At 69.6% G+C, this 57,196-nt stretch carries 48 protein-coding genes and 2 pseudogenes (1 of these 50 cut by a window edge); 31 read left to right on the top strand and 19 right to left on the bottom strand.

The window, feature by feature from the left end; translation table 11 throughout:
- The 4 genes from pqqE to AB0M83_RS20925 all read left to right on the top strand — a co-directional run.
- A protein-coding gene (pqqE, locus tag AB0M83_RS20940; RefSeq protein WP_364519357.1) for a pyrroloquinoline quinone biosynthesis protein PqqE crosses the window boundary here: on the top strand, positions 1 to 964 show its 3' portion. 101 nt of this gene lie to the left of the window's left edge; the window shows 964 of its 1,065 coding nt (coding positions 102-1,065); its start codon lies off the left edge, out of view; its stop codon occupies positions 962 to 964.
- The gene (gene pqqB / locus AB0M83_RS20935; RefSeq protein WP_364519355.1) at positions 961 to 1,788 is read left to right on the top strand and encodes a pyrroloquinoline quinone biosynthesis protein PqqB; all 828 of its coding nucleotides are present in this window, start codon (positions 961 to 963) and stop codon (positions 1,786 to 1,788) included. The genes pqqE and pqqB overlap by 4 nt, the downstream gene beginning before the upstream one ends.
- A 62-nt stretch (positions 1,789 to 1,850) precedes the next feature.
- A complete protein-coding gene (locus tag AB0M83_RS20930) occupies positions 1,851 to 2,375 on the top strand; it encodes a helix-turn-helix domain-containing protein (protein ID WP_364519353.1) in 525 nt (174 codons plus the stop codon).
- A gap of 366 nt (positions 2,376 to 2,741) precedes the next feature.
- Positions 2,742 to 3,974 (top strand): MFS transporter, encoded by a 1,233-nt coding sequence (locus AB0M83_RS20925; protein WP_364519351.1) that lies wholly within the window; start codon positions 2,742 to 2,744, stop codon positions 3,972 to 3,974.
- Between the two features lie 34 nt (positions 3,975 to 4,008).
- Here the strand turns inward: AB0M83_RS20925 and AB0M83_RS20920 are convergent, their stop codons facing one another.
- From AB0M83_RS20920 to AB0M83_RS20910, 3 genes are read right to left on the bottom strand one after another with little or no spacing between them, the layout of a single operon-like run.
- A complete protein-coding gene (locus AB0M83_RS20920; RefSeq protein ID WP_364519349.1) occupies positions 4,009 to 4,266 on the bottom strand; it encodes a hypothetical protein in 258 nt (85 codons plus the stop codon).
- A gap of 54 nt (positions 4,267 to 4,320) precedes the next feature.
- The gene (locus tag AB0M83_RS20915) at positions 4,321 to 5,703 is read right to left on the bottom strand and encodes an amidase (protein ID WP_364519347.1); all 1,383 of its coding nucleotides are present in this window, start codon (positions 5,701 to 5,703) and stop codon (positions 4,321 to 4,323) included.
- Positions 5,700 to 6,629 (bottom strand): D-2-hydroxyacid dehydrogenase, encoded by a 930-nt coding sequence (locus tag AB0M83_RS20910; RefSeq protein ID WP_364519458.1) that lies wholly within the window; start codon positions 6,627 to 6,629, stop codon positions 5,700 to 5,702. Before AB0M83_RS20910 ends, AB0M83_RS20915 begins: the two co-directional genes overlap by 4 nt.
- Positions 6,630 to 6,801: 172 nt before the next feature.
- Here AB0M83_RS20910 and AB0M83_RS20905 point away from each other — a divergent pair, with 172 nt between their 5' ends.
- From AB0M83_RS20905 to AB0M83_RS20895, 3 genes are read left to right on the top strand one after another with little or no spacing between them, the layout of a single operon-like run.
- Entirely contained in the window at positions 6,802 to 7,542 is a 741-nt protein-coding gene (locus tag AB0M83_RS20905; protein WP_364519345.1) for an Asp/Glu/hydantoin racemase, read from the top strand.
- Positions 7,543 to 7,602: 60 nt separating this feature from the next.
- Positions 7,603 to 8,349, top strand: coding sequence for a maleate cis-trans isomerase (locus AB0M83_RS20900; RefSeq protein ID WP_364519343.1), 747 nt, complete (start codon positions 7,603 to 7,605; stop codon positions 8,347 to 8,349).
- 1 nt (position 8,350) lies between these two features.
- Complete coding sequence (locus AB0M83_RS20895; RefSeq protein WP_364519456.1) at positions 8,351 to 9,070, top strand: GntR family transcriptional regulator; 720 nt, start codon at positions 8,351 to 8,353, stop codon at positions 9,068 to 9,070.
- Positions 9,071 to 9,254: 184 nt separating this feature from the next.
- On the opposite strand, the gene AB0M83_RS20890 is transcribed toward AB0M83_RS20895, so the two are convergent.
- From AB0M83_RS20890 to AB0M83_RS20880, 3 genes are read right to left on the bottom strand one after another with little or no spacing between them, the layout of a single operon-like run.
- On the bottom strand, positions 9,255 to 9,719 hold the full coding sequence (locus AB0M83_RS20890) for a DUF4262 domain-containing protein (RefSeq protein WP_364519341.1): 465 nt from the start codon (positions 9,717 to 9,719) through the stop codon (positions 9,255 to 9,257).
- A gap of 60 nt (positions 9,720 to 9,779) precedes the next feature.
- The gene (locus AB0M83_RS20885) at positions 9,780 to 10,838 is read right to left on the bottom strand and encodes a tartrate dehydrogenase (protein ID WP_364519339.1); all 1,059 of its coding nucleotides are present in this window, start codon (positions 10,836 to 10,838) and stop codon (positions 9,780 to 9,782) included.
- Positions 10,835 to 12,298, bottom strand: a complete 1,464-nt coding sequence (locus AB0M83_RS20880; RefSeq protein WP_364519337.1) for an NAD-dependent succinate-semialdehyde dehydrogenase — start codon at positions 12,296 to 12,298, stop codon at positions 10,835 to 10,837. Before AB0M83_RS20880 ends, AB0M83_RS20885 begins: the two co-directional genes overlap by 4 nt.
- Before the next feature lie 92 nt (positions 12,299 to 12,390).
- On the opposite strand from AB0M83_RS20880, the gene AB0M83_RS20875 reads away from it, so the two are divergent.
- Both AB0M83_RS20875 and AB0M83_RS20870 read left to right on the top strand, forming a co-directional pair.
- Positions 12,391 to 13,647 (top strand): aminotransferase class III-fold pyridoxal phosphate-dependent enzyme, encoded by a 1,257-nt coding sequence (locus AB0M83_RS20875; protein ID WP_364519335.1) that lies wholly within the window; start codon positions 12,391 to 12,393, stop codon positions 13,645 to 13,647.
- A 2-nt stretch (positions 13,648 to 13,649) separates the two neighbouring features.
- A complete protein-coding gene (locus AB0M83_RS20870; protein ID WP_364519333.1) occupies positions 13,650 to 14,147 on the top strand; it encodes a DUF3830 family protein in 498 nt (165 codons plus the stop codon).
- 542 nt (positions 14,148 to 14,689) lie between these two features.
- Here the strand turns inward: AB0M83_RS20870 and AB0M83_RS20865 are convergent.
- A complete protein-coding gene (locus AB0M83_RS20865; protein WP_364519331.1) occupies positions 14,690 to 15,511 on the bottom strand; it encodes an aldo/keto reductase in 822 nt (273 codons plus the stop codon).
- A 180-nt stretch (positions 15,512 to 15,691) separates the two neighbouring features.
- Between AB0M83_RS20865 and AB0M83_RS20860 the strand changes: the two genes are divergently transcribed.
- The 5 genes from AB0M83_RS20860 (at position 15,692) to AB0M83_RS20840 (ending at position 21,150) form a co-directional block, all read left to right on the top strand.
- The gene (locus AB0M83_RS20860) at positions 15,692 to 17,077 is read left to right on the top strand and encodes an FAD-binding oxidoreductase (RefSeq protein WP_364519329.1); all 1,386 of its coding nucleotides are present in this window, start codon (positions 15,692 to 15,694) and stop codon (positions 17,075 to 17,077) included.
- The gene (locus tag AB0M83_RS20855) at positions 17,074 to 18,636 is read left to right on the top strand and encodes an acetolactate synthase large subunit (protein WP_364519327.1); all 1,563 of its coding nucleotides are present in this window, start codon (positions 17,074 to 17,076) and stop codon (positions 18,634 to 18,636) included. The genes AB0M83_RS20860 and AB0M83_RS20855 overlap by 4 nt, the downstream gene beginning before the upstream one ends.
- Before the next feature lie 43 nt (positions 18,637 to 18,679).
- The gene (locus AB0M83_RS20850; protein WP_364519325.1) at positions 18,680 to 19,477 is read left to right on the top strand and encodes an SAM-dependent methyltransferase; all 798 of its coding nucleotides are present in this window, start codon (positions 18,680 to 18,682) and stop codon (positions 19,475 to 19,477) included.
- Positions 19,474 to 20,277, top strand: a complete 804-nt coding sequence (locus tag AB0M83_RS20845) for an SAM-dependent methyltransferase (RefSeq protein ID WP_364519323.1) — start codon at positions 19,474 to 19,476, stop codon at positions 20,275 to 20,277. Before AB0M83_RS20850 ends, AB0M83_RS20845 begins: the two co-directional genes overlap by 4 nt.
- Before the next feature lie 66 nt (positions 20,278 to 20,343).
- Positions 20,344 to 21,150, top strand: a complete 807-nt coding sequence (locus AB0M83_RS20840) for an SAM-dependent methyltransferase (protein ID WP_364519321.1) — start codon at positions 20,344 to 20,346, stop codon at positions 21,148 to 21,150.
- Here the strand turns inward: AB0M83_RS20840 and AB0M83_RS20835 are convergent.
- Positions 21,147 to 22,562 carry an MFS transporter gene (locus AB0M83_RS20835; RefSeq protein WP_364519318.1) on the bottom strand — a complete coding sequence of 472 codons (1,416 nt, stop codon included), beginning with the start codon at positions 22,560 to 22,562 and terminating at the stop codon, positions 21,147 to 21,149. The genes AB0M83_RS20840 and AB0M83_RS20835 overlap by 4 nt on opposite strands.
- An 86-nt stretch (positions 22,563 to 22,648) precedes the next feature.
- Positions 22,649 to 23,107 (bottom strand): DUF3761 domain-containing protein, encoded by a 459-nt coding sequence (locus AB0M83_RS20830; RefSeq protein ID WP_364519316.1) that lies wholly within the window; start codon positions 23,105 to 23,107, stop codon positions 22,649 to 22,651.
- Between the two features lie 79 nt (positions 23,108 to 23,186).
- Here AB0M83_RS20830 and AB0M83_RS20825 point away from each other — a divergent pair, with 79 nt between their 5' ends.
- From AB0M83_RS20825 to AB0M83_RS20815, 3 genes are all read left to right on the top strand, one after another.
- Entirely contained in the window at positions 23,187 to 24,251 is a 1,065-nt protein-coding gene (locus AB0M83_RS20825) for a sensor histidine kinase (protein ID WP_364519314.1), read from the top strand.
- Positions 24,252 to 24,258: 7 nt separating this feature from the next.
- Positions 24,259 to 24,927 carry a response regulator transcription factor gene (locus AB0M83_RS20820; RefSeq protein WP_364519312.1) on the top strand — a complete coding sequence of 223 codons (669 nt, stop codon included), beginning with the start codon at positions 24,259 to 24,261 and terminating at the stop codon, positions 24,925 to 24,927.
- Positions 24,928 to 25,040: 113 nt separating this feature from the next.
- Positions 25,041 to 27,092, top strand: a complete 2,052-nt coding sequence (locus AB0M83_RS20815; protein ID WP_364519310.1) for an MMPL family transporter — start codon at positions 25,041 to 25,043, stop codon at positions 27,090 to 27,092.
- On the opposite strand, the gene AB0M83_RS20810 is transcribed toward AB0M83_RS20815, so the two are convergent.
- From AB0M83_RS20810 to AB0M83_RS20800, 3 genes are all read right to left on the bottom strand, one after another.
- Entirely contained in the window at positions 27,089 to 29,422 is a 2,334-nt protein-coding gene (locus AB0M83_RS20810; RefSeq protein WP_364519308.1) for a GH92 family glycosyl hydrolase, read from the bottom strand. The genes AB0M83_RS20815 and AB0M83_RS20810 overlap by 4 nt on opposite strands.
- A gap of 108 nt (positions 29,423 to 29,530) precedes the next feature.
- A complete protein-coding gene (locus AB0M83_RS20805; RefSeq protein ID WP_364519306.1) occupies positions 29,531 to 31,702 on the bottom strand; it encodes a 3-hydroxyacyl-CoA dehydrogenase NAD-binding domain-containing protein in 2,172 nt (723 codons plus the stop codon).
- Between the two features lie 8 nt (positions 31,703 to 31,710).
- Positions 31,711 to 32,922, bottom strand: coding sequence for an acetyl-CoA C-acetyltransferase (locus tag AB0M83_RS20800; RefSeq protein WP_364519304.1), 1,212 nt, complete (start codon positions 32,920 to 32,922; stop codon positions 31,711 to 31,713).
- Between the two features lie 150 nt (positions 32,923 to 33,072).
- Here AB0M83_RS20800 and AB0M83_RS20795 point away from each other — a divergent pair, with 150 nt between their 5' ends.
- From AB0M83_RS20795 to AB0M83_RS20780, 4 genes are all read left to right on the top strand, one after another.
- Entirely contained in the window at positions 33,073 to 34,251 is a 1,179-nt protein-coding gene (locus tag AB0M83_RS20795) for a TetR/AcrR family transcriptional regulator (protein WP_364519302.1), read from the top strand.
- A gap of 611 nt (positions 34,252 to 34,862) precedes the next feature.
- Positions 34,863 to 36,545, top strand: a complete 1,683-nt coding sequence (locus tag AB0M83_RS20790; RefSeq protein WP_364519300.1) for an HEXXH motif domain-containing protein — start codon at positions 34,863 to 34,865, stop codon at positions 36,543 to 36,545.
- 352 nt (positions 36,546 to 36,897) lie between these two features.
- Positions 36,898 to 37,089: a hypothetical protein gene (locus AB0M83_RS20785; RefSeq protein ID WP_364519298.1), complete on the top strand. Its 192-nt coding sequence runs from the start codon at positions 36,898 to 36,900 to the stop codon at positions 37,087 to 37,089.
- A 150-nt stretch (positions 37,090 to 37,239) separates the two neighbouring features.
- Positions 37,240 to 38,898 carry an HEXXH motif domain-containing protein gene (locus AB0M83_RS20780; RefSeq protein ID WP_364519296.1) on the top strand — a complete coding sequence of 553 codons (1,659 nt, stop codon included), beginning with the start codon at positions 37,240 to 37,242 and terminating at the stop codon, positions 38,896 to 38,898.
- 6 nt (positions 38,899 to 38,904) lie between these two features.
- On the opposite strand, the gene fxsT is transcribed toward AB0M83_RS20780, so the two are convergent.
- From fxsT to AB0M83_RS20765, 3 genes are all read right to left on the bottom strand, one after another.
- Entirely contained in the window at positions 38,905 to 42,840 is a 3,936-nt protein-coding gene (gene fxsT, locus AB0M83_RS20775) for an FxSxx-COOH system tetratricopeptide repeat protein (RefSeq protein WP_364519294.1), read from the bottom strand.
- 1 nt (position 42,841) lies between these two features.
- Positions 42,842 to 44,374 (bottom strand): hypothetical protein, encoded by a 1,533-nt coding sequence (locus AB0M83_RS20770; protein WP_364519292.1) that lies wholly within the window; start codon positions 44,372 to 44,374, stop codon positions 42,842 to 42,844.
- A gap of 83 nt (positions 44,375 to 44,457) precedes the next feature.
- Positions 44,458 to 45,366 carry a hypothetical protein gene (locus AB0M83_RS20765; RefSeq protein ID WP_364519290.1) on the bottom strand — a complete coding sequence of 303 codons (909 nt, stop codon included), beginning with the start codon at positions 45,364 to 45,366 and terminating at the stop codon, positions 44,458 to 44,460.
- A gap of 118 nt (positions 45,367 to 45,484) precedes the next feature.
- On the opposite strand from AB0M83_RS20765, the gene AB0M83_RS20760 reads away from it, so the two are divergent.
- The gene (locus AB0M83_RS20760) at positions 45,485 to 46,690 is read left to right on the top strand and encodes a low temperature requirement protein A (RefSeq protein WP_364519288.1); all 1,206 of its coding nucleotides are present in this window, start codon (positions 45,485 to 45,487) and stop codon (positions 46,688 to 46,690) included.
- Here the strand turns inward: AB0M83_RS20760 and AB0M83_RS20755 are convergent.
- Positions 46,685 to 47,509: a helix-turn-helix transcriptional regulator gene (locus AB0M83_RS20755; RefSeq protein WP_364519286.1), complete on the bottom strand. Its 825-nt coding sequence runs from the start codon at positions 47,507 to 47,509 to the stop codon at positions 46,685 to 46,687. The two genes, AB0M83_RS20760 and AB0M83_RS20755, sit on opposite strands and share 6 nt — an antisense overlap.
- Before the next feature lie 100 nt (positions 47,510 to 47,609).
- Here AB0M83_RS20755 and AB0M83_RS20750 point away from each other — a divergent pair.
- The 6 genes and pseudogenes from AB0M83_RS20750 to AB0M83_RS20725 all read left to right on the top strand — a co-directional run.
- Positions 47,610 to 47,909 (top strand): annotated as a pseudogene (locus AB0M83_RS20750) (SDR family NAD(P)-dependent oxidoreductase); the annotation flags it as partial.
- A gap of 55 nt (positions 47,910 to 47,964) precedes the next feature.
- The gene (locus AB0M83_RS20745) at positions 47,965 to 48,447 is read left to right on the top strand and encodes a hypothetical protein (RefSeq protein WP_364519464.1); all 483 of its coding nucleotides are present in this window, start codon (positions 47,965 to 47,967) and stop codon (positions 48,445 to 48,447) included.
- 61 nt (positions 48,448 to 48,508) lie between these two features.
- Positions 48,509 to 49,804, top strand: a complete 1,296-nt coding sequence (locus AB0M83_RS20740) for an acyl-CoA dehydrogenase family protein (protein WP_364519454.1) — start codon at positions 48,509 to 48,511, stop codon at positions 49,802 to 49,804.
- A 20-nt stretch (positions 49,805 to 49,824) separates the two neighbouring features.
- Complete coding sequence (locus AB0M83_RS20735) at positions 49,825 to 51,027, top strand: acyl-CoA dehydrogenase family protein (protein WP_364519284.1); 1,203 nt, start codon at positions 49,825 to 49,827, stop codon at positions 51,025 to 51,027.
- A 48-nt stretch (positions 51,028 to 51,075) separates the two neighbouring features.
- Entirely contained in the window at positions 51,076 to 51,297 is a 222-nt protein-coding gene (locus AB0M83_RS20730; RefSeq protein WP_364519282.1) for a hypothetical protein, read from the top strand.
- A gap of 93 nt (positions 51,298 to 51,390) precedes the next feature.
- Entirely contained in the window at positions 51,391 to 52,170 is a 780-nt protein-coding gene (locus tag AB0M83_RS20725) for an N-acetylmuramoyl-L-alanine amidase (RefSeq protein ID WP_364519280.1), read from the top strand.
- Here the strand turns inward: AB0M83_RS20725 and AB0M83_RS20720 are convergent.
- From AB0M83_RS20720 to AB0M83_RS20710, 3 genes and pseudogenes are all read right to left on the bottom strand, one after another.
- Positions 52,159 to 53,220 (bottom strand): alpha/beta fold hydrolase, encoded by a 1,062-nt coding sequence (locus AB0M83_RS20720; protein WP_364519278.1) that lies wholly within the window; start codon positions 53,218 to 53,220, stop codon positions 52,159 to 52,161. The genes AB0M83_RS20725 and AB0M83_RS20720 overlap by 12 nt on opposite strands.
- Positions 53,221 to 53,332: 112 nt before the next feature.
- Positions 53,333 to 54,177 (bottom strand): annotated as a pseudogene (locus AB0M83_RS20715) (SDR family oxidoreductase).
- Between the two features lie 72 nt (positions 54,178 to 54,249).
- Positions 54,250 to 54,762, bottom strand: coding sequence for a GNAT family N-acetyltransferase (locus tag AB0M83_RS20710; RefSeq protein WP_364519276.1), 513 nt, complete (start codon positions 54,760 to 54,762; stop codon positions 54,250 to 54,252).
- A 147-nt stretch (positions 54,763 to 54,909) separates the two neighbouring features.
- On the opposite strand from AB0M83_RS20710, the gene AB0M83_RS20705 reads away from it, so the two are divergent.
- The 3 genes from AB0M83_RS20705 to AB0M83_RS20695 are packed head-to-tail and all read left to right on the top strand — an operon-like array spanning position 54,910 to position 57,122.
- Complete coding sequence (locus AB0M83_RS20705; RefSeq protein WP_364519274.1) at positions 54,910 to 55,437, top strand: YbaB/EbfC family nucleoid-associated protein; 528 nt, start codon at positions 54,910 to 54,912, stop codon at positions 55,435 to 55,437.
- Positions 55,438 to 55,452: 15 nt separating this feature from the next.
- Positions 55,453 to 55,788, top strand: a complete 336-nt coding sequence (locus tag AB0M83_RS20700) for a hypothetical protein (protein WP_364519272.1) — start codon at positions 55,453 to 55,455, stop codon at positions 55,786 to 55,788.
- Positions 55,785 to 57,122, top strand: coding sequence for a hypothetical protein (locus AB0M83_RS20695; protein WP_364519270.1), 1,338 nt, complete (start codon positions 55,785 to 55,787; stop codon positions 57,120 to 57,122). Before AB0M83_RS20700 ends, AB0M83_RS20695 begins: the two co-directional genes overlap by 4 nt.
- Positions 57,123 to 57,196 lie beyond the last annotated feature (74 nt).

Below are 57,196 nucleotides of genomic sequence, written 5' to 3'. Positions count from 1 at the left end.
CGCCGAACTGTCCACTGCGGACTGGATTTCGGTGCTCTCGCAAGCACGTGAGCTGGGCGTGCTGCAGGTGCACCTGTCCGGCGGCGAACCGCTGGCCCGGGCCGACCTGCCTGCCTTGGTCGCGCACGCGAGTTCGCTCGGGTGCTACGTCAACCTGGTCACGTCCGGGCTCGGCCTGACGTCCGCACGGCTCGACGACCTGGTCTCGCGTGGACTCGCGCACGTCCAGCTGTCGGCGCAGGGCGCGACGCAGGAGCGGTCCGATCTGCTGGCCGGTGCGCGAGCGTTCGACCACAAGCTCGCCGCGGCCGCGCTGGTGAAGGCGTCCGAGCTGCCGCTCTCCTTGAACGTGGTGCTGCACCGGCGCAACCACGACCAGCTGGCCGGCATCATCGAGCTGGCCGAGCGGATGGGCGCGGACCGCCTGGAGCTGGCGAACACCCAGTACTACGGCTGGGCGCTGCGCAACCGCGAGGCGCTGATGCCGACTCCTTCGCAGCTCGCCGCCGCCGAGCCGGTGGTGCGCGCGGCCGTCTCGCGATTGCGCGACACGATGGAGATCGTCTACGTCGTCGCCGACTACCACGAGCCGTATCCGAAACCGTGCATGTACGGGTGGGGCGCGCGGCAGCTGACCGTGGCACCGGACGGGACCGTGTTGCCGTGCCCGGCGGCGTCGGCGATTTCGACGCTTTCGCTGTCCAACGTCCGCGACACACCGCTCGCCGAGATCTGGTACCAGTCCTCGTCGTTCAACGCCTACCGCGGCGAGGACTGGATGAGCGAGCCGTGCCGGACGTGCGACCGTCGTGGTGTCGACTTCGGCGGCTGCCGCTGCCAGGCGTTCCTGCTCACCGGCGACGCCGCGGCGACCGATCCGGTGTGCTCGCGGTCGCCGCGGCGAGAGGTCGTGGATCTCGTCTTGACCCGGCCGCCGGAATCCGACCTGGTCATGCGCCGGTGAAGGTGATCATGCTCGGCACCGCGGCCGGCGGCGGATGTCCGCAGTGGAACTGCGCGTGCCGCTTGTGCACGGCCGGGCTGCCTCCCCGCACCCAGGATTGCGTCGCGATCAGCGCCGACGGCGTCGGCTGGTACCTGCTCAACTGTTCGCCGGACATCCGGGCCCAGATCCTTTCGACGCCCGCCCTGCGAGCGGGGCCGGGCCCGCGTGAGATCCCGTTGCGCGGAGTGCTGCTGACCGACGCCGAACTCGACCACACGCTGGGCCTGCTGATGCTGCGTGAGGCCGGCGGGCTCCCGGTGTTCGCGCCGGACGCGGTGCTGGACGCGCTGTCGCCGTTGCGCGCGATCATCGACGGCTACGGCGGCTGGACGTCTCTCGGGGACCTGCCCGGACTGCGGGTCGACGTGCTGCCGGTGAGCGACAAGAAACCGAAGTACGCCTCCTCCGGCGGGGCGGGTCCGCGGGTCGTGGCTTACCGCATCTCGGACCTGCTGACCGGCGGCGTGCTGGTGTACGCGCCGTGCCTGAAGAGCTGGCCCGACGGATTCGACTCCTTCGTGGAGGGCGCTGCGCTGGTCCTGCTGGACGGCACCTTCTACGCACCGGACGAGATGGCCGGCGTCGGCGGCCCGGACCAGCTCGCGATGGGGCACCTGCCGATCACCGCGAGCCTGGCCCGGATCGCCGGGAGGCCCGGGCGCTGGGCGTTCACGCACGTTAACAACACGAACCCGGTCCTGGACCCGGCGTCGGAAGAGCACGCGGCCGTGCGGTCCGCCGGCGCACTGCTCCCGGCGGATGGCACCACGTTCTCGCTCTAGACGTTTCCTCCGCGCTACGAGACCCCCAAATAACTCTTTGACGGTTGTGGCAGGCTGGCGCCATGCCTCACGACAACCTGCGCGTACTGGCGCACCCGCTCCGCATGCGGATCCTGTCGCTCCTGACGGGAGCGGCGATGAGCGCGGCCGAGGCGGCGCGCGAGCTGGGCGGAACGCAGGCGAACATCAGCTACCACCTGCGCCGCCTGCACGAGGCGGGCCTGCTGGACGTGGCGGAGGAGGTCACCATCCGCGGCGGCCGCGCGAAGCGGTACCGCCACGACCCGGAGTCGGGCCGCCGCTTGACAACCCGCGACCCGGCGGAGGAGCAGTTGCTGGCGAAGGCGGTCGCGGGCGAGTTGCTGCGACGGGCCGGGTCCAGGGCACCCGGCCGGCGAGCGTCGTTGACGGACGCGGAGCTGTGGGTGGACCCCGCGATCTGGGCGCGCCTGCTCGAGCGGGCATCGGAGCTGAGCCAGGAACTCCACGCCGCGGCCCAGCCCCCGCGGTCGCCGGGGACGGTCCGGGTCAGCGCGAGTGTGGCGCTGTTCGAGCTCGCGGAGGACGGCCGGGCCGCATCTCCATGAGCGTCTTGGTCGCGCCGGTCCAGCCTGAGCCGCTCACCGCGGCCGGCCTCGGTCGCGCCGATGCAGTCTGGGCCGCCCACAGCAGTCCACCTCGGTCGCGCCGGTGCAGCCCGAGCCACTCACCGCAGCCCACCTCGGTCGCGCGCGTCCAACCCGAGCCGCCCACTGCAGCCCCACCTCGGTCGCGCCGGTCCAGCTTGAGCCGCTCACCGCAACCGGACACGGTCGCGCCGGTGCAGTCTGAGCCGCCCACCGCAGTCCACCTCGGTCGCAGCGGTCCAGCCCGAGCCGCCCACCGCAGCCGGCCACGGTCGCCGCGCCCCTGAATCCGCGTCCCCACCGCACCTACTCGCCGGAGTCGCTCCCATGACCTCCCCGCTGCTCGCCCCGCTTCGCGAACGTCGCTTTCGCGCCCTCGTCACCGGGCGGACCTTCGCCGACTTCGGCAACGCCGTCGCGCCCTTCGCGCTGGCGTTCGCCGTCGTCGACCTGACCGGGTCGGCCGTCGACCTCGGGATCGTCGTCGGAGCGCGGTCGATCGCCAACGTGCTGCTCGTGCTCTTCGGCGGAATGCTGGCCGACCGGCTGCCGCGGTCGGTGATCCTGCAGGGCACCGAGACCGCCGCCGCGCTCACCCAGGCCGCCATCGCCACGAGCGTGCTCTGCGGATTCGCCTCCGTCCCGCTGCTGGTCGGGCTCAGCCTGGTCAACGGCGCCGTCTCGGCCATCTCGCTGCCCGCGGCCGCGTCACTCACGCCGTTGACGGTGCCCGCGCCGCTGCTCGCCCAGGCGAACGCCCTGGTCCGGCTGCTGTCCAACGTCGGCCGCATCGCCGGCGCCGGAATCGCCGGGGTCCTCGTCGCGTTCGCCGGCTCCGGGTGGGCGCTCGCCGGGAACGCCGTCCTGTTCCTCGCCGCCGCGCTGTCCTACCGCCGGATCCGCCTTCCGCGCGGCGAGCGAATCCCGGGCAGCCGTCCTCTCAGCGAGCTCGCGGAAGGCTGGCGCGAGTTCCGCGCCCGCTCGTGGGTGTGGCTGGTGGTGCTGCAGTTCATGATCGTCAACGCGGTGAACGCGGGCGCGCTGCTGGTGATCGGCCCGTTGGTCGCCGACGACACCTTCGGCCGCACCGGCTGGGGGCTCGCGCTCGCGGTGCAGACCGCCGGCGCGCTGCTCGGCGGCGTCTTCGCCGCGCGGTGGCAGCCACGACGGATGCTGCTGTTCGGCGTCGCGCTCGTGACCGTCGACGCTCTGCCGATGCTGGCACTCGGCGAGACGCCCTATCTGCTGCCGCTGCTATTCGCGATGTTCCTCTCGGGCTTCGCGATCGAGCAGTTCGGGGTCGCGTGGGACGTCTCGCTGCAGGAGAACGTGCCGCCCGAGAAGCTCGCCCGCGTCTACTCCTACGACATGCTCGGCTCGTTCGTCGCGATGCCGCTCGGCCAGATCGCCGCCGGGCCGTTGGCCGAGCACGCCGGCCGGTCGGCGACGCTCTTGGGCGGCGCTGCCCTCGTCGTCGGCGCGACGGCGGTCGTGCTCCTCAACCCGCAGGTGCGCGGGCTGGTCCGCCGCGCGCCGGTCAACCCGGGCACGCCGGGATGAGGTCAGCAGATTCGGGCGGATCCCCTTGCTTCGGTCAGCGGCCGGCTCTCGGTTCCGGAGTCAGGTCCCGGTGCCCGTCGAGGCGCCACCAGCTCTCCAGGGTCTCCCGCAACGCCTTCAGCAGCTCGCCGCCCGTTTCCAGGGGCACCAGGACCGCCTTGCCGCCGTCCACCCGGAGTGCCACGGTCAGGCGGTCACCCCGCTCGACCAGGCCCACCACCACCTGGGTCGGCACTCCGGCGACGTCCACGGTCGGAATGGCGCGCTCGTACCGCCAGCGTTCAGCGTTCACCCGGCCGACAGTGGCACAGCTTTCCCCGCGCGGCCCGGGGTTCACCCTCACGTGTCAGGCCTGCGCCCAGGGCCGCACTTCTTCCAGGAGCTTCGCCACCGCCAGCACGAGATCGTCCGAGTGCCGCGGCCCGACGATCTGCAGGCCCACCGGCAGCCCCGCCGACGTGCGGCCGGCCGGGACGCTGATCGCCGGCTGCTGCGTCATGTTGAACGGGTAGGTGAACGGCGTCCACTCCGGCCACTCGCTGAGCCCGCTGCCCGGCGGCACATCGTGCCCGGCTTCGAACGCGGCGATCGGGACGGTCGGGGTGATCAGCACGTCGTAGCGCGTGTGGAACTCGCCCATGAGGATGCCGAGCGCGGCCCGCTCGGCGGTCGCGTCGAGGTAGTCGCTCGCCGACCACGTCTTGCCGAGCTCCCAGACCTTGCGCAGGCCCGGGTCGGTCCGGTCCGCGGAACCCGGCGGGAACGAGTCGAGCAGCTTCGCCGCTCCCGACGACCACAGGATGTCGAACGCCGGCTTGGGATCGGCGAACCCCGGGTCGGTCTCCTCGATGTGCAGCCCGGCGTCGCCGAGCGCGCGCACCGCCGCCGCGACAATCGCGGCGATCTCCGGGTCGACGTCGACGTACCCGAGCGTCGGCGAGTACGCGGCGATCAGGCCGCGGACGTCCCGGCGGACGGCCTCGCGGAACGACGCCACCGGCGGCGCGAGCGCGGCCGGGTCGCGGTGGTCGGGCAGCGACAGGACGTCCAGCAGCAGCGCGGTGTCGTCCACCGACCGCGCCATCGGGCCGGCGTGCGACAGCGGGCCGAACGGGCTAGCCGGGTAGAGCGGGATCCGGCCGTGGGTCGGCTTGAGCCCGACGATCCCGCAGAACGACGCCGGGATCCGCACCGAGCCGCCGCCGTCGGTGCCGACGGACAGTTCGCCCATCCCCGCCGCGACGGCCGCGGCGCTGCCTCCGCTCGACCCGCCCGCCGTCTTGGAGGGGTCGGCCGGGTTGCGCGTGATGCCCTGCAGCGGGCTGTCGGTGACGCCCTTCCACGCGATCTCGGGTGTGGTGGTCTTGCCCAGCACCACCAGGCCGGCCTCGCGCATCCGCGCGGCGACCGGGCTGTCGACGTCCCACGGCTGGTCCGGGTCGATGCTCTTCGAGCCCCGGACGGTCGGCCAGCCTTGCGTCAGGAACATGTCCTTGATCGAGGACGGCACGCCGTCGAGCCACCCGATCGGGTTGCCGTCCCGCCACCGGACCTCCGACGCCTTGGCCTGTTCCAGCGCCCCGTCGGCGTCGACGAGGCAGTACGCGTTGCACTCGCCGTCGCGGTCTTCGATGGCCTGCAGCGCGTTCTGCGTCGCCTCGACCGGTGAGAGCTCACCGGTCGCGTAGGCGGCGACGAGCTCGCTCGCGGTCAGCATCCTGTCGTTCATCCGGCTCCCTGGTTCCCCGACGGCACGTAGCCGAGCGTCTTGTCGACGACATTGCGCAGCGGCTCCCCAGCCTGCCAGCGGCGGAAGTTCTCGGTGAACACCTCGACGAGCGTGTTCCGCCAGCCGATGAAGTCCCCGGACATGTGCGGCGAGACCAGCACGTCCGGCATGGTCCAGAGCGGACTGTCGGGCGGCAGCGGCTCGGTGTCGAACACGTCGAGCGCGGCGCCGGCGATGGTTTTGTCCTCCAGCGCGGCGACCAGGTCGGAGGTGACCACCAGCTCACCCCGGCCGACGTTGACGAACCGCGCCGACGGCTTCATCGCGGCGAACGCACGCGCGTCGAACATCCCCTTGGTGTGCTCGGTCAGCGGCGCGACGGCGACGACGTAGTCGGCGTGCGGCAGGAACGCGTCGAGCTGCGAAGACTCGTGCACAACCCCGAAGTCCGGGTCGCCCGTGCGCTCCCGGCGGCCGGCACCGCTCACCCGCATCCCGGCCGCGCGCAGCAGCCGCGCGATGGCCCGGCCGATCGGCCCGGTGCCGACGACCACCACCTCCCGCCCGGCGATCCGCTCGCTCTCGCGGTGCAGCCAGCGGCCCTCGCGCTGCAGGTCGTGCGATCGCGCGAAGTCCTTCGCGAAAGCGAGGACGACGCCGAGCACGTACTCCGCGATGGCGTCGTCGAAGACACCCCGCGAGTTGGTCAGGACGACGTCGCTCTCCACCAGCCCCGGGAACAGCACCGGGTCGACACCCGCGCTCGCGATGTGCAGCCAGCGCAGCCGATCCGCGGCGTGCCAGGCTCCCGGCACCGCCGTGGAGAGGAAGTCGTAGACGAAGAGCGCGTCCGCTCCGGACAGCGCATCAGGCAAGCCCGCCGCGTCCGTGTAACGCACGACGGCGCCGGATTCGACAGCACGCATGTCCGGTGGGCGGGACTCGCCACAGAGCACCGCCAGGACCGGGGCTTCCTGGGTTTCCAAGGCGATCACGTTGACACGGTAAAAGTCGCTCGTATGATTGTCAACAATCCGAGGAACGACCCCCGGAGCACCGGACTGTCATCGAGTTCAGACGTATTCCGGAGGCTGAGCCTTGGATTTCGACTTCCTGGCGTTCGACGGCCCGCTGGCGCAACGCGGCATCGGCGTCATCGCGCCGTTCGACCTCGCGCTGGAGCGCGAGCTCTGGCGCTGGGTGCCCATGGAGGTGTCCCTCCACCTCGCCCGGACGCCGTACGAGCCGGTGCCGGTCAGCATGGAGATGGCCCGCCTCGTCAGCGACAGCCACCACCTGGCCAGCGCGACCCGCGACGTGCTGCACGTCGAGCCCGAGGTCGTCGCCTACCTCTGCACGTCCGGCAGCTTCGTCAACGGCGTCGACTACGAACGCTCGCTGACCAAGGCGATCTGCGACGCCGGCGCACCGGACGCCGTCACCACCTCGGGCGCGCTCGCCGAAGTGCTGCACCAGCTCGACCTGCGCCGCGTCTCGGTGCTGACGCCCTACGACGCCGACCTCACCGGCGCCCTGCACGACTTCCTCGGCGAGCTGAACGTCGAGACCGTCGCCAGTGACCACCTCGGGCTGGGCGGCGGCATCTGGAAGGTCAGTTACCGCACCATCGCCGAACGCATCCTCGCCGCCGACCACGGTGAAGCCGAAGCGATCTTCGTCAGCTGCACGAACCTCCCCACTTACGACCTGATCGAGCCCCTGGAAACTGCGCTCGGCAAGCCGGTGCTCACCGCCAACCAGCTGACCATGTGGGCGTGCCTGCGCCGGATGAACCTGCCCATCGTCGGCCCCGGGAAGTGGCTTCGTGACGTGTCGTGAAAGGTATTCCTTGACCAGCCCTCTAGGATTGTCGACAATTTGCGTCCCCCCGGAGGTTTCGTGACCACCATCGGCTTCATCTACCCCGACCACGCGGCCGAAGACGACTACCCGCTGGCCGAGCAGCTGCTCGGCGGCGCGGCCGCCGACGAGGGCGACATCCGCCTCGCGGTCGAGCACATCTACGGCACCGACAAGCACGCGGTCGCCGAACTGCTGGACCTCGGCAGCGAGACCCGCCTCGCCGACGGCGCCACCCTGCTCCGGAAGCACGAGCCGGACGCGGTCATCTGGGCGTGCACCAGCGGCAGCTTCGTCTACGGCTGGGACGGTGCGCGCGACCAGGCCGACCGCCTCGCCGCCGTCGCCGGGGTCCCGGCCTCCAGCACCTCCTTCGCGTTCGTGCACGCCGCGCGTGCCCTGGGCGTCAAGCGGGTCGCCGTCGCCGCCAGCTACCCGGACGACATCGCCCGGCTGTTCGTGGACTTCCTCAAGGCCGGCGGCATCGAGGTGGTCGCGATGGCCAGCGCCGACATCGTCACGGCCGCCGAGGTCGGCGCGATGACGTCGGAAGCCGTCGTCGAGCTCGCCGTGCGCCACGACCACCCGGACGCCGACGCGGTGCTGGTGCCGGACACCGCGATGCGGACGCTCCAGGAGATCAACATCGTCGAAGCCGCGTTGAAGAAGCCCGTGCTGACCGCCAACCAGGTGACCGTCTGGGAAGGCCTGCGCTTGACCGGGCGGCACCGGCTCGTCCGCTCCCTCGGTGCGCTGTTCCGGCAACTGCCGGAGGGGGATGCCTGACATGGCCCTGCCGCCGGGCATGCTGCCCGAGATCGAACCGGTCAGCCGCGAGTCGACGGCCGCGGTGATCGCGCGTCAGCTGCGTGACGCGATCATGACCGGCGCCCTCCCGCCGGGCACCCAGCTCGGCGAGACGGAGCTGGCCTCACGGTTCCAGGTGTCACGGGGGCCGCTCCGGGAAGCCATGCAGCATCTGGTCTCCGAAGGGCTCCTGCGCAGCGAACGGCACCGCGGGCTGTTCGTGATCGATCTCGAGCCCGGCGACGTCTACGACATCTACGCAGCTCGCTCGGCGATTGAACGCGCCGCGATGATCCGCGCCGTGCGCGGCGGGGAACGCGAGCGGGTCGCCGACGTGCTCGCGCAGACCGTGGCGGAAATGGCGACGGCCGCGAGCGAAGACGACCCGAGCGCGCTCTCCACCGCGGACCTCAGGTTCCACGAGGCCCTCATCAACGCCTCCGGCAGCAAACGGCTCGTCCGGATGGCCCGGACCCTGCTCATCGAGACGCGGATGTGCCTGACCGCGCTGCAAAGCACCTATCAGCGGGTCGAGGAACGCGTCGAGGAGCACACGAAACTCATCCAGGCCCTTCGCGATGGCGACGAGGAGACGGCGCTGGCCCTGCTCGACTCGCACATGGAGGACGCGGTGCAGCGCCTCGCGCCGGGGACGAGCCTCATCGAGGGGCACGCCCCGCCGGTGCCGGGCAACGCGTGAGCGGAACGCCGGCAGCCGGGGCCTGAAGCCCGACGCGCGCGATCGGTAAACCGGCGCGTGCACCTTCCTCCGGGGCGGAGCGTGCACCCGGACGACCGGCTCGGGTTCCGGGGGATCCGGCAGGCGCACGTGGACGGCCCGCACGGGGACCGGGAAGCAGTTGACCGGCGGTGAGCACCCGCAGTTAAGCGCCATCACGGACCCCCAGCACCGGCTGGCCGCCGCGGCCGTCGCGGTAGTCCGGCGACCACGGGAAGCGGCCCTGCGAGTCCGCGTGGACCAGTTGCAGCGCACGGATTTCCGGGCCGTACAACGCCACTGCGAACACCAGGTGCACCGACGGCTCCGCCAGCCGGACCGCTTCGATCACCGGGCCGCCCCGCAAGGGGACGCGCTCGCCCGGTGTCGGTGGCGACCCGTGCAGCGAGTGCGCGGCCAGGTCGTTCAGCAGCTCCGCGGCCTCCAGCAGCGGCAAGCCCGTCACGACCAGCTCGGGCAGGCCGTACCCGCTCAGGCCCACCGTATAGGCCCACGGCGGGTACGACCCGCTGTCCTCGACTCCCTGCACGAGCCAGCCCCGGTCGGCCACGCCTTCGCGAAGCCGTTGCAGGTAACCGGATCTGTCCGGGTTCTCACATTCGAAGCACATCGGTGACTCCTCCCCCTCGGTGGACTTGTGACCACCGTGCCGGAGGGCACCGACAAAAACTCAGCCCAGTGCTTCGGCCACCGCCGTGCCGAGCCGTTCTGTGGTATCCGTGCCGCCGAGGTCCGGGGTCCGCACCCGACCCTCGTCGAGCACCCGGTCCACCGCGGTGCGGATCGCTTGCGCGGCAACGGTTTCACCCAGGTGTTCGACCAGCATCGCGGCCGCCAGGATCTGCGCCACGGGGTTCGCGATCCCCTGGCCGGCGATGTCCGGAGCGCTCCCGTGGACCGCCTCGAACATCGACGGATGTTCACCCGATGGGTTGATGTTGCCGGACGGTGCCATGCCGAGGCCGCCGGTGATCGCGGCCGCGAGGTCGCTCAGGATGTCGCCGAAGAGGTTCGATCCCACGATGACGTCGAGCCGGTCCGGCGCCTGGACCATGCGTGCCGCCAACGCGTCCACGTGCATCTGTTCACTGTGGACGTCGGGGTACTCGGCGGCGATCTCGGCGAAGATCTCGTCCCAGAAGGGCATCGAGTGGATCAGCCCGTTGGACTTCGTCGCCGAGCACACCCGCGAAGACCGCGTCCGCGCCAGTTCGAACGCGTACCGGATGATCCGCGAAACGCCGACGCGGGTGAAGACCGACTCCTGCAGCACGAACTCGTCCGGCCGCCCGGCGTTGTGCCGGCCGCCGATCGCGGAGTACTCCCCTTCGGAGTTCTCCCGGACGATGACCAGCTCCAGTTCCTCGGCCTTCCGCCCGGCCAGCACGGACGTCGTGCCCGGCAGGAGCCGCACCGGACGCAGGTTGACGTACTGCTGGAACGCGCGCCGCAGCGGGATCAGCAAGCCCCACAACGAAACGTGGTCCGGGACGCCGGGGAAGCCGACCGCGCCGAGCAGGATCCCGTCGAACGCCGAGAGCTGCGCGACGCCGTCGTCCGGCATCATCGCCCCGGCCTTCGCGTAGCGCTCGCAGCTCCAGTCGAACTCCGTCCACTCGAGCGAGAAGCCGAACCGCGAAGAAGCCCGGTCGAGGACCTTGCGGGCCTCGACCGTGACGTCCACGCCGATCCCGTCGCCGGGGATGCTCGCGATGCGGTAGGCCGTCACAGGGCCACCGCGATGTACTTGGTCTCGAGGAACTCGTCGATGCCGACGGAACCGCCCTCGCGGCCGAGCCCGGACTGCTTGATCCCGCCGAACGGCGCCGCCGGGTTCGACACGATGCCTTGGTTGAGCCCGATCATCCCGGCCTCCAGAGCTTCGGAGACGCGCAGCGCCCGCTTGAGGTCGCTGGTGAAGACGTAGGAGACCAGGCCGAACTCGGTGTCGTTCGCCTTCGCCACCGCTTCTTCTTCGGTGTCGAACGGCGTGATCGGGGCGACCGGCCCGAAGATCTCCTCGTGCGTCAGCCGCGCCTCCTGCGGGACGTCGGTGAGCACGGTCGCCTGGTAGAAGTGTCCCGGCCCGTCGACGCCGGAACCGCCGGTGAGCACCCGGGCGCCGCGATCGGTGGCGTCCTTGACCAGCTCCGTCACCTTGTCGACGGCCTTGTCGTCGATCAGCGGGCCGACCACGACGTCCTTCTCGGTGCCGCGGCCCATCGGCAGCGCCTGCATCCGCTCGGTCAGCCGCCGCGCGAACTCCTCCACGACGCCCCGCTGCACGTAGAACCGGTTCGCCGCGGTGCACGCTTCGCCGATGTTGCGCATCTTCGCCTGCATCGCGCCTTCGATAGCCGCGTCCATGTCGGCGTCGTCGAACACCAGGAACGGCGCGTTGCCGCCCAGCTCCATCGACGTGCGGAGAATCTTGTCGGCGCACTGCTCCAGCAGCTTCCGGCCGACGCCGGTGGAGCCGGTGAAGGAGAGCTTGCGGGCCCGGCCGTCGCGAATCAGGGGTTCCATCACGCCGCCGGAGTCGCTCGTCGTGACGACGTTGAGCACGCCTTCGGGCAGCCCGGCCTCGGCGAGGATGCCGGCCAGCGCCAGCATCGACAGCGGCGTCTGCGCAGCGGGCTTGATCACCGACGTGCAGCCCGCGGCGATGGCCGGGCCGATCTTGCGCGTGCCCATCGCCATGGGGAAGTTCCACGGCGTGATCAGCAGCGTCGGGCCGACCGGCTGCTTGGTGATGAGGAACCGGCCCGCGCCGTTCGGTGCGGTCGCGAAGCCGCCGTCGATCCGGACGGCCTCCTCGGCGAACCAGCGGAAGAACTCGGCGGCGTAGGCGATCTCACCCTTCGACTCGGCGAGCGGCTTGCCCATCTCCAGGGTCATGAGCAGGGCGAGCTCGTCCTGACGCTTCATCAGCAGCTCGTAGGCCCGGCGCAGGATCTCGCCGCGTTCGCGCGGCGCCATCTTCGCGAAGTCCGCCTGCGCGGCGATGGCGGCGTCCAGTGCGGCGACGCCGTCCGCCGGCGAGGCGTCGGCGACCTGGCACAGCTCCTTGCCGGTGGCCGGGTCCACCACCGGGAACGTCTTCCCCGACTCGGCGGCGACCCACTTGCCGCCGATGAACAGTTCCTTGCCGACCGCCTCGACGACGCCGGACTCGGTGCTCGCGCTCATCCCGACTGCTCCTCACGTGTTGTCCCGAGAGCCATGCTATGGATATTGTCAACAATCGACAACCCGCTCAACCGACCAAGGAGCACGCTGCCATGGCCCAGCTATCTCCGCTGCTCAAGCAGGCAACGCCCGTCGTGGTCGACCACGGTGAAGGGGTTTACCTCTACGACGTCGACGGCAAACGGCACCTCGACTTCACCGCCGGCATCGGCGTCACGAGCACCGGGCACTGCCACCCGCACGTCGTGCGCGCGGCGCAGGAGCAGATCGGCAAGCTCGTCCACGGGCAGTACACGACGGTGATGCACCGGCCCCTGCTCGAGCTGACCAAGCGCCTGGGCGAGGTCCTGCCCAGCGGGCTCGACTCGCTCTTCTACGCGAACTCGGGCAGCGAAGCCGTCGAAGCGGCGTTGCGGCTCGCACGGCAGGCGACGAAGCGCCCGAACGTCATCGTCATGCAGGGCGGCTTCCACGGCCGGACCGTCGCCGCGGCGAGCATGACGACGTCCGGGACGCGGTTCAGCGCCGGCATCGGCCCGCTGATGGCGGGGGTGCACGTCGCGCCGTTCCCCTACGCCTACCACTACGGCTGGGACGAGCAGACCGCGACGAAGTTCGCGCTGCGCGAGCTGGACTACCTCTTCCAGACGGTCAGCGCCCCGAACGAGACCGCCGCGATCTTCGTCGAGCCCGTGCTCGGCGAGGGCGGCTACGTCCCGGCGAACACGGAGTTCATGGCGGGCCTGCGCGAGCGCGCGGACCGGCACGGCATCCTGCTCGTCCTCGACGAGATCCAGACCGGCTTCGGCCGCACCGGCAAGTTCTGGGGGCACGACCACTTCGACGTCTCCCCCGACATCGTGCTCATCGCGAAGGGCCTGGCCAGCGGCTTCCCGTTGTCGGGCATCGCCGCTTCGCAGGAGCTGATGGCGAAGGCGCTCCCGGGTTCGCAGGGTGGCACGTACGGCGGCAACGCCGTCTCGTGCGCCGCAGCGATCGCGACGCTCGAGGTCATCCAGCAGGAGAACCTGGTCGAGAACGCCGCCGAGCGCGGGCGCCAGCTGCTCGAAGGCGCGCGGGTGATCGCGGACAAGACGCCGGCGATCGGCGAAGTGCGCGGGCTCGGGCTGCTGGTCGGCTCGGAGTTCACCACCGCCGACGGCGAGCCCGACGCCGCCACCGCGGCGGCCGCACAGCAGACGGCCGCCAAGAACGGCCTGCTGCTGCTCACGTGCGGGCCGTACATGAACGTCGTCCGCATGGTGCCGCCGCTGGTCGTCAACGCCGAGCAGGTCGACGACGCGCTGCGCATCTGGGGCGAGGTCGTCGCGTCCGTCACGGGGAGCTGAGCATGGCCCGGTACATCACGATCACCCTCGACAAGCGCGGGATCTCCTGCCGGGCGCGGCTTCTCGACGACGAGGCGCCGCGGACGTGCAAGGCAGTGTGGGACGCGTTGCCGCAGAGCGGTTCGGCTTACCACGCGAAGTACGCGCGCAACGAGGTCTACACGCTCGTGCCGCCCTTCGCGGAGCCGAAGCCCGGGCGGGAGAACCCCACGATCACGCCGATCCCCGGCGACGTCGTGTACTTCGGGTTCGAAGCCTGGGAGATCGGCAACCCCGCGTACGGCTACGAAGAGGACAGCGAGGCGCACGGCGACCAGGGCGCGACCGACCTCGCGATCTTTTACGGACGCAACAACCTGCTGATCAACGGCGACGCGGGCTGGGTGCCCGGCAACGTGTTCGCCACGATCGAGGAGGGCCTCGCCGAGATGGCGGCGGCCGCACAGGACCTCTGGTTGCGGGGGGTCGAAGGCGAGACGCTTTCGTTCGCGCGAGCCTGAATCCCTTACCCGGCAAGGGGGACGTCGGGTGCGATCACCGCACCCGGCGTCCCCTTTTCGCTGCGTCCGGCCACTCGAACGAGTGATCATCGCGAGTTCACCTTTCGTGGCCGGTGATCACCGGATCGAGCTACCCGGCTGCCCGGGATGCCGGATCAAGGCCGGAATTACCGACAGTGAGATTGCCGCCGACTGTTACCCACAGTGGCTGACCGTCGAAGGGGGCACCCCGGCGTCAAACACGAAGGGATTACGTGTTTAGCATGGGAAGATTCCACGGCGCCTTGGTCTTTCGGAAATGACTTTTTGACAGTTCGCCGACGCGGTGAAAACCTGTTTTCGCTCCCCACCGGGAGCACTCCAGGGAAGTCACTGAGTTATTCATCAAGGAGTCATTCGATGCAGATGTTCGCCCAGCACGCCCACTACTGCCACGACATCCTCACCGGCGCGCTGGCGCACCTGGCGCACGTTCTCGGCTGGCTCGTCTGATCCAGTCGGAACACCGGAGCCTGGCCGCGGGAGACCGCGGCCAGGCCGTTTCACCCCAGTACGTCCAGCCGCGCGAAATCGTCGTCGGAAATGGTGACCCCGGCCGCGCCGCAGTTTTCTTCGAGGTGCGCGACCGACGACGTGCCGGGAATCGGGATCACCACCGGCGACCGGCGCAGCAACCAGGCGAGCGACACCTGAGCGGGTGTCGCGCCGAGGCCGGCCGCCACCTTTCCGAGCACTCCGCCCGCCCTTGCGTGGTCACCGCGTGCGATCGGCAGCCAGGGCACGAACGCGATTCCCTCGCGCTCGCAGTAGCCGAGGACGTCATCGGACGCACGGTCGGTCAGGTTGTACCGGTTCTGGACGCTCGCGATCGGCGCGACGGCCCGTGCTTCGGCCAGCTGTGCGACGCCGACCTCGGACAACCCGATCCGCGCGATCTTGCCCTCGTCCCGCAGCCGCGCGAGCGCGCCGATCTGGTCGGCGAGCGGCACCTGCGGGTCGAGCCGGTGCAGCTGCAGCAGGTCGAGGCGTTCGACGCGCAGGCGCCGCAAGGAGAGTTCCGCCTGCTGCCGCAGATATTCGGGCCGCCCGAGCGGCACCCACTCGCCCAGGCTCGGGCGCGCGTGGCCGCACTTCGTCGCAATGAACAGCCCGTCATACGGGTGCAGCGCGTCGGCGAGCAGTTCCTCGTTCAACCCCAGGTCATAGGCGTCGGCGGTGTCGAAGAACGTCACGCCGAGCTCGGCCGCCCGGCGCGCGACCGCGGCGGCGCCGTCGCGGACGTGGTCCCACTCGGTGAGCCGCATCGCCCCGAACCCCAGCCGCCGCACGGTAACGCCGTCTTCGAAGGTGTACGTCGATGTCATGCCGAGAAGCTTTGCCCGGCGCGCAGTCACCCACCAGAGATTTAGCCTGAGCTAAATCCTGGTTGGTAACCAGTCGATCACAGCTGTCGGCGCGCTAACGTGAAAAACCTTCATAGCGGCGTACCGGCGGTACGTACTACGCTGCGGTAACCACAGCAACGGCGCGAGGAGAGACTGTCGATGGGCGACGTGGCGGCACGGCTGGCCGAGATCGTCGGGGACAAGAATCTGCTGACCGGCGAGGAGATCTCCGAGGACTACGCGCACGACGAAGCGTTGACCGCGGAGCCGCAGAAGCCCGCGTACGTCGCGAAGCCGGCAACCGCGGAAGAAGTCGCGGAGCTGCTGAAGGCCGCGACAGAACACAACGTCCCCGTGACCGCGCGAGGCTCCGGCAGCGGACTCTCCGGTGCCGCGCGGCCGCGCGAAGGCGGGCTCGTGCTCTCCTTCGAGCGGATGAACCAGGTCCTCGAGGTCGACACCGGGAACCACGTCGCCGTCGTGCAGCCCGGTGTCACGCTCGCCGAACTCGACGTCAAGACCGCCGAAGCCGGGCTCAGCTACACCGTCTATCCCGGCGAGCTGAGTGCGAGCGTCGGCGGGAACGTCGGGACGAACGCCGGCGGCATGCGCGCCGTCAAATACGGCGTCACCCGCCACAACGTCCTCGGCCTGCAGGCCGTCCTGCCGACCGGGGAGATCCTCCGCACCGGCGGCAAGACGTCGAAGATCTCCACCGGTTACGACCTCACGCAGCTGATCATCGGCTCCGAGGGCACCCTCGCGCTGGCCACGGAGATCACCGTCAAGCTCCACCCGCGGCTCGCCCACGGCGCCACCGTGCTCGCCCCGTTCGGCGACTTCGACCAGGTGATGGCCGCCGTTCCGGCGATCGTCTCCAGCGGGCTCGCGCCGCACATCCTCGAGTACATCGACAACATGACGATGGCCGCCATCGTCTACAACGAGAAGCTCGAGCTCGGCGTCCCGGACAAGATCCGCGAGACCAGCGAGGCCTACCTCGTCGTAGCACTGGAAAACCGGGAAACCGGACGCCTGCACGAGGACGTCGAGACCGTCGGCGAGCTGCTCGGGGAACTCGGCGCCACCGACGTCTACGTCCTTGAAGGCCCGGCCGCGCGCAAGCTGATCGAAGCCCGCGAGAAGGCCTTCTGGACGGCGAAGGCGGCCGGCGCCGACGACGTGATCGACGTCGTCGTCCCGCGGACCGCGATGCCGCAGTTCATCACCAAGGCGCGTGAGCTGGCCATGGCCGCCGGTGGTGGCGCGCTCGGCTGTGGGCACGCCGGCGACGGCAACGTCCACCTCGCGATCTTCTGCAAGGATGCGGACAAGCGGAAGCAGCTGCTCACCGACATCTTCCGCTTCGCGATGGAACTCGGTGGCGCGATCTCCGGCGAGCACGGCCTCGGCCGCACCAAGGCGCACTACCACCAGGAACTCGAAGACCCGGCGAAGTTCGAGCTGATGCGCCGGATCAAGCAGAGTTTCGACCCCGCCGGGATCCTCAACCCCGGTGTTCTCTTCCCCGAAGGAACCGCATGAGTGAGTTGAACGGCGCCCAGTCCCTGATCCGCACGCTGGTCGACGCCGGTGTCGAGGTGTGCTTCGCGAACCCCGGCACGTCGGAGATGCACTTCGTCGCCGCACTCGACACCGTGCCCGAGATGCGGGGCGTGCTCGCGCTGTTCGAGGGTGTCGTCACCGGTGCCGCCGACGGCTACGCGCGCATCGCGGACAAGCCCGCCGCGACGCTGCTGCACCTCGGCCCCGGTCTGGGCAACGGCCTCGCGAACCTGCACAACGCGCGGCGCGCGCACACGCCGATCGTCAACGTCGTCGGCGACCACGCGACCTACCACAAGCAGTACGACGCCCCGCTGGAGTCGGACATCGAGGCCGTCGCGGGCTCGCTGGAAGGCTGGGTGCGCCGTTCGGAGCACACCAAGGACGTCGGGGCGGACGCCGCCGCCGCGGTCGCCGTCGCGCAGGACGCGCCCGGTCGCGTCGCGACGCTGATCCTGCCCGCCGACGCTTCGTGGGGTGACGGCGGCGAAACCTGCGCGCCGGTTCCGCCGCGCGTTCCGCAGGCTGTCGACGCGACCACCGTCAAGGACGTCGCCGCGGTGTTCGGCGCCGGCGAGCCGGTGGCGCTGCTCATCGGCGGGGCCGCGTGCCGCGAGGAAGGCTTGCGCGCGGCGAGCCGGATCGGCGCCGCGACCGGCGCGAAGGTCTTCGTCGAGACGTTCCCGTCCCGTCTCGAGCGCGGCGCGGGCCTGCCGACGATCGAGCGGCTCGGGTACCTCGCCGAGCAGGTCACCTACCAGCTCGACGGGGTCAAGCACCTCGTCGTCGCGGGTACGAAGGCGCCGGTTTCGTTCTTCGCCTACCCCGGCAAGCCGAGCGATCTGGTGCCCGAAGGCGCGCAGGTGCACACGCTCGCGTCCGTCGGCCAGGACGTCACGCGCGCGCTGAACGAGGTCGCGGACCTCGTCGCCGCGGACACCGAGCCGGTGCTGCAGCAGCCGTCCCGGCCCGCGCTCCCGAGCGGGCCGCTGACCCCGCAGAACTGGGTCGACGTCATCGGCGCGCTGCTGCCGGAGAACGCGATCATCGCCGACGAAGCCAACACGTCCGGCCTGCTGCTCCCGACGGCGACGGCCGGCGCGCCGCGGCACGACGTGCTGACGCTGACCGGCGGCGCGATCGGCTACGGCATGCCGGTGGCCACCGGCGCGGCCGTGGCGGGACGCGACCGTCCCGTCCTGAACCTGCAATCGGACGGCAGCGCGCTGTACACGATCTCGGCGCTGTGGACGCAGGCGCGGGAGAACCTCAACGTCACGACGGTGCTGCTCAACAACCGCGCGTACGCGATCCTGCGGATGGAACTGCAGCGCGTCGGCGCGGCGTCGGGCGGTCCGAAGGCGAACGACCTGCTCGACCTGTCGCGGCCGGACATGGACTTCGTGAAGATCGCGGAGGGCATGGGCGTGCCGGCGACGCGGGCGACGACCGCCGAAGAGCTCGCCGAGCAGCTGCAGCGCGCCTTCGCGGAACCGGGTCCGCACCTCATCGACGCGGCGGTGCCGCCGCTGCTCTGACCCGGCTATCCTCGCCGTCACACCTGAGCCCCGGGAGCGGCGGATGAGCGAAGACGAACACGCGAAGCGGGGCATCGACCTCGAAAGACCGAACGCGGCGCGCGTGTACGACTACATGATCGGCGGCCAGCTGAACTATGCAGTCGACCGGATGTTCGCCGACCGGATCCTGAGCGTGCTGCCGAACGCGCGGCACATGGCGCTGGTCAACCGGGCGTGGCTGCGCCGCGCGGCGCGGTTCGCGGCGGAGCAGGGTGTCCGGCAGTTCCTCGACATCGGCTCGGGGATGCCGACGGTCGGGCACGTGCACGAGGTCGTCCAGGCGATCGATCCCACGTCGCAGGTCGTGTACGTCGACAACGAGCCGATCGCGGTCGCGCACAGCGAAATCGTGCTGGAGGGCAACGACAACGCCGCGATGGTCCAGGCCGACGCGGAGAACCCGGACGAGGTGCTGGAGCACCCGACCGTCGAAGCGATGCTCGACTTCAGCGAGCCGGTGATGGTGATCATGGCGGCCTTCGTCCACTTCATCCCGGACGAGCGCGACCCGGCCGGCCTGATCGGCACCTACCGCGACGTTCTCGCGCCGGGCAGCTACCTCGCGCTGTCGTCGGGCACGTGGGAGGGGCAGGGCGAGGAGTCCCAGCGCTCGGTTTCGCTGTACGAGAAGAGCGGCACACCCCTGACGCTGCGTTCGCCCGACGAGCTGCGGGCGCTGGTCAAGGGCTTCGAGATCCTGCCGCCGGGCGTGGTGTTCACGCCCGAGTGGCGTCCGGACGGGCCGCTCGAGGACCCGCCGGAGCAGTCGGGCGGACTGGCGCTCGTGGCACGGCGATGACCGACGAACACGCGAAGCGTGAGATCGACTTCGACAAGCCGAACGCGGCGCGCGTGTACGACTACCTGATCGGCGGCAAGCTCAACTACGCCATCGACCGGATGTTCGCCGAGCAGCTCCTGGCGGTGCGGCCGGAGTCCAAGGAGCTGGCCCTGATGAACCGGCGCTGGCTGCGCCGGGCCGTCCGCTTCGGCGCCGAGCAGGGCATCCGCCAGTTTCTGGACATCGGCTCGGGCATGCCGACCGTCGGGCACGTGCACGAGGTCGTCCAGGCGATCGACCCCGCGTCGCGCGTGGTGTACGTGGACAACGAACCGGTCGCCGTCGCGCACAGCGAAATCGTGCTCAAGGACAACGAGAACGCCGAGATGGTGCAGGCCGACGCCGAAATCCCGGCCGACGTCCTCGAGCACGAGACCACCGAAATGCTGCTGGACTTCGACCAGCCGGTCATGCTGATCATGGCCGCGTTCGTGCACTTCATCCCGGACGAGCGCGACCCGGCGGGGCTGATCGCCGCGTACCGCGACGCGCTCGCGCCGGGCAGCTACCTGGCGCTGTCGTCGGGCACGTTCGAGGGCCAAGGCGAAGAGGTCCGCCGCGCGGCGGAGATGTACCAGAAGAGCGGCACGAACGTCGTGGCGCGCTCGCGCGACGAACTGCGCGCGCTGCTGGCCGGCTTCGAGATCCTGCCGCCGGGGATCGTGTTCACGCCGGAGTGGCGGCCGGACGACCCCGCCGACGTGGGCGAGCACCCGGAGCTGGCGAGCCAGCTTGCCCTGGTGGCGCGCAAGGACTAGCCGGTGAGGACCCGGCTGCGCAGCGTGTCCGGCTATTCTCGCGTCACACCGGATCCTGGAGCGGCCATGAGTGAAGACGAGTACGCGCGGCGCGGTATCGACCTCGACAAGCCGAACCCCGCGCGCGTGTACGACTACATCCTCGGTGGCCGGCTCAACTACGCGGTCGACCGGATGTTCGCCGACCAGGTGCTGGCCGCCCAGCCGAACGCGCGGGAGCGGGCCCAGCTGAACCGGCAGTGGCTGCGCCGGGCCATCCGGTTCGGGATGGACCAGGGCATCCGGCAGTTCCTCGACATCGGCTCGGGCATGCCGACCGTCGGGCACGTCCACGAAGTCGCGCACGCGATCGACCCGACCGCGCGCGTCGTCTACGTCGACAACGAGCCCGTCGCCGTGGCGCACAGCGAGATCGTGCTGGAGGACAACGAGAACGCGGTGATGGTGCACGCCGACGCCGAGTTCCCGGACGACGTCCTCGAGCACGAGACCACCGAGATGATGCTCGACCTCGACCAGCCGGTGATGGTCGTGATGGCGCTGTTCGTGCACTTCATCCCGGACGAGCGCGACCCGGCCCGGCTGGTCGCCGCCTACCGCGACGCGCTCGCGCCCGGCAGCTACCTGGCGCTGTCGTCGGCGACCCCGGAGCAGCAGAGCGACGGCACCGCTCGCGCCGTCGCGATGTACCAGAAGAGCGCGAACCCGGTGACACCCCGCACGGCCGACGAGCTGCGCGCCCTCGTGGACGGCTTCGAGATCCTCGACCCGGGCATCGTCTTCATCCCGCAGTGGCGGCCGGACGACCCGGCCGACGTGCCGGCGAACCCGGCCGAGTGCGGCGGGCTGGCCCTGGTGGCGCGCAAGAACTAGCCGACGCCGACCAGCTCCGGCGCCACTCGCTTCTTCGGCACCAGCCCGGCCAGCAGCACGCCCGCCAGCGCGGCGAACGCCGCCACGGCGAACGTCGCGCGGAAGCCGAACAGCGACGGCACGGACAGGCCGCCGACGGTGATCGTCAGCTGGGCCAGCATCGCCGCCATCACCGCGCTCGATACCGCCGTGCCGACCGACCGCATCAGGGAGTTCAGGCCGTTCGCGGACGCCGTCTCGGTGACCGGGACCGAGCCCATGATCGACGCCGGCATCGCCGCGTACGCGATCCCGACCCCCGCGCCGATGATCACCGACGCCGTGATCAGCTCGGCGGCGTTGTCCATCAGCACGATCGCGAACAGGTACCCCGCGGCGATCACCAGCGCGCCGGTCATCAGCGTCGGGCGCGGGCCGAACCGGGTGATGAGCCGCGCCGAAACCGGCGAGAGCAGCATCATCACGAGACCGTTCGGCGCCAGGGACAGCCCGGACTCCACCATCGTCTGGCCCAGCCCGTACCCGGTCGACGCCGACGCCTGCAGCAGTTGCGGGAACGACAGCGCCATGGCGTACATCGAGAACCCGACCATGATCGACGCCAGGTTCGTGAACAGCACCGGTCGGCGGGCGGATACACGCAGGTCGACCAGCGGGTCGCGGCGCCGCAGCTGGTAAGCACCCCAACCGGTCAGGACGACGACGGCCGCCGCGGCGAACCCCAGCGTCGGCACGCTGGTCCAGCCCCACGTGGCTCCCTTGACCACCGGCAGCAGCAGGCAGACGAGGCCGGCGGCCAGCCCGAGCGCGCCGAAGTAGTCGAACGGCGCGGGGGTCCGCACCGGAGACTCCGGCACGAACCTGACGATCAGCAGCGCGAAGAGCAGCCCGAGCCCGGCGGACATCCAGAAGAGCGCGTGCCAGTCGGCGTTCTCGGCGACGATGGCCGCGACCGGCAACCCGATCGCTCCGCCCACCCCGAGCGTCGCGCTCATCAAGGAGATCGCGCCGCCGACGCGTTCCGGCGGGAGCTCGTCGCGCATGATGCTGATGCCGAGCGGGATGACGCCCATCGCGCAGCCCTGCAGCCCACGGCCGATGATGTGGAACACGAGTTCGCTCGTCGTGGCGGAGACGATCGAACCGGCGATGAGCAGCGCGAGGCTGACGAGGATCATCCGCCGCTTGCCGTAGAGGTCGCCGAGCCGGCCGCTGACCGGCGTGATGACGGCCGCGGCCAGCAGCGTCACGGTGACGACCCAGGACGCGTCGGCCGCCGAGGCGTTCAGCAGCCGCGGGAACACCGGGATGAGCGGCACGACCAGCGTCTGCATGAACGACGCGACCAGTCCGCACGAGGCGAGCACCACGACGATCGCGCGGCCGGACCCTCCGGGTCGGGACACCAGCACACCCCCGGTGTGTAGTTAGTACACATCATGCAACTTCATGCACTGTACCTATGCGCCGGGCGTTTTCCGCTCGATTGGTGCTCTCGTCACAGCCAGGTGCGCACGCCTCCGTGGCCGGAGCACGTGCCGGAACGGTGCTGGCTGTAACTGTAGGAGCCGTCCTTGCAGAGGGCGGTCGCTCCGGACGGGTTGTCGCTGGGCCGGCGGACGCAGTTGCCGGAAGAGTTCACGTAGTAGTCGGCACCGCACTCGGCCGGCTTCGGCGCGGCCTGCGCGGTGGTTTTCGGCGCCGCCTTGGGCTTGGTGGCGGCCGTCTTCGGTGCGACGGCCTGCGCCTGGGTCGGCGCGGTCGTGACCACCGGCGCTTCCGACGTCGGAGTGGGTGTTCCGGTCGTGACCGGAACGGAATAGGCGGGCGTCGAATAGGTCGACGTCGGAGTGTCGAGAACCCCGACGCTCCCGGTGTCCTTCGGCGGCACAGCCCCGGCACCACAGCCCGCGACCAGCAGGCCCGCGGCCAGGATCCACCCCAGGTTTTTTCTCACGAAGACTCCTTAGCAATGCCAACCAATGCCGCGGAGTCGCTCGCCCCGGAGCGTTTGTTACGCCGCCTAGACTCGGCGCATGTCCTGGTTGCGGCGATGGGCACCCGAACTCGCGGTCACGACCGCGGTGCTCGCCGGTTCGCTGTTCACCGTCCTGAACGACGGCGTCGAGCCCGCCCATCACGCCGCGCTCGGCTGGGTCCTCACCGTGCTCGGCTGCGCCGCGGTCTTCTTCCGCCGGAAGTACCCGCTGAGTGTCGCCGGGTTAACGCTCGTTTGCTGCGCCCTCTACTACCCGCTCACCGAGCCCGACGGCCTCGTCCTGCTGGCCTTCGCCTACACCCTCTACAACGCCGCCGCGGCCGGACGGATCCGTGGAGCCGCGCTGCTCGTGGTGGCCGCGATGGCGGGCGTCGCCGCCGGGGAGGTCAGCTCACGGAGCGGCCGGCACGTCGACAACTTCGCCTTCTTCCTGATGACCGGCTGGTTCGTCGCGCTCGTCGCCGGGGGCGCCGTCGCGCACTACCGCGCCGAGGCCGAGCGCACCAAGGAGGCCGAGGCTCGGGCACGCGCCACCGACGAACGGCTGCGCATCGCCCGCGAGCTGCACGACGTCCTGGGCCACCACCTCGCGCTGATCAACGTCCAGGCCGGCGCCGCGCTGCACCGCCGTGATCCCGGCCAGGCCGAAGAGGCCCTCGGCACCATCAAGGACGCCAGCAAGACCGCGCTCCAGGAGTTGCGCGCGACGCTCGGCATGCTCCGCCAGACCGAGCCCTCACTCTCGCGGGTCGCGGAACTGGCCGAGTCCGTCGGCGCGTCCGGGCTGACCGTGCGCACCGAGATCGACGGCGTCGCCCGCGACCTGCCGCCGGACGTCGAGCACGCCGCGTTCCGCGTGGTGCAGGAAGCACTGACGAACGTCGCGAAGCACGCCGGCGCGAAGACCGTCGTCGTCCGGCTCGGCTACGGCGCCGACGCGCTGTCGGTGCAGGTCGACGACGACGGGCGCGGTGGCGACGCCGCGCCGGGCACCGGGATCCGCGGGATGGCCGAACGCGCACGGGCGCTCGGCGGCGAGCTGACCGCGGCACCGCGCGAGGGCGGCGGCTACCGGGTACGCGCGCGGCTGCCGGTGCGATGATGAGCCGATGATCCGGGTCCTGCTCGTCGACGACCAGCGGCTGGTGCGCGCCGGCTTCCGGTCCATTTTGGACGGCGAGGACGACATCGACGTCGTCGCCGAAGCCGCCGACGGCCGCGAAGCCCTGCAGGCCGCGCACGACCACCGCCCGGACGTCGTGCTGATGGACATCCGGATGCCGGTGCTCGACGGCCTCGCCGCGACCCGGCACCTCCTCGAAGACCCTTCGCTGAACGGCACGAAGGTCGTCATCCTCACGACGTTCGACCTCGACGAAGACGTCTACGGCGCCCTGCGTGCGGGTGCGAGCGGGTTCCTGGTCAAGGACACCGAGCCCGAAGAGCTGATCCACGCCGTGCGCGTGGTCGCCCGCGGCGACGCGCTGCTGGCGCCGTCGATCACCCGGCGGCTGATCTCGGAGTTCGCCGCGCGCGTCACGCGCCCGTCGGCGGCTCCGGCGCTGGACCGGCTCACCGACCGCGAACGCGAAGTGCTTTCCCTGGTCGCGGCCGGCTTGTCGAACGACGAGATCGCGCGCGAGCTCACGCTCAGCCCGGCGACGGCGAAGACGCACGTCAGCCGCATCATGACGAAGACCGGCATGCGCGACCGCGCGCAGCTCGTCGTCCTCGCGTACGAGTCCGGCGCGGTGACGCCGCGCTGGCTCACCCCTTAGCCGTACTCCCCCGGGGGTACGGGAAACGCCCTAAGGGACACCGCCGGGAGCACGTCAAGTGTCCTCCGCTGCGCGACGCGCAGTAGTGCCCTCCCGGCGAATCCTTGTCCCCCATGGACACCATCACTCGCCCCACCGGGGGACGGCTGGCTCGCCTGGCCGGCTGGGCGCAGCACCACCGGTGGCTCGCCGTCGCACTCTGGGCGCTGGTTCTCATCGGCGTCACGTTCACCTCCCGCCTCACCGGCAGCGCGTTCCACGACGACAACTCGCTGCCCGGCACCGAGTCCCAGCAGGTAGTCGACCTCCTGAAGAACACCGCACAGTCCGGCGCGAGCGCGCAGATCGTGTTCAAGGCCGACGACGGCCTCGCCACCGAGCGTGCCGCGGTCGAAAACACTTTGGGAAATGTCCGATTGCAACCGCACGTGCGGTCGGTGACCGGGCCGTTCGAGACGCTGTCGCCCGACGGGCGGATCGGCTACGCGACCGTCACCTTCGACGCGACGTCAGCCGACCTCCCCTACGACGACATCGTGAAGTTCGCCGACACCGCGAGACAGGCCGGGCCGGTCGAAGTGGCTCTGGCCGGCGACCCGATCGAGCGCATCTCGGAAGGCGGTGGTCCCGCGGAAGGCGTCGGCCTGCTCGCCGCGCTGGTCATCCTCGTGTTCCTGTTCCGCTCGCTGCTCGCGGCCGGCCTGCCGGTGCTCACCGCGGTGTTCGCCGTCGGCAGCACCCTGGGCTTGATCACGGTCGTCTCGCACTTCGTCGACATCGCGAGCTACACCGCACCGTTGATGATGCTCGTCGGGTTCGGCGTCGGCGTCGACTACGCGCTGCTGATCTTCTCGCGCTACCGCGGCGAGATCCTCGCCGGCTACGACCGCGACACGGCCGCCCGCCGGGCGCTCGACACGGCCGGGCGCTCGGTGCTGTTCGCCGGGACGACGGTGATCATCGCGCTGCTCGGCCTGCTCGCACTCGGGCTCGGCGGGCTGCGCGGAGTGGCGCTGGCCGTCGCGCTCACCGTGCTGATGACCATGCTCGCGTCGGTGACGCTGCTGCCCGCGCTGCTGTCGCTGTTCGGCAAGCGGCTCGAACGCGGCATCCGCCGGCACGCCGCACAGCGCGACCACGGCAAGGCGTGGCGACGGCTCGCCGACGGCGTCCAGCGACGTCCGGTGGCGCCGCTCGCGATCGGCCTGGCCGTCCTCATCGGGCTGTCCATCCCGGCCGCGGGGATGCGGCTCGGGTTCGCCGACGCGAGCACCGACCCGCCGGGCTCGACGACGCGGCAGGCGTACGACCTGCTGGCCGAGGGCTTCGGGCCGGGCTTCAGCGGTCCGCTCGCGATCGTCACGGAAGACGGCGACCCCGTCGCGCTGCGGCAGACGCTCGCCGCGACACCCGGAGTCGCGCGCGCGTTAACGCCGGTTAACCAGACTGTCCTCGTGTTCCCGACGACGTCACCCCAGGACGCGGCGACGGCCGAACTGGTGACACGCCTGCGGACCGACGTCCTGCCTGCGCTGCCCGGGCACTACCTGGTCGGCGGTCCGGTCGCGGCCGCGACGGACTTCGCCGACGCCGTCGCCGACCGGCTGCCGCTGTTCGTGCTGGTCGTCGTCGGCCTGTCCGCGCTGCTGCTGATGGTCGTCTTCCGGTCGATCCTCATCCCGCTCAAGGCGGCGCTGCTGAACCTGCTGAGCATCGGCGCCTCGCTGGGTGTCATGACGCTGGTGTTCGGCGACGGCTGGTTCGGCGCGCAGCCCGGCCCGATCGAGGCGTTCGTGCCGGTGATGATCTTCGCGATCGTGTTCGGGCTGTCGATGGACTACGAGGTGTTCCTGGTGTCGCGCATGCACGAGGAGTGGCGGCGCACCGGCGACGCGCGGCTCGCGGTGCGCGAGGGCCTCGCCTCGACCGGCGGCGTGATCACCGCGGCCGGCGCGATCATGGTGCTGGTGTTCGGCGCGTTCCTGCTCGACCCGTCGCGGATGCTCGCGCAGTTCGGCCTCGGCCTGGCGGTCGCGGTGCTGCTGGACGCGCTGGTGATCCGCTGCCTGCTCGTCCCGGCGATCATGCGGCTACTCGGGGAACGCGCGTGGTGGCTGCCGCGGTGGCTGGACCGCAAGCTGCCGCACGTCGCGCTGGAGCCCTAAGTCCCCCAGCCGGTCGGCGTCTCGGACAGCCGGAAGTCCAGGCTTCCGCCGTGCAGGAACGAGGCGTCGACCTTCCAGTCGCGCTGCGGCCTGGTTCCGCGGCGGACGTCGGCCACGTACTTCCCGCTCCCCGACGTCGTGATCCGGATCGGCGCGCCGCCCGCCGGCCGGATCACCACGCTCGGGAACAACGGGCTCGACAGCAGCAGCTCTCCCGAGCCCGGCGTCCGCGGGTAGATGCCGAGCGCCGCGAAGACGTACCAGGCGGACATCGTGCCGAGGTCGTCGTTGCCGGGCAGCCCGGACGGCCCGGTCGTGTAGACGGAGTTCACCAGCTGCCGCACGGTTTCCTGCGTCTTCCAAGGCTGCCCGAGCTCGTTGTACAGCCACGGTGCATGGATGTCGGGCTCGTTGGTCGGGTCGTACTTGAGCGGGCCGCCGCCCTTGAGCTGCCAGTTGCCGGCGGCGTCGTGGAAGAAGCCGTCGAGCCGGGTGACGGCGGTGGTCTTGCCGCCCATCGCGCCGGCGAGGCCGGAGACATCCTGCGGGACCATCCAGGTGTAGGCGGCCGCGCTGCCCTGCGCGAAGCCGCGGTCGCTCGCCGGGTCGAACGGCGTCACCCAGCTGCCGTCGACGTTGCGGGCCTGCATGTACCCGGTCTCCGGGTTGAATACGTTCAGCCAGTAAGCCCCTCGGGCGCGCAGCTCCGCGGCTTCGCGAGTGCGGCCGAGTTGTTCTGCGAAATGTCCGATTGCCGAGTCGGCGACCGCGTCTTCCAGCGTCTCGGCGGCGCCGCCCCAGCAGTGGCAGACGTCGTTGGGCGCGTAGTGGGACGTCAGGTACTGCGCGAGGTTGGGCCGCTGGCCGACGCACTGGCCGGGGCAGCCGCCGTCCTGAAGGCCTTCGGGCCGCGGGACCGTCGCCTGCCGGTACAGCGAGTCGAACGCGCCGCGGTAGTCGAAGTTGCGGACGCCCATGGCGTAGAAGGTCGCGAGCGTCGCCGCCGACGGGTCGCCGGTCATGACGTGCGTCGCGCCGTTGACGTGCACCCAGCGGTCCCAGACGCCGTCGTTCTGCTTCGCGTAGTTGTAGAGCGACTGCGCGAAGTTCCCGGCGACGCGCGGCTCGAGCAGGGCCAGCAGCTGGATCTGCGCGCGGTACTGGTCCCAGCCGGAGAAGTTGGAGTACTGCGCGTCCTGTCCTCGTTCGACGCGGTGGGGCTTCCCGTCCATGCCCAGGTACTGGCCGTCGACGTCGCTGACGAGGTTGGGCTGCTGCAGGCCGTGGTAGAGCGCGGTGGTGAAGACGACGCGCTGGTTGGCGGTGCCGCCCTGGACGTCGATGCGGCTCAGCTCGGCGTTCCAGGCTTGCTTGGTGCGTTGCGCGATGCTGTCCACGGTGGACTTCTTGGGCTGTTCGGCCCGGAGGTTGCGTTCCGCGCCTTCGAGCGAGACGTAGGAGATCGCGATCCGCATGGTGACCTTGCTGCCGGGCGCGAAGGTGACGTAGCCGCCGGAACCGCGTCCGGCGCGGTCCTTGCCCGTCGCGTAGCCCTCGCCGCCGGTCTGGTCGGTGCCGCCGGGCTGCAGCGTCGCGTCCTTCCACGTCCCGGTGCCGGTGACGGGCTGGTCGAACTGCGCCGTGAAGTACAGGCGGTAGTAGGACCTGCGGTTGTTGACGCCGCCGTTCGCGCGGCGGCCGCAGAAGGCGCCGGTGAGCACGGACCCGGTGACCTTGCGGTTCGCCGCGTCGAGGTGGGTCTCGGCGTCCTCGCTGCCGTTGAGGGAGTTCGACGTGCGGAAGAGCAGGCTGGCGGGCTTGCCCGCGGGGTAGGCGAGGGTGCCGATCGCGGTCCGTTCGGTGGCGGCGACGTCGGTGGTGACGCCGTTCTGCAGGCCGAGCCGGTACCGTCCCGGCGTTGCCGCTTCGTCGGCGTGGCTGAAGTTGCTCGCGTAGACCGCGTCGGCGGTGTCGGCGGTCGGCGAGGAGGTGACGTCGCCGGCGAACGGCAGGATCGGCACGTCCCCCGCGGCACCGGGGTTGCAGCCGGCGCCGTTAACGTGCGTTAACGCGAAGCCGCGGAGGCGGGTGGTGTCGTACTGGTACCCGTTGGCGGCGCCGGTCGACGTCTGGTCGCCGCGCGTGCTGGTCGGGCTCCAGGAGAGCATCCCGAACGGCGCGGTCGCCCCCGGGTAGGTGTTGCCGTCCCCGGCGGAGCCGATCAGCGGATCGACGAAGTCGGCGGGGCTCAGGTCGGCAGCGGCCGACATCGTTGTCAGCGTCGAGGCGAGCAGGGCGGCGGCCAGAGCCACCGTGACGGGACGGCGCATGGGCGGAGATTAACCCGCGTCCGGTGGCTTTTGGGCGAACTGCAGCGGACAAACAGGCGGACACGACGAAGGCCGCCACCGAAGTGACGGCCTCCGACGTTCAAGCCCTTATTCGTAGATCTCGCCCTTGGCAGCCTTCTCCACGAGCGAAGCCGGCGGCTCGAAGTGGTCGCCGTACCGGGCGGCGAGCTCGCGCGACCGGTCGACGAAGCCCTGCAGGCCACCCTCGTACTGGTTGATGTACTGGATGACACCGCCGGTCCACGCCGGGAAGCCGATGCCGAAGATCGAGCCGATGTTGGCGTCCGCCACCGACGTCAGCACGCCTTCGTCGAAGCACTTCACCGTCTCGAGCGCCTCGGCGAACAGCATCCGCTCCTTGAGGTCCTCGAACGGGACCTCGGCCGAGCCGGACTTGAACGCGTCACGCAGGCCCGGCCACAGCCCGGCTCGCTTGCCCTCCGAGTCGTACTCGTAGAAGCCCGCACCGGTGGAACGGCCCTTGCGGTCGAACTCCTCGACCATCCGGTCGATCACGGCCTCGGACGCGTGCGACTTCCACGTGCCACCGGCGGCCTCGACAGCCTCGCGGGTCTCCTTGCGGATCTTGCGCGGCAGGGTCAGCGTCAGCTCGTCCATCAGCTGCAGCGGCGGCGCGGGATAGCCCGCCTGCGCGCCGGCCTGCTCGATCGACGCCGGCTCGACACCCTCGCCCAGCGCGGCGACGGCCTCGTTGATGAACGTGCCGATGACGCGCGAGGTGAAGAAGCCGCGGCTGTCGTTGACGACGATCGGGGTCTTCTTGATCTGCAACGTGTAGTCGAAGACCTTCGCCAGCGTCGCCGGCGACGTCTTCTCGCCGCAGATGATCTCGACCAGCGGCATCTTGTCCACCGGCGAGAAGAAGTGGATCCCGATGAAGTCCTCGGTCCGCTGCACACCCTCGGCGAGCGTGGTGATCGGCAGGGTCGAGGTGTTGGAGCCCAGCACCGCGTCGGCGTTGACGATGTTCTCGATCTCGCCGAACACCTTGTGCTTAAGCTCGACGCTCTCGAACACGGCCTCGATCACGAAGTCGACACCCGCGAAGTCTGCCGGGTCGGCGGTCGGCTTGATCTTCGCCAGCAGCGCGTCCGACTTCTCCTGCGTGGTCTTGCCGCGCGAGAGGGCCTTCTGCTCGATCTTGGCCGCGTATCCCTTGCCCTTTTCAGCCGCTTCGAGCGAGACGTCCTTGAGGACGACGTCGATGCCGGCCTTCGCGGAGACGTACGCGATCGCGGCGCCCATCATCCCGGCACCCAGCACGCCCACCTTGCGAGCCGTGTACTTCTCGAAGCCGTCCGGCCGCGAACCACCCGAGTTGATGGTCTGCAGGTCGAAGAAGAACGCCTTCGTCATGTTCTTCGAGACCTGGCCGGTGGCGAGGTGGATGAAGTAGCGCGTCTCGATCAGGATCGCGGTGTCGAAGTCGACCTGCGCACCCTCGATCGCGGCGGCCAGGATCGCCCGCGGCGCGGGCATGTTCGCGCCCTTGATCTGCTTGCGCAGGTTCGCCGGGAACGCGGGCAGGTTCGCCGCGAAGCTCGGGTTCGACGGCGTGCCGCCCGGGATCTTGTAGCCCTTGACGTCCCACGGCTGGACGCCGCCCTCGGGGTTCGCCTTGATCCACGCCTTCGCGGCGGGCACGAGCTCCTCGACGGTGCCGACGAGCTCGTGCACGAGGCCGAGCTCGAGCGCCTTGGCCGGACGGTGCCGCTGCCCCTGCAGCAGGACGTTCAGCAGCGCGCTCTGGATACCCAGCAATCGGACAGTGCGCACGACACCGCCGCCGCCGGGCAGCAGGCCCAGCGTCACCTCGGGCAGGCCGATCTGGCTGCCCTTGACGTCGGCGGCGATGCGGTGGTGCGTCGCCAGCGCGATCTCCAGGCCACCGCCGAGCGCGGCGCCGTTGATCGCTGCGACGACCGGCTTGCCGAGCTGCTCGATGCGGCGCATCTGCCCCTTCATCAGGGTGCTGCCCTCGGTCAGCTCGACCGCGTTCTCCGGCTTGGCCTGGATGAGGTCGTTCAGGTCGCCGCCGGCGAAGAAGGTCTTCTTCGCGGACGTGATGACGACGCCGGTGATGGAGTCCTTCTCGGCCTCCAGGCGGTCCACGGTGACGCCGAGCGACTCGCGGAAGTCGGCGTTCATGGTGTTCGCCGACTGCTTCGGGTCGTCCAGCGTCAGCGTGACGATGCCGTCTTCGTCCTGCTCCCAGCGGATGGTCTTGCTCTCAGCCATTAGTGTCCTCACACCCGCTCGATGATGGTGGCGACGCCCATGCCGCCGCCGATGCACAGGGTCACCAGGGCGCGGCGCGCCTGGCGGCGTTCGAGCTCGTCGACCACGGTGCCGACCAGCATCGCGCCGGTGGCGCCGAGCGGGTGGCCCATGGCGATCGCGCCGCCGTTGACGTTGACCTTCTCCTCGTCGAGGTGCAGGTCCTTGATCCACTTGAGCACGACGGACGCGAACGCCTCGTTCAGCTCCCACAGGTCGATGTCCTCGGGCTTGAGGCCCGCGGTCTTCAAGACCTTCTCGGTGGCCGGGGTCGGGCCGGTGAGCATGATCGTCGGCTCGGAGCCGATCGACGCGGTCGCCACGATCCGGGCGCGCGGCGTGAGCCCGAAGGTCTTGCCGATCTGCTCGGAGCCGACGAGCACCAGCGCGGCGCCGTCGACGATGCCGGAGGAGTTGCCGCCGGTGTGGACGTGGTTGATCTTCTCGACCGAGTGGTACTTCTGCAGCGCCACGGCGTCGAAGCCGCCCATTTCACCGATCATCGAGAAGGCCGGCTTGAGCTTGCCGAGGCTCTCGACGGTGGAGCCGGGGCGGCGGTGCTCGTCGTGGTCGAGGACCGTGACGCCGTTGATGTCCTTGACCGGGACGACGGACTTGGCGAAGTAGCCGCCGGACCAGGCCGCTTCGGCACGGTCCTGCGAGCGGACGGCCCAGCGGTCGACGTCCTCGCGGGAGAAGCCCTCGATGGTCGCGATCAGGTCGGCGCCGGTGCCCTGCGGGACGATGTAGTTGTCGTAGGCGGTGGCCGGGTCCATGAACAGCGCGCCGCCGTCGGAGCCCATCGGCACGCGCGACATCGACTCGACACCGCCGGCGATGATCAGGTTGTCCCAGCCGGAGCGGATCTTCTGCGCGGCGGTGTTGGTGGCTTCCAGGCCGGAGGCGCAGAAGCGGTTGAGCTGCACGCCCGCGACGGTCTCGGGCAGGCCGGCGTTCAGCGCGGCGGTGCGCGCGATGACCGCGCCCTGCTCGCCGACCGGGGAGACGACGCCGAGTACGACGTCGTCGATCACGGCGGGGTCGAGGTTCGGGTGGCGGACCTTGACCTCTTCGATCAGGCCGACCACCAGGTCGACCGGCTTGGTGCCGTGCAGGGCACCGCCCTTGTTCTTGCCGCGAGGCGTGCGGATCGCCTCGTAGATGTAGGCCTCGCTACTCACAGAACAAACTCCTCGCGAGCGGGTGGGACGTCTTCGTACCGTGGCCGATGATACCGGCCAGTAGTGCTAATTACCATTAACATAGCGCCGGACAACCCCATGGTGTCAATGGGTTGCAGCTGTGCCGTCAGCCGCTATCGTTCACTCACGATGACCGACTCCGTACGTGCTGCGCGACCCCGCGACCGCAAGGCCCAGCTGGCCGCGGTGGCGGCGGAGCTGTTCCGCGCCCGCGGCTTCCCGGGGGTCGGCATCAAGGACATAGCGGACGCGGCGGGCGTCACCGGGCCGGCGTTGTACCGGCATTTCGCGGACAAGCAGGCGATCCTGGCGTACGTCGTCCTGAGCGGCTTCGAGGACCTGGAAGCGGCGACGGCTTCGGCACTGTCCGACTCGGTTCCACCTCTTGACCAGCTTCAATCCCTCCTCGGCCGGCTCGCGACGCAGGCTGTCGAGCGCCGCGAGATCGCGGCGTTGTGGCGCTGGGAGGGTCGTCACCTCCCGAAGGAGGACCAACGGGAGATCGCCCGCCGTTCGACGCTGGCGCTGACGGCGTGGTCGAAGGTCCTGCTCGTCCAGCGGCCGGAACTGTCCGCAGAGGAAGCCGAGTTGCTGTGCTGGGCAGCCCTGTCGGTGTTCGGCAGCGTGTCGGTGCACCACACGTCGGTGGCGCGCCGCCGCTTCGCTCAGTTACTGGTCGAACTGGCCCTCGGTGTGCTGAACGCCACACTCCCCGCGCCGTCTTCACCGCAGCCCCCTCCGGCGCTCAGCTTGGGCACACCCTCCCGCCGTGAGCAGGTCCTGGCGGCGGCAACCGGACTGTTCGCCCAACGCGGCTACCACGACGTGAGCATGGAGGACATCGGAGCGGCGGCGGGCATCGCAGGCCCGAGCGTCTACCGCCACTTCCCGAGTAAGGCGGCTTTGATGGTGGCGATCGGCCACCGGGCAGCGGACCGCTTGGCGCTGGCGGCGGAGAGGGCCCTGCAGACCACGGACGAGGTCTCGGCACTGCGCCGGCTGGCGGCGTCGTACGTCCACACGATCCTGCACACACCGGAACTGCTGGTGTCGTTCTCGGCGGACCGCGTGACGATGCCGGACCGCGACAAGGCGGATCTGCTACGAGTGCAACGGGACTACGTCGCGCAGTGGGTGACACTGCTGTCAGCGGCGCGGTCGGAACTGCCTGCGCGGGAAGCGAAGATCACGGTCCACGCGGCCCTGACGATCGCGAACGACTTGGCCCGCACCCGCCGCCTGGCATCCCGCCCCGGCTTCGAAGCCGAGCTGACGACGTTGCTGCACACCGTGCTCAGTCTCGCCTGAAAGGCGGACACGAAACCCTCGTTGAGGGTACAGATCCTACAAAGGCGAATCCTTCTGCCTCCTTGTTCGCAATTGGAAAAAGGGAAACTTCACACTTTCGCTGAAGCGCAGCATCCGTACGCCCATCGCGCCGTGACACAGCGTGGCTATCGAACAGGGGTACGACCTCAGGTTAACCTCGAAACCCTTGTGTACCAGGCAAAATGCCTGGTGTGCGGACGGCACGAACGGGCCTAACCAGACCGTGCTAACTTACGCGCTCTCCCCATTCGGGATTCTGAAAGGAGACGTCGCTATGCGATCGCCGAGCAGCAAAGCACGACCTGGGATCACGTCCGAACTCCTCGATCTGAGCTCCGTCTCGCTGGCCGAACTCCGGAGCCTTCGAACCAGCGCACTTCGCCGTTCGGTCAGCCATGCCGTGGCCAGAACCGCATACTCTCCGGTCCTCGCCAGCGGGAGCCAAGGCGGAGGCACCGCGCACCTCGCTTGAAGTCGCTTCGAGGGGCTCACCTCACATGGAGGACCATATGGCGCCAGCGCCAGAACCTCATTCGATCACTCGCGAAGCTCTCGACCTGCTGGCCGCAGGCAGTGGCGGAGCCGATGCCATGAGCCAGTTGCGCAGCGCTGACCGCAGCCGCCGGCTGCTCCTGCTCCGCGGACTGGCGGACCGGTCGCCCGACGACTTGACCGGCCCGCTCCCCAGCGCCGTCGAAGCCTGGGACTTGCTCGAACGAGCGGAGCGAGCCGACCAGGAAGCGCTCGAACGCGTACTCGTCCATCCCTATACCGGCAGCTGGGAGGGGTACACCACTCGGCTGATCGAGCATGGGCTGACCGGAGAATGCCCGATCTGGGTCCACTACGGCTACTTCCACACGCTCGCCGCTGCGGCGGCCATCCACGCGGGACTGGACTGCACCATCCGGGTACCGGTCTGGAACGACACCGTCGTGCTCCCGACTCTGGGCGCCGCCCAGTTGGACGAAGGCGGCGGCTTCACAACCGCTGTGGTTCGCGTGGAAGCCGGCACGTTCACCATCAGCGGCGGCCGCTCGCAGGTCATCTCCGGCGCGACAGGCTGGAGCGCGCTGCGGGACTTCCGGCTCGAAGCAGGCAAACGCGTTTTGGAGTTGCGGCTCGACGATCTGGACCCGCACCGCGGGCTCTACCACCCGATCCCACCCGACCGGCTCGCGGAAGCCGATGTCAAAGCCTGGCGCGAGCTGCTCGGTGAGGCCTGGGAGCTGATCGTCAAGCACCTGCCCGAGTACGCCGAGGTCCTGCCCATGGGCCTGACGTCGATCGTGCCCGCACCGGCCGTTCGCTTCCGGCTTCCCAGCGCGTCGACGGGCGAGGCCTTCGGCAGCGCGACGATCGCGACACCTGACGAGCCCGCCACGCTCGCCGCAGCACTGATACACGAGTTCCAGCACATCCGGTTGAGCGCTCTATTGGAGCTCGTCCCCCTCCACGACGACGACCACACCGAGCGGCTCTACGCGCCATGGCGGGAAGATCCCCGGCCGCTGGGCGGCCTGGTGCAAGGGGTCTACGCCTTCTTCGGCGTTTCCGCCTTCTGGCGAGCGCTGTCGCGGGCACGCCCCGGCGACCGGCTGGCCGCGTTCGAGTTCGCTCACTGGCGCGCCCAGGCCTGGGAGACTCTTGAGGTGGTCCGCGATGACGTCGCCCTGACCGAGGAGGGACGGCGGTTCCTGACCAATCTTGCCGCAGTGTTCGGCCCGTGGCAGAACGAGCCGGTCACCCCTGAGGCCCTGCACTGGACGACGACCCTGGCCGCGGACCATCGCGCGGGGTGGCGACTCCGGCACATCCGCCCCGAAATGGCAACAGTCGCACGGCTCGTCCGAGCCAGACTGGCGGGTGCGCCTTGTCCACCGGTCGGCCCGGAGGGCAAGCTCGACACCGTTTCGGACGGCGAGTGGCCGAACGCCCGTGCCGACTTGGTCCGGGTGCGGCTCGGAAGTGACGGCGAAGCCAGGCTGTCGCGGATCTGGTCGAAGGTGCCGGACGCCCTCGAAGGCGACTACCGGTTGATCGCCGGCCGGACGGACGATGCCCGCACCGCTTACCAGGCGGACCTGGAGACGAACCCGGAGCACGCCTCGGCATTGATCGGTCTCAGCCTCTCCCTGCCGCCCGGGCCTGCAACGCGTGCCTTGCTCGAAGTGCCGGAACTGGTGCGCGCGGTACACCGAGAGCTCCGCCGCGTGGGCACGGCACCGTCGTTCGACGAGCTAGCCGGCTGGATCGGCGAAGCACTGCCCTGACTGCTTCACAACCGTACCGGGCCGATGTCGCACCGGGCGCACACCGCCTTCTCGGTGGGCAGTCTTCCGCGGGCTTCAGTGAGGGAACTCGCGGTCACCGTTGCTGGTGATCACTGCGAAGGGAAACGTGCCTCACGGGACCCAGCTATCCACGAGGTTGTCGGCAGACGGGCCCGCTCCGTGCCAACATCGGCGAACCGACAATACCGCCCGCCGTCCAAGCGCTCTGCGAGAACGCCGAGCCGCGTCGCCTGAACGGTCTAACGCCTGCGTCCCTGTCGCGAGCGCGGGGAATGCGGGACAATGCGATGCGGGCCGACGGGGCCCGTTCTCCCTGCGAGAGGGGATTTTGATGCAGGCGCCGCGCTCCGACAGGGAAGCGGGAGTCGAATCCGAGCTTCTCGACCTCGGCGAAGTGTCGCTTGCGCAACTGCGCACCCTCGACAGCTCCGAATTACGGAAGGCAATACGGCATGCGGTCGAACGAGTTTCGTACATCTCGGTGACTGCAAGCAGCAGTGGCGGCGCAAAACGGATCGACTGAAACATGCCGCGCGAACCGGAGGGCGACGCAACGGCGTTGAACCGGCACCGCCTCTCATGGACGGATTTCGACGCAGTGGCACGTGGTCTGGGTGGCCCGGAACCGGTCCGACGGCTCCGAGCCGCGGAGAGAAGCCGCCGCCTGCTGCTCATGCGTGCCCTGCTGGATGAGGCCGGGAAAACTACCGCCATGTTCCACCCCCTGCCCCCTCCCGAACCGGCTTGGGAACTACTCGGCAGAGCTCAGAACGTCGCCGCCGAGTCCGTCGAGAAAATCCTCGCTCATCCCTACGTCGGCAGTTGGGTGGGCTATACCACCCGGCTGTACCGGCACGACGTCTCCTCGGACCTTCCGTTGTGGGTTCACGTGGGGCACATCCGCTGCATTGCCGCCGCAGCGGCGATCCTGGCCGGAATTCCCTTCGAAATCGAGGTGCCGGTTTGGCATCGGTACGTCACGCTCCCCACCCTCGGTATGGCCAAGCTGGGCACCGGCGATCCCTGCTCGGTGGCGGTCGTCCGCAGCCATGGCGGTCAGGTCGAGGTCGACAATGGGCGCGGTCGAGTGCGCGTACACCGCGCCGATCCACACTGGTACCCGGTTCGAGAAGTCGTACTCGAGGCCAGCGAACGGCGTTTGGCATTGCGGTTGGACGACGTCGACCTCTATCGGGGCTTGTACGAACCCCAGCGGCCGAGCCGGTTGACCGCCGAGGAGGTCGAACCCTGGCGGAGTGTGCTCGAAGGCGCTTGGCGACTGCTCACCACGCACCTGCCGGCCGTCGCCGACGCATTTCCGGAGGGTCTCGAGTCGGTGGTTCCGGAGCCGGCGGTCCCGTTCCGGCTGCCGAGCGCGTCGACCGGGGAAGCGTTCGGCAGTGCGATCATCGCTTACTCCAGCGATCCCGCGGCAATGGCCGCGGCACTCGTGCACGAGTTTCAGCACATCCGGCTGGGCGGCCTGTTGCACCTGCTCCCGCTTCACGACGAGGACCGGCGAGAGCGGTTCTACGCTCCCTGGCGAGACGATCCGCGCCCACTGGGTGGCGTCATACACGGCATCTACGCGTTCTTCGGCGTTGCCGCGTTTTGGCGCGCTCTCAGCCGGGCCGAACCCCAGAACCTTCTGGCCGGCTTTGAATTCGCGCTGTGGCGCAGGCAAACGTGGCACACCCTGTTGACCATCCGCAACGACAGTGCCATCACGCAGGCGGGCCGTCGGTTCTTGAGCGGGATCGCCGGCGCGCTGGGCCCCTGGCAGACCGAGCCCGTCGCCGCCGAGTCCATGCGGTGGGTGCACCGTGCCGTCGCCGATCACTACGCGGGCTGGCGTATCCGTCACCTACGACCCGCACCGGACCTCGTCGGCGAACTGGTGGATGCGTGGTGCAACGGAACTCGCCGGCCAGGGTCGCTCCCTCCGGACCCAGCGCCGAGCCCCGTGCCGGACGGCCGGTGGCCGGACGCGAGGACAGACCTGATCAGGCTGCGGTTGAGCGACGGCGGAACTGAAGAGCTGCTCGTCCGCGGGCCGTCGGTTCCCGGGTCGACTCCGGCCGACTTGGCGTTCGTCGCCGGCAGAACAGCCGAGGCGGTCACCGGATACCGCAAGGAACTCGCGGCCGCCCCGGACAACCCGTCGGCTCTGGCCGGGCTCGGTCTCGCACTCGCCGCGTCGACCACCGACCCGGTGTCCCGTGCACTGGTACACCGCCCGGAGCTGGTCCGGGCGGTGTACCGCGCACTCCGCCCGGACACAGCTGTTTCGCCGGAGTCGGTTGCCGAATGGATCGGGCGCAACGTCTCCTAGCCCGCGTCAGAGCGGCATTGGGTCGATGTCGCAGTCCGCCCGGATCTTGCGGCTCGCGGCATGAGTGCCGGGATGTGTCTCTCCCAGCTTCTGCCGGTACCCGTGCATGACGTTCGCAAACAGCTCTTCCGCGTCATCGGTTCGCCCGAGTCCGTAGAGGTCCAACGAGTAGTTGAGCCGGACTGCCAAGGTGGTCGGGTGGTTCTGCCCCAGCACCCGGATAGCCCGTTCAACGAGTTCGGCATCCCTGGCCGCAGCATCCTGGATACGGTCGAGCGCGAAGAGGTCACTGGCGACATTGATGGCGCAGACGATCGCGTGCGGGTGGTACCGCCCCAGGCTTTCCTCGAGCAGTTCGAGCGCTGGCTCGTCCATCTTCAGCGCATCGGCGGGCGAGCCGCTGAGCCGCAGGGTCACGCCGAGGTCGACTGCGGCGGAGAGCGTGTGCGGATGCTTCTCTCCCAGGCTCTCGCGATAACGTGCCAGCACCTTCTCACCCAGGTCTTTGGCTTGGTCGAACCGTTTCGCGTGCCGCAGGTCGATCGAGTAGCCAAGGGCGCAGGCGAGAGCGTTCGGGTGCCGATTGCCGTACCGTGACTCGAACCGCTCATTCGCCTCGGAGGACAACGAGCGGGCGCGAACGTGGTCACCGTCCTTGCGGCAAGCAACCGATTGGTGATACTTGCGACGCAATGTTCCGGCCCGGTCGTTGCCGTAGAAAGACTCGGCCTGCTTCGTGATCTTCTCCTGCTCGATCCGTGCCCACGGATAGTCGCCCAGCTCACGTCGGGCGATCACCAGCAAGACCCTCGTCGCGATCGTCATGACATTGTCAGGGCCGAAAATTCGGCTTCGGCTTTTGAAAGTCTCTTCGGCAAGTTCTCGGGCCGCCTTGTAGTCGCCGGTCAGCAACCGCGACACGACGCAGTCGTGCGCGGCGGCCAGCGAACTCGGCTCGTCCCGGCCGAGCAGGTCGCTGGCCTGCGTCAGGACCTCTTCGTTGAGCCTCCGGGCTCCGGCGAAGTCGCCGCGCGACTTGAGGATCAGCGCGTAAGTCACCTGAGCATTGAGGGTTTCCTCCCGCTCGGGCCCGATGGAACTCAGGTACGCGTCGCGCGTTTCCTTGATGGTGACTTCAGCGTCCGCATAACGGCCGACCGCCCATTGGAAGAACGCCAGGCGTTCGGCCGCCCGCAGCTCCAGCAGAAGGTCTTGCTCCGGAATTTCCTCACCGTGGTCCACTCGTTCGAAGCGCCTTCGCCGCCACTCCGCGACCGCGCTCTCGGCCAAGGTCAGTGCTTCTTGGTGATCGCCCCAGTGGTGGAGGTATTGGAGCAGGTTCACCACCAGCTTCCGCACCTCGGGTTCTTCGCTCTTGATCAGCTCGGCGTCGTAGATGTGCGGGACGATCTCCTGGTAGCGCGGCCACTCCCGAGGAGACGCCGGAGCGTTCGGGTCCAGGTTCGCCAGCAACTGGTGTGCCGCGCTGCGCATCTCGGCGCTGCGTTGCTCCCCCATCCGGCTTCGGAGCACCAACTGGACCAGGCGATGCACGAGGAGGGTGTCGGCCCGGTGATCGATCTTGGCGAGCCCGTAACGGCTGAGGTCGCGGACGACCCGGCCGAGCCTGATCGGGTCGTGAAGCGCTGCGTCGAGCTCAGGCGCCACATTGATCTTGTGCACTACGGTGAAGAGGCTACGCGCGATCGGCTCGGGCGCAAAGTACGCACAAACCTGCAACAACTGGTCGGCTGCCAGGTTCTTCTCTTTCAGCTTGTCGAGCGACACGTTCCACGCGGCCGCGACCGAGACCTGGTAGTCACGCGGCGCCGGAGTGTCGAGCAGCTCCGCGACCTTGCTGTCGAACAGCTCCAGGTACTGGGTGGCCGGCATCCCGGTCTCCGCCAGCCACGCGGCCGCCTGCTCGACCGCGAGCGGGAGATCCCCCAGCTTGCTCGAGATCCGATCGGCGGCGGCGTCGTCGAGCTCCGATCCGCGGGCGCTGAGCAGCTGCATGCTTTCCGTGCGGTCGAACACCGCCACTTCGAGAGGCTGGGCATCCCCGGCCCAACTCGGGTTGCGCGAAGTCACCAGGATATGTCCCTGCACGTTGTCCGGCATGCCCTGGGGAAAGAACTGCCGCACGATTTCGGGATCTTCCGCTGAATCGAAGACCAGCAGCCACCTGTTATGCGGTACCCCGATCCGGAGCGCTTCAAGAACAGCCGGAACAGCAGTCAGAGCCTCTTCGGCATCCGGCAATTTCAACCGCTGAGCGAGTTCGGTCAGCGATTTGCGGATCTGCGTCGGCCGAGTTGCCTGCACCCACCAGATGACGTCATATCTCTGTTTATTCCGGTAAATGTACTCGACCGCGATTTGCGTCTTTCCGATTCCGCCCATCCCGTGCAGCGCGGCCGGGAGGACCGCAGTGGCACCGGCGCTCAGCCGTTTGACCAATCGTTTGAGAAGTTCATCCCTTCCGGTGAAGTTGGCGTTCTGCGGCGGTATCTGCCCCCAGACCGGTGGAGCTTCACCGACCGGCCTCGGGTCGTGCCGTAAAATCTTCGCCGCAGCGGCCTGCGCTCGGGCTTTTTTCCGGATACTGTCATCGTCTGCACCTTCATCCGAAGACTCGAGCAGATCCTCTTCGGCGGGAGCGGAAGTAGTCTTAATCATCGCGCCGACCTTAGTCACTTCAAAGCCGAACATCGATCTTACGCGGTATGACACGCCTGACAGCGCTCGAAGCACCACTCCTTGCAGCGCCAGCTCGTCGGCCTCAGGCACAGATCCGACGTTGAGAGCAGTGGCCGGTTCCGCAACCGCTTGACGCAGTCGTACCAGCGCCGGATCGGCATCGCCACCGTGGCGGTACGCGACTTCAATCGCCTCAGCGGTCGCCGACCGACGAGCGCCACCGAGCAGGATCTCCCGAACAGGAATCGAACACGTCCACTCGGCGGCGTCCCAAGGTACCGCAGGGGCCGGTTCGAACAGTCCGCTCGCAAAAAGTTCGGCGAGCTCGGCCGTCCCCGCCCCGGGGACGAGCCTCTGCAGCGCCCGGGCCACACCGACGCTGATCGGAACAGCTGCGAGCAACGTCGCCAATCGGAATGTCCGCGGCGAAGCCGTACTCCGGAAGAGCATCACCCGATCGCGAGCCGCCAGGTTCGCCCGAGCAGCTGATGGCTCCTCCGGAGGCGGCCAAGCCTGGTCGCGCGCCAGGAATACTCTCGCAGAGAGCTCACGGTCACCGCCGGCAGTCAATTCCGACCACCACCTCAACCCGCGACGCGAGAATTCCAGCACCGGTATCGCAACCGCTGAATCAGTCAGTCCGACATATCCGGACGGGTCCACCCACGCGTCCACGAGCTTCAACCGATAGCGTCGGTTCGGCTGCAGCGGTTCGCTTGCGGTCAGGTTCGCCTGATACAGCTCAGGGCCATGCAAATTCCACATCCGCGCCGGCAACAGCTGCAGTATCGCGATCGGCGCGGCCAATGCCCAATCGGCGAGTACGGGCGAGACCATGTCGCTGCGCCAGACTTCGCCAAGGCCATCGGTCACCACGAGGACCGCTTGGCGCCTCGACAGGTCGAGCAGCTCGGCCGGCCGGCGTCCGGGAGCATCCGAACCGCCGCTCCGGAGCACCAGTCCGTCTGCCGCCCCGCCACCGGGTCGCTCGCTCCCGGTGGTCTCGAGCCGGCAGTGGTGCACGACGCGAAAGACGTTCGACGCTGCGATCAGGTCCACGAACCTCGCCACAACCGACTGCCACAAAGTCATCGACGGGGCGTTCTCGACGACCACCGCGAGATCAAGTTCCGACGCCTGCCCGCCAGGGGAGCCCAGACCGGCCAAAGGCTGCAAAGCATCGGCGAGATCGCGCAGAGTCAGGTCTTCGGCGTCCGGCGCAACGCCGGGACCCCCAGCCATGTCACTGCGCCTTCCGGTCGAGTCGATCCGGGCGTACGGCACCAGCCATGGCGGAGACACCTGGCGCCGCGTACGCGGATGGGTTGACCAGGAAAAGCAGCCTGCTCGGATCATCCCACAAGATCACCAGATCACGAAGAACATCAAGATCGAACGGAACTTGCTGGTTCCGGAAAGCCGCCTGCCGGGATGCCTGGGTCCTCGCTGGCAGATCGCTCAGCTCGTCGTCGCCGACTAGCCAGGACACCACATCGCGCAAGACTTCCGGGTCGGCGGTCGGATGCCAGACGAGCGCCGGGATACCCGCGCGCAGAGCTGAGAGCAGCTGGTCCTGGCCGGGAACCGGCTGGCTGGACGGCGATCCGTTGAGCACCGTCATCACCCACCTCTCGTCACCCAGGATGGCGTCGAGCCGATGCTCGTCCTCCGTGTCGTTCTCCTGGCAGAAGTACACCCGGTCGAATGCTGGATCGGCCTTGAGCACGGACCACCGCACCCGCCATCGGCGATGCCAACGAGGGTAGGACATGCGCTCGAGCGAGCGGATCACGATCGGATAGGACAGGTTCAACGGCTGTGGCGCACCCGAACCGAGCTCCGCCGACCACAGATGGACGGGCGTGTTCACCAATGTCCGCGGCAGCACGAATTCGAGCGCCACGTCGACCGCTCGGCCGGACCAGGCTTCTTCCGACGCCGCGACAAGGGAGTCGACATGACTCTCCAAGCCCTCGGACCGGACGACCACTGTTTCGCCGCAAGGCGGCGGCCACTCGTCCGGCTCGTCCTGCCGCCACCCGCAGACATGGAAGAAGTCACGCTCGATGTGGTCCGGGCGGATCACGATCACGAGGTGCAGTTTTTCCCGTTCGAGCCGCGGACGGTCTGCCTCCACACGCAACTCACGCAAAGCGTCCTCGCACTGCAGTCTGCGCGCCTGGCCGGAGACCCAGTCCCTGAGCCGCAGGCGTGGCACCTCGGGGCAGCCGGCGGCGACGAACTCGGCGAAGATCAACGCGGGCGGGAGCTCACCGGGCGCGGCGTTCAAGTCGGTCAGGTAATAGAACGCCGTCCACGCGTTCTCGAACCGCGGTGGCGGCTCGGCCGAGTGCCGGGCGGCCCGCTGAACCAGCGCCGGGAGACGCAGCGACGTCAGGCTCCCCAACCAGTCCTTCACCATGACCAGGTCCTGTTCGGGGAATAGATCCTGCACCGGCAACGCGGCTACGAGCAGGCGTGCCTTGAGGCATTCTGGGCTCCCCGGGCGCATCAGCTCAAGGACCGAGACCAGCGCTCTCAGTCCTTCGTCGGTCCGGCTGCAGACGCCGACGATTTCGATCAACTGGTCGCGGGCGGTTAGATGATCGGAAACCGTGAGGGGATGTCCGAGAGCCTCCCTGAGTTCGCGCACCAGCAGTGAACGTACCGATCGATCGTCAGCGAAGCCCGCGTCGACCAGTACGTCCACCAGCGCCTTGTGCGCGTCGATCGCCACTTCGGGCCGTCCCAGTCCCGCCGACACCTGATGGCTCACCGCCCCTCGCCAATTACCCGGGTAGATGAGTTAACCAGCCCGAAATCATGATCGAAATGACAATTCGATGACAACAACGCCGATCAGTGGGCGTCCGGGAAACGAGCGACGATCTCGGCCAAGGCGGTGACCTGTGGCGATTCCGGTTCGATCATCCGGATCGCCTTGAGCAGGTCGGCCAGTCCGCCGTCGAAGCGTTGACACGTCCTGGTTAGTGCGATCACGTGCAACCGGTCCTCCGCATAGTTCGGGACCACATCGGCGATTTCCCTGCGGTGGAACAGCTCCAGCAACAGGCGCCGACTTTCGGTCTTGCGCACACAAGGTACCGCCAGCAATGCCTCCACGAGCGCCGAGAATGCTGCGCCGGACGGCGGCGCCGGACGGCGGCGCAGGTCGAAGCCGTTCGTGGTCGCGCCCAGGAGGCGCAGCCATGCCTCCGTCTTCGTTTCCTTGACCTCCACCGGGATCCGGCGGTAGGACCCGGCATCCGCGGCTGGGTCGGCTCGCACCACATCCCGGTAGAACGTGTCCGACACGATCAAAACCATCGCCGCGCCCGAGTCCTTCAGTGCTTTCTTCGCCGCCGGCTCCTCCAAGAGGCGGAATGCGAAACTGTTCGCGTCGCTGATCGTTCCGTGGCTGCCCTGGTACACCTCGCCCGCGTGCAGCGCGACCCGCAGGCGGACGTTCGCTTCCTCCGCGTGGACCGCGTTGTACCGGCGCAACTCGGCCAGCATCTGGTCAGGCAACTGGGCTACCAAGTCCGCCTTCGCCACCTCTGGTGGCAGCTGGATCATCGCCCCGTCGCCGGTGTTCTCGATGAACAGCGTGTCCCACGGGATGCCTGCCTCGGCGAACGCCGTACGCATGAGTTTCCAGAACCCTTCGTGGACGACCAGCCGGTGGGCGGTCGTGCGCTTGGGGTCGTTGTAGCCGGCGATGTCGACGGCCATGATCGTCTTGTGGTGCGCGGCCGCATAGGAATGCACGACCCACCTCCCCACGTCCCTCACCCATTGTCCCAGACCTATGCACGTCCGGCCATGTTCGCGCACAGCGTTACGGCGAAACCGGACCTCCTTGTCCTTGTTTCGTCCATAATTCGGCGTGCCCACGACACGCCTGCACCTGGTGAGCGCGGATGAGGACCACCGCGTCTCCACCATCGAGCTCTTCTTCGACCTCGTCTTCGTCTACGCCATCACCCAGACCACCCAGCTGATGGCCGACCACCTGAGCCCGATGGGTGTCGGGCAGGGGCTCGCCATGCTCGCCGTCCTCTGGTGGTGCTGGTGCTCCTACGCCTGGCTCGGGACCACCATCCACGTCGACCACGGGATCGCGCGGCCGGCGATGTTCGGGGCCATGGCCGTCATGTTCCTCGTCTCGCTCACCATCCCCGAAGCCTTCGTCGACTTCCCCGGCGGGCTGTACGCGCCCGTGCTCTTCGTCGTCTGTTACGCGCTCGTGCGGCTGCTGCACCTCGTCGCCTACCTCGGCGCCGCGCGGCATGATCCCGGGTTGCGCAAGGTCCTGCTCAAGATGTTCGTCGGCCTGCTGCCGTCCGTGGTGCTGCTGTCGATCAGCACCGTGCTGAGCGGGCCGTGGCAGCTGGGCCTGTGGGTCGTCGCCCTGTTGGCCGACTACCTCAACGTCTACCTCGCCGGGCCCGAGGGCTGGCGGCTGAACTCGCCCGCGCACTTCGCCGAGCGGTTCGGGCTCATCGTGATCATCGCGCTCGGGGAGTCGATCGTCGCGATCGGCATCGGGATCGGGGCGCTGCCGATGTCGTGGCTGGTCGCCGGGGCCGCCGTGTGCGGGCTGGCGCTGGCCGCCGGGATGTGGTGGACCTACTTCGACGTCGTCGCGCGCGTCTCCGAGCACCGGCTGACCCGGGCGACCGGTGTCGAACGCGCGAAGCTCGCCACCGACTCCTACACCTTCCTGCACCTGCCGCTGATCGCCGGGATCGTGCTCGTCGCCCTCGGCCTGAAGAAGTCCTTCCTCTACATCGCCGACACCGAACACCACACGCCCGGCGAAGCACTGCACGGCGTGCCGATCTGGACGCTGACCGGCGGCCTCGCGCTCTACCTGATCGCGCTGAGCGCGTTGCGCAAGCGCAACCTCGGCAGCTGGAACGTCCAGCGCCTGGCCGTCGGGATCCTGCTGGTCGCGGCGACGCCGTTGCTGGAGCACGTGCCCGCGGCCGTGCTGCTCCTGGTCGTCGCCGGGCTCGTGCTCGGGCTCATCGGCTTCGAACGCCTCCGGTTCGCCGAATGGCGGAGGCAGGTGCACACCCAACACTCATAACAGTTCCGGGCCGACGACCGAAAGCAACTGCAGCTTCTCGGCGTCCTCGGTGCCAGGCGTGGCGGTGAAGACCAGCAGCACCTGGCCGAAGTCGTCGGTGTGGAGCAGCTGGCAGTCGAGCGCGATCTCGCCGAAGCCGGGGTGCACGATCGTCTTGCGCCGCTCGAACGGCACCGAGACTTCGTGCGCTTCCCACAGCTTCGCGAACTCCGCGCTCTTCGCCGCCAGCAGCCGCGCCAGCTCCGCGGCCCGGGGGTCACTGCCCGAAGCCGCCCGCAGGCTCGCCACCAGGAACCGGGCGTGCCGCGCGCGGTCGGCCGGCGGGTAGATCGCCTGCTCCGCCGGGTCGGTGAACCACCGGTACGCGGCGCTGCGCGCGGGCCCGGTGTGGCCGGTCTCGTCCCCGAGCAGCGCCTGGGCCGGCCGGTTCTGCACGAGCGTCTCGCCGAGGTTCGACATCACCTGCGCGGGCGTGTCGTGCAGCCGGTCCAGCACGCGCATCAGCGCCGGACTGACGTGGTCCGCGCGCGACACGCGGGACGGCGCCGTGTGCCCGGCCAGCCGGAACAGGTGGTCGCGCTCGTCCAGCGTCAGCCGCAGGCCGCGGGCGATCGCGGCCAGCATCTGCTCCGACGGCCGCGGCCCGCGCTGCTGCTCCAGCCGCGTGTAGTAGTCGGTGGACATGCCCGAGAGCGTCGCGACCTCCTCGCGCCGCAGCCCGAACGTGCGGCGGCGCTGCCCGGGCGGCAGCCCGACGTCCTGCGGGCGCAGGGCTTCGCGGCGGCGGCGCAGGAAATCGGCTAGTTCGGCACGGTCCACGTCGTCGATTATCGGCGCTCTCCCGGCCGGTGCCAGGGATCGCCGATCCCCCGATCGGCGCGCTCTGCCACGACGCCCGCGCCGCGGCGACGCTGAAGCCATGACCACTTACCTCATCACCGGGGCCGGCGGCGGCCTCGGCGCCATCACCGCCCGCGAACTCGCCGCCCGGGGGCACCAGGTCGTCCTCGCCGTGCGCGACCCCGCCCGCGTCAGGCCGCCGCCGGGCAACACCGAGGTCCGGCGCCTCGACCTCGCCGACCTGGCTTCGGTGCGCGAGTTCGCCGCCGGCTGGACCGGCGGCCTCGACGTCCTGGTCAACAACGCCGGCGTCATGGCCGTGCCGTACGGGAAGACGGCCGACGGCTTCGAGACGCACCTGGCCGTCAACCACTTCGGCCCGTTCCTGCTGACGAACCTGCTGCTGCCGCACCTCAGCGGCCGGGGTTGTGACCGTGTCGTCCAACCTCGCGCGGCGGGGGAAGATCCGGCTCGACGACCTGAACTGGGAGCACCGCCGCTACTCCGCGACGGGAGCGTACGCGCAGTCGAAGCTGGCGAACCTGCTGTTCACGCAGGAGCTGCAACGACGGCTGACCGAGGCCGAGAGCGAGGTCCGGGCCGTCGCCGCGCACCCCGGCGTCGCTCGCACCGGGCTCGACCGGCACTACGGCGGCGTACAGGGCCTGGCACTGAGGGCGCTCTACCCGGTCATCGCGCAGAAGAAGGCCGAGTACGGCGCGCTGCCCATCCTGTTCGCCGCGACGGAGGACGTGCCGGGCAACGCCTACGTCGGCCCGGGCGACCGGCATGGCGGGCGACCCAGGCTCGAACGGCGCCAGGACCACGGCGACGCCCGCGATCTGTGGGAGACCTCGACCAGGTTAACGGCCGTTAACCCCAACCCCGGACTGGCGCTATCCCGGCCCACCGGATAACCTACTGACGAGTAGGTAACGGATGGAGGGCCACATGGCTGCGCCAAGGAAACGGGACGCGATGGGCTGGGGCCTTTCCGCGCTGACCCGGCTGGCCGGGAGCAAGGTCGTCGATCGGGCGGGGCTGCGCAAGCCCATCGAAGGCCTGGTCACCGCGGGAACGCGCACCGGCTTCCGCGTCGCCGGCGCGGCGACCCGGTCGTTCACGTCGGTACAGAAGCTGGGCAAGCCGGCCCGGCTCACCCCGGCCGGCGACACCGGGCTGTTCGACCTCACGCCGAGCGAGGACCAGCAGCTCATCGTCGAAACCGTGACGGAGTTCGCCGCCGAGCAGCTGCGCCCGGCCGCCGCGGACGCCGACGCCAAGCTCGAGGCGCCCGAAGGCCTGCTGAGCCGGGCCGCCGAGCTGGGCATCAGCCTGGTCGGCATCCCGGAGGAGCTCGGCGGCGTCGGCACCGAACGCTCGGTCGTCACCAACGCGCTCGTCGCGGAAGCACTCGCGCACGGGGACCTCGGCCTGGCCGTGGCCGTGCTCGCGCCGTCCGCGGTGAGCACCGCGCTGGTCAGCTGGGGCGACGAGCAGCAGCAGGCCGACTACCTGCCCGCGTTCGTCGGCGAGAACGTGCCCGCCGCGGCGCTGGCACTGCAGGAGCAGAAAGCGCTCTACGACCCGTTCAAGCCCGCGACGAAGGCGCGTCGCACGCCGAAGGGCTACCAGCTCGACGGCGTGAAGTCGCTGGTCCCGCGCGCGGCGCAGGCCGAGCTGTTCATCGTGTCGGCCGACCTCGAAGGCCGCGGCCCGGCGCTGTTCCTCGTCGAGTCGTCGACCGCCGGCGTGACCATCGAGGCCGAACCGGCGATGGGCCTGCGCGGCGCCGCGACCGGCAAGCTGCACTTGGAGCGCGTAAACCTGCCCGCGGGCGCGCTGCTCGGCGGCGGCAAGCTCGACGTCTTCACCGACCTCGTCCGGCTTTCACGGCTGGGCTGGGCGGCGCTGGCCGCCGGCACCGCGAAGGCCGTCCTCGACTACGTCGTGCCCTACGTCAACGAGCGGACGGCGTTCGGCGAGCCGATCAGCCACCGGCAGGCGGTGGCGTTCTCCGTCGCCGACATCGCGATCGAGCTGGAGGGCCTGCGGCTGGTGACGCTGCGCGCGGCGGCGCGGGCCGAGCAGGGCAAGTCCTACGCGCGGGAGGTCGCGCTGGCGCGGAAGCTCGCCGTGGACAAGGGCATGCAGATCGGCAGCGCGGGTGTGCAGCTGCTCGGTGGGCACGGCTTCGTCAAGGAGCACCCGGTCGAGCGCTGGTACCGGGACCTGCGGGCCATCGGCGTCATGGAAGGCGCTGTCCTTCTCTAGGCTTCGGAAAGGCGTTAACGATGATCAACCTGGAAGCTCCCAAGAAGGCCGGCGCGCTGATCAACCAGGCGTACCAGGCCGCGGCCGAGGTGTTCCGGCCGATCTCGCGCAAGTACGACCGCGCGGAGCACACGTACCCGAGCGAGCTGGACATGTTCGCGGCGCTGCTGGACGGGCTCAACTCCTCCGGCGAGGGCGGCGCGGGCGCGGCCGGCGTGCGACGCTCCAAGGACGAGAAGGAAAAAGGCAACCGCAACGGCGCCAACCTGAACGTCGTCCTCGGCACGATCGAGATGTGCTGGGGTGACGTCGGGCTGCTGCTGTCGATGCCGCGCCAGGGCCTCGGCAACGCGGCGATCGGCTCGGTCGCGACGGACGAGCAACTGGAGCGCTTCTCCGGCATGTGGGCGGCGATGGCGATCACCGAGCCGTCGTGCGGTTCGGACTCGGCGGCCATCACGGCGACCGCACGCCTCGACGGCGACCACTACGTGCTGAACGGCGAGAAGATCTTCGTGACGTCGGGCGAGCGCGCGGACGCGGTGGTCGTGTGGGCGACGCTGGACAAAACCAAGGGCCGCGCGGCGATCAAGTCGTTCGTGGTGGAGAAGGGCACGCCGGGCTTCGAGGTGGTGCGCGTCGAGCACAAGCTCGGCATCCGCGCTTCGGACACGGCGGTGCTGCGTTTCGAGAACTGCCGGGTGCCGGCGGAGAACCTGCTCGGAACCCCGGAGATCGACACGGCCAAGGGTTTCGCGGGCGTCATGCAGACGTTCGACAACACCCGTCCGCTGGTGGCGGCGATGGCGATCGGCGTGGCGCGGGCGGCGCTGGAGGAGACGCGGCGGATCTTGACCGAGGCGGGCGTGGTGATCGACTACGACCGCCCGGCGAACTCGCAGCACGCGGCGGCGGCGGAGTTCCTGCGCCTGGAGGCGGACTACGAGTCGGCGTACCTGCTGACACTGGAATCGGCGTGGATGGCGGACAACCGCAAGCCGAACTCCCTGCAGGCGTCGATGGCGAAAGCCAAGGCGGGGCGGTCGGTGGTGGAGATCGCGCTCAAGTGCGTCGAGCTGACCGGGGCTTACGGCGAGGAGTCTCTGCTCGAAAAGTGGGCGCGGGACGCCAAAATTCTGGACATCTTCGAGGGGACGCAGCAGATCCAGCAGCTGATCGTGGCTCGACGCGTGCTCGGGAAGTCGTCCGCCGAACTGAAGTGAAGCGCCGGGCGGTCGGCCTCCGGTACCCTCGCGGTCCGGAGGCCGATCGTGACCGAACCCAGCGAGACCCACGCCGCCGTTGTTTACGAGCCCGGCGACCCGACCCCCATCAAGACGCCCGAAGAGTGGGACGCCGAAGGCTGGGATGCCGATCGGCAAAACCCGAAGACCCTCGACGAAGCGCGGGAAGCCCTCGCCGCGCGGATCGCCGCGCACGACGCGCCCGACACCGAGGCGGACTCCGGGGCCTACGACGAGCTGGAGGGCTGACCGGTGTACGTCCCCTGGCTCGTCGATGCCGCCCGTAGCACCGGCTATCCCGTTGTCGAAGTCCCTGGGTGGCAGACCCGCGGCCACGGCGGCATGCGCGTCGTCGAAGGGGTGGTCGGCCACCACACCGCCACCGCCGATTCCGCGCCCGGGGACTACCCCTCGCTCGACCTCGTCACCCGCGGCCGCGCCGATCTCGCCGGGCCGCTGTGCAACCTCGGTCTCGGCCGCAGCGGCACCGTCTACGTCGTCGCCGCCGGGTGTGCCTACCACGCCGGTGCGTCGCGGTGGCTCGGGTTCCTCGACGTCAACGACGAGTTCCTCGGCATCGAAGCGGAGTCCGCGGGCGCGGGCGGCTGGACGTCCGCGCAGCTCGACGCCTACCCGAAGCTCGTCGCCGCGCTGCTGCGGTACATGTCCCGCGGTGTCGAGCGCTACGCCGGGCACAAGGACGTCTGCATTCCGGTCGGCCGCAAGATCGACCCGGTCGGCATCGACACCGCGTGGCTGCGCGAGCGCGCCGCCGACCCCACCGGTACCGGGCCCTACAGCGGCGTCGAAATCCTCGAGCGCGTCACCGTCACCCCGCCGGACGCCGGCGAGCACGTCGTCCGCGTCTTCCTGGCCGGCAGTCCCGGCGGGGCGATCGTGATCCGGCCCCGGCTGGGCGGAGATGGCTTCGCACGGCCGATGTGGGTGTCGAACGTCTTCGCGTGGGGTTCGGACCGCACGGGCGTCGGCCACAACCCCGGGCAGATCCCGGGCCACGACCCGAAGCTGACGTCGCACCGGCGCTACGACCTGCCCGGCGCGGTGTGGGCCGACGTCCGCTACAGCGCGGCCGAGCCGTTCGAGATCGACTCAGTCGGCTGAGACCTGGTCGTCGAGGAACTCGTCCAGGTAGCGCCACGTCGTGCCGCGCGCCTTCCGCCCGGTCAGGACGCCGAGGTGGCCGCCCGGCGCCGTCTTGAAGCGGACCTCCGGCGCCTTGTCCAGCAGCTCCACCACCCGCTCCACCGACGGCCGCGGCGCGATCGTGTCGTTCGCGCCCGCCACCACCAGCGTCGGGACGCGCACCGACGACAGCGAGATGATGCGCCCGTTGAGGTCCACCTTGCCCTCCGCCAGGTCGTTCGTGCGGAACAACCGGTGGTACAGCTGGCCGAACGTGCGGCCCGGGTAGGCGTACATGTTGTCCATGAAGTGGTCGACCGCCTCGATCTGCGCCAGGTAGTCGCGGTCGTCGAGGTGCGAAAGGATCGCGATCGGCTTCGTGATCTCCTTGCTGATGCCCGTCGCGCGGAACACGCGGCTGACCAAATAGGACGGTGCGCCGCCGAACACGCGGTAGATCGGGGTCAGCAGGTGGCCGTTCGTCAGGTCCACCAGCGGGCGGAACGGCGCCACGATCGGGATCGCCGCGAAGTCCACCGGGGAGCCGATGGCCGTGATCGACGCGATCGGGAGGTCCGGCTGGTCCGCGTTCACCAGCAGCGAGAAGATCCCGCCCAGCGACCACGACACCAGGTGCACCGGCTGCCCGCCCGCGTCCGCGCTCACCTTGCGGATCGCCCGCGGCAGGACCTCGTCGATCCAGTGCTCGATGCCCAGGCGGCGGTCCGAGAACGCGACCATGCCGTAGTCGACGAGGTACGCGTTGCGACCGCCCTCGACCAGGTGCTCGATGAGGCTGCAGCCGCGGCGCAGGTCGAAGCAGATCGCCGGCGCGGCCAGCGGCGGCACCAGCAGGATCGGCGGCCCGGACACCGGGCGGCTGCTGTGCGTCATCCGGTAGACCGAGCGGTTGGGTCCCTGGTCGATCAGCACCCGCGGCATCGGGCGCAGGTCGGCGACACCGCCGTGCAGCACCTTGCCGACCACGTTCGACGCGGCGGCGGCCAGCCGTGCGGGCGGTGAAACCATTTCCTCGAGCCTCCTGCGACGTCCCCGGGCACTTCCGGTCAATCTTGCCCGGTCAGGCCGGTGGACTCAACACCGCCCACGTCCAAATCGGACAGTGGCTAGGCCGTCCGAGTTACTCCGTGCCCGCCCCGGGCGCGCTCTCGGCGGCGCGCGCCTCGTAGTCCGCGCGAGCCGGGGAATGGGCCGCTGAAGCCAAAAGCTGGTCCGCTTTCAACGCGCGCGCGAGCGCTTCGCCGGCTCGCCGCGGCAGCAGCCGGGTGAGCTTGCCCATAGTGCCCACGGACCGGGGCACGAAGACCTCGAAGCGAGGTTTGCGCAGCGTGGACACGATGGCGTCGGCCACGTCTTCCGGGCGCGAGGACTTGAACAGCCTCGCCTCGCCGAGCCCGCTCGCGAGCTCCGTCCGGACGATCGCGGGCATCACGCACGAGATGTGCACCCCGGACCCGTGCAGCTCCAGGTGCACCGCCTCGGACAGCCCGACGACGGCGTGCTTGGTCGCGCAGTACGTCGCCGCGCCGGGGAAACCGGCCTTGCCCGCGAAGGAAGCGACGTTCACGATGTGCCCGGACCGCCGCGGCCGCATCCGCTTCATCGCTTCGCGGGTGCCGTGGATGACCGCGTGCAGGTTGATTTCGAGCTGACGCCGCGTCGTCGCGTCGCTCTCCTCCTCGAGGTGGCCAGCGGCATGATCCCGGCGTTGTTGACCAGGACGTCGATCCGGCCGTGCCGGCGCTCGACCTCGTCGAGGAACTCGGTGAAGCCGCGGATGTCGGTGACGTCCAGCGGCAGCGCCTCGGCGTCCAGTTCCCCGGCCGTTTTCTCGGCCCGGACCTGGTCGAGGTCGCCGATCACCACCCGCGCGCCCAGCCGGGACAGCGCCGACGCGGTCGCCGCGCCGATCCCCTGCCCGCCGCCGGTGATGACGACGACCTTGCCCGCGAGATTCTCGGCCATGGCGACTCCTTCGTCTGTTGGCACTGCGTCAACAGTGTCACCCCTGGCCCGGGATCCCGCTACCCGGCGTTGTCAACCGATGCGGTGCTCCAAGACCTGCCCGACCCACTCGTCGACGTGGAACTGCACGGTCGGCTTGAAGCCCTGGCTCTCGTAGTAGCGCTGCAGCTCGCCGTCGCCGCCGGCCCAGCAGTCGACGCGCACGAGGTCGATGCCGCGCCGCCGCGCCTCGTCGAGGGCGTACTCGATGAGCCGCCCGCCGACGCGCCGTCCGGTGAACCGCCGGGACGTGATCAGCAATCGGACATACAGTTCACGCTCGTTAACCGGCGGCACGTGGGGGTCGTGCTCCTCGGAGACGATCAGCGCGCCGGCCGGCTCGCCGTCGACCATCGCGATGCGCAGGCCCGGGTCCGCGGCCATCCCTTTGACGCGCTCGACGCGCTTCGGGACCCGGCTCCACGGCTCGGTCCCCCACTGCTTCGCACTGCCGCGGGCGACGAGCCATTCGACGGCCTCGTCGAAGAAGCCCAGCAGCGTGTCAGCGTCCCCGGGATCACCCGATCGGATGACGGTGGTGTCCATGCCCTTGTTTACCGCACCGGGAGTACCCGCGTGCCGACTTCGGCGATCCACGTCGCGTTCAGCCGGCGGCTCGGTTCGTGTCATCGGAGCTTCAAGGAGCGCTGATTGACTTCGTCCGTTCACGACCTCTCTCGCGACGAGGACAAATTGACCCAGTCAGTGCCCCCCGGCGGCGATCCGCTGGCCGCGTTCACCGTCGAGCTCGAGGAAATCCGGGCAAAAGCCGCAGCAGCGCAAGAACAACTCCGGTCGGCCGTCGCCACCGCGCAGTCGCCGGACGGGGCGGTCTCGGTGACCGTCGGCCCGAGCGGCGTCCTGCAGGACCTCCGGTTCGGCCCCCGCGCCTACGAGCGGCCGCCGCAAGCCCTGTCCGGCCTGGTGATGCAGCTGGTCGGCCGCGCACAGCAGAAGGTCTCGGCCCAGGTCGCCGGCGCGTTCGGCGACCTGGTGGGCGAAAACTCGGCCGCCCGCGAACTGCTCGACGAATTCTTGCCGGCTCCCGAGGAGGCGGCACCCCCGGACAAGAGCGACGTCTTCATGCCGGAGCAGGAGGCCGGGGAACGGCCGCCCGCGCCACCGCACCGCCCGCAGCAGCAGCCACCACCGCAAGGCCCGCCGCGCCGTCGTCCCCGGCCCGCGCCGGAAGAGGACGACGGTGAAAGCAATCCCTGGTAGCACGGAGGAGAACCGGTGGTTTCCGGAGAAGGTTTCTCGGTCGACCCGGCCGAGCTGCAGAAGTTCAGCCAGTTCCTGTCGGGCACCACGCAACCGGCGGTGCAGGACGCCGCGAACCGGATGGAGGCGGCCAACGGGTTCGACAACGCCGCGTTCGGCATCCTGCTCGCGCAGGTGCTCGCCGTGCCCTCGCGGATCACGATGGCGGTGATCACGGGCGAGATCACCAAGCTCGTCGGAGACATCGGCAAGTCCGCCGACGACGTGAAGAAGGCCGCCGAGACGTACGCGACCCACGACTCGAACACGGCACAGGGTTTGAGCACATTCGAGACGGAGCTGGGCAAGTGACCGTTCCCATCACGGCATCGAACTCCACGACCGGCGCCGGCGTCTTCGACAGCTGGAAGCAGGTCGGCGACTCGATCGGCAAAGTCCAGACCGAGCACGGCGGCGACCTCGCGGCCGTCAGCGTGGAACTGGGCATCAACGTCATCAGCGCGGCGCTCGACACCGTCGCGTTCGTCATGGACCCGCTGGCGAAGCTGATCGCGGCGGGCCTGGGCTGGCTGATCGAGCACGTCTCGTTCCTGAAGTGGCCGCTGGACCAGGTCGCGGGCAACCCCGCGGAGGTCACGAAGGTCGCCAACGAGCTGCACAAGATCGGCGAGTCGCTGCGCAACACCGGCACCTCGCTGGACGACACCCTCAAGTCGACGATCACCCAGTGGCAGGGCAAGGGCTACGACAGCTTCCTCAAGTCGATCAACGAGCGGAAGGGCTGGATCGACGCCAACGCCAAGGCGGCCGACGTCGCCGGCTACATGGTCGAGACCACCGGGGCCCTGATCGGCGCCGTCCGCTCGCTGCTGCGCGACATCATCACGACGATCCTCGGCGACATCATTTCGACGATGCTGATCGCGCTCGCACTCGCCATCCCCACCTTCGGCGCGTCGATCGCCGTCGGGGTCGGCAAGGTCGTCGTGCAGGTTTCGGTGCAGGTCGCGGCGATGATGGCGAAGCTCGCCAAGGTCGTCGCCTACGCCGGTCGCACGCTGGCCCGGCTCACCGGCCTGTCGAAGCTGGTCAAGGGGAAGCCGGGCTCCTCCTCGAGCGCGGGGCACGAAATGACGCCGATGCCGCCGCCGGGCACCGCGATCACCCACAACGGCCCGCCCACCACCGGCGGCGCCACGCCCAGTACCCGTCCGCCGGGCGACGGCACGACCCCGAACTTCTCGCGGCCGCTGCCGCCGCCGGGCACCGCGGTCACCCACGACGGCCCTGGTGGCGGCGCCACGCCGAGCACCCGGCCGCCGGGCGACGGCACCACGCCGAACTTCTCGCGGCCGCTGCCGAAGCCGCCGAAGCCGGCGCCGCCGAAGTCGCACCTGAGCGACCACGACATCTCGACGATCAAGAAGCACGAGGACTGGCTGAAGACGAAGTTCGGCGACAGCTACCAGAAGATGAAGTTCGTCGACGACTGGCTGAAGGCCAAGGCCCCGGACTACTACCCGATGCTGAAGGCGCTTTCCGACGCCAAGAGCTCGAAGAACTTCGTCGGCTGGGCGGGCAAGGACATCGTCCAGGTCGACCGTGGTCTCACCGACATCCAGATGCAGGCGGAAGCCGCCTGGGCCGAGGAAGACAAGAAGCAGCAGGAACAGCAGCCGCACTAGAGAGCCAAAGCCGTGAAGGCCTCCTTACCGGCCGTGAGAGCCGGGAAGGAGAAGCCGGTGGTGCCTCGACGGCG

The organism is Amycolatopsis sp. NPDC051106 (assembly GCF_040682775.1).
Lineage (GTDB): Bacteria > Actinomycetota > Actinomycetes > Mycobacteriales > Pseudonocardiaceae > Amycolatopsis.
Note: the sequence above shows the minus strand (reverse complement) of the source record. Positions and strands in the feature narration are given on the sequence as shown.

Bases quoted from the DNA above. Each gene is read 5' to 3' on its own strand.
- AB0M83_RS20930 (WP_364519353.1), top strand. From the start codon at position 1,851: ATGCCTCACGACAACCTGCGCGTACTGGCGCACCCGCTCCGCATGCGG.
- AB0M83_RS20925 (WP_364519351.1), top strand. From the start codon at position 2,742: ATGACCTCCCCGCTGCTCGCCCCGCTTCGCGAACGTCGCTTTCGCGCC.
- AB0M83_RS20915 (WP_364519347.1), bottom strand. From the start codon at position 5,703: ATGAACGACAGGATGCTGACCGCGAGCGAGCTCGTCGCCGCCTACGCG.
- AB0M83_RS20910 (WP_364519458.1), bottom strand. From the start codon at position 6,629: ATGCGTGCTGTCGAATCCGGCGCCGTCGTGCGTTACACGGACGCGGCG.
- AB0M83_RS20895 (WP_364519456.1), top strand. From the start codon at position 8,351: ATGGCCCTGCCGCCGGGCATGCTGCCCGAGATCGAACCGGTCAGCCGC.
- AB0M83_RS20890 (WP_364519341.1), bottom strand. From the start codon at position 9,719: ATGTGCTTCGAATGTGAGAACCCGGACAGATCCGGTTACCTGCAACGG.
- AB0M83_RS20880 (WP_364519337.1), bottom strand. From the start codon at position 12,298: ATGAGCGCGAGCACCGAGTCCGGCGTCGTCGAGGCGGTCGGCAAGGAA.
- AB0M83_RS20875 (WP_364519335.1), top strand. From the start codon at position 12,391: ATGGCCCAGCTATCTCCGCTGCTCAAGCAGGCAACGCCCGTCGTGGTC.
- AB0M83_RS20870 (WP_364519333.1), top strand. From the start codon at position 13,650: ATGGCCCGGTACATCACGATCACCCTCGACAAGCGCGGGATCTCCTGC.
- AB0M83_RS20865 (WP_364519331.1), bottom strand. From the start codon at position 15,511: ATGACATCGACGTACACCTTCGAAGACGGCGTTACCGTGCGGCGGCTG.
- AB0M83_RS20860 (WP_364519329.1), top strand. From the start codon at position 15,692: ATGGGCGACGTGGCGGCACGGCTGGCCGAGATCGTCGGGGACAAGAAT.
- AB0M83_RS20855 (WP_364519327.1), top strand. From the start codon at position 17,074: ATGAGTGAGTTGAACGGCGCCCAGTCCCTGATCCGCACGCTGGTCGAC.
- AB0M83_RS20850 (WP_364519325.1), top strand. From the start codon at position 18,680: ATGAGCGAAGACGAACACGCGAAGCGGGGCATCGACCTCGAAAGACCG.
- AB0M83_RS20845 (WP_364519323.1), top strand. From the start codon at position 19,474: ATGACCGACGAACACGCGAAGCGTGAGATCGACTTCGACAAGCCGAAC.
- AB0M83_RS20840 (WP_364519321.1), top strand. From the start codon at position 20,344: ATGAGTGAAGACGAGTACGCGCGGCGCGGTATCGACCTCGACAAGCCG.
- AB0M83_RS20825 (WP_364519314.1), top strand. From the start codon at position 23,187: ATGTCCTGGTTGCGGCGATGGGCACCCGAACTCGCGGTCACGACCGCG.
- AB0M83_RS20820 (WP_364519312.1), top strand. From the start codon at position 24,259: ATGATCCGGGTCCTGCTCGTCGACGACCAGCGGCTGGTGCGCGCCGGC.
- AB0M83_RS20815 (WP_364519310.1), top strand. From the start codon at position 25,041: ATGGACACCATCACTCGCCCCACCGGGGGACGGCTGGCTCGCCTGGCC.
- AB0M83_RS20810 (WP_364519308.1), bottom strand. From the start codon at position 29,422: ATGCGCCGTCCCGTCACGGTGGCTCTGGCCGCCGCCCTGCTCGCCTCG.
- AB0M83_RS20805 (WP_364519306.1), bottom strand. From the start codon at position 31,702: ATGGCTGAGAGCAAGACCATCCGCTGGGAGCAGGACGAAGACGGCATC.
- AB0M83_RS20795 (WP_364519302.1), top strand. From the start codon at position 33,073: ATGACCGACTCCGTACGTGCTGCGCGACCCCGCGACCGCAAGGCCCAG.
- AB0M83_RS20790 (WP_364519300.1), top strand. From the start codon at position 34,863: ATGAGCCAGTTGCGCAGCGCTGACCGCAGCCGCCGGCTGCTCCTGCTC.
- AB0M83_RS20785 (WP_364519298.1), top strand. From the start codon at position 36,898: ATGCAGGCGCCGCGCTCCGACAGGGAAGCGGGAGTCGAATCCGAGCTT.
- AB0M83_RS20780 (WP_364519296.1), top strand. From the start codon at position 37,240: ATGCGTGCCCTGCTGGATGAGGCCGGGAAAACTACCGCCATGTTCCAC.
- fxsT (WP_364519294.1), bottom strand. From the start codon at position 42,840: ATGGCTGGGGGTCCCGGCGTTGCGCCGGACGCCGAAGACCTGACTCTG.
- AB0M83_RS20740 (WP_364519454.1), top strand. From the start codon at position 48,509: ATGGGCTGGGGCCTTTCCGCGCTGACCCGGCTGGCCGGGAGCAAGGTC.
- AB0M83_RS20735 (WP_364519284.1), top strand. From the start codon at position 49,825: ATGATCAACCTGGAAGCTCCCAAGAAGGCCGGCGCGCTGATCAACCAG.
- AB0M83_RS20725 (WP_364519280.1), top strand. From the start codon at position 51,391: ATGCGCGTCGTCGAAGGGGTGGTCGGCCACCACACCGCCACCGCCGAT.
- AB0M83_RS20720 (WP_364519278.1), bottom strand. From the start codon at position 53,220: ATGGTTTCACCGCCCGCACGGCTGGCCGCCGCCGCGTCGAACGTGGTC.
- AB0M83_RS20710 (WP_364519276.1), bottom strand. From the start codon at position 54,762: ATGGACACCACCGTCATCCGATCGGGTGATCCCGGGGACGCTGACACG.